Source organism: Paraburkholderia sp. RL17-373-BIF-A, from assembly GCF_046030175.1.
Taxonomy (GTDB): Bacteria; Pseudomonadota; Gammaproteobacteria; order Burkholderiales; family Burkholderiaceae; genus Paraburkholderia.
This window is the reverse complement of sequence record NZ_JARESO010000046.1, coordinates 1-57,671: the sequence shown is the minus strand read 5'-3', so window position 1 is coordinate 57,671 and position 57,671 is coordinate 1. Positions and strand designations below refer to the sequence as shown.

The 57,671-nt window shown below is 64.5% G+C and carries 49 protein-coding genes and 1 pseudogene; 17 read left to right on the top strand and 33 right to left on the bottom strand.

Going from position 1 to position 57,671, the window contains the following annotated elements; genetic code table 11:
• Window positions 1-16: 16 nt before the first annotated feature.
• The 4 genes and pseudogenes from P0D80_RS36535 to prpR all read right to left on the bottom strand — a co-directional run.
• Window positions 17-346, bottom strand: a pseudogene (locus tag P0D80_RS36535) (alkane 1-monooxygenase); the annotation flags it as partial.
• Between the two features lie 31 nt (window positions 347-377).
• On the bottom strand, window positions 378-1,970 hold the full coding sequence (gene ahpF / locus P0D80_RS36530; RefSeq protein ID WP_132377360.1) for an alkyl hydroperoxide reductase subunit F: 1,593 nt from the start codon (window positions 1,968-1,970) through the stop codon (window positions 378-380).
• 152 nt (window positions 1,971-2,122) lie between these two features.
• Window positions 2,123-2,686 carry an alkyl hydroperoxide reductase subunit C gene (gene ahpC, locus P0D80_RS36525; RefSeq protein WP_408180035.1) on the bottom strand — a complete coding sequence of 188 codons (564 nt, stop codon included), beginning with the start codon at window positions 2,684-2,686 and terminating at the stop codon, window positions 2,123-2,125.
• 138 nt (window positions 2,687-2,824) lie between these two features.
• Window positions 2,825-4,819 carry a propionate catabolism operon regulatory protein PrpR gene (gene prpR / locus P0D80_RS36520; protein ID WP_408291092.1) on the bottom strand — a complete coding sequence of 665 codons (1,995 nt, stop codon included), beginning with the start codon at window positions 4,817-4,819 and terminating at the stop codon, window positions 2,825-2,827.
• Window positions 4,820-5,022: 203 nt separating this feature from the next.
• On the opposite strand from prpR, the gene P0D80_RS36515 reads away from it, so the two are divergent.
• From P0D80_RS36515 to P0D80_RS36500, 4 genes are all read left to right on the top strand, one after another.
• Window positions 5,023-5,904, top strand: a complete 882-nt coding sequence (locus P0D80_RS36515) for an isocitrate lyase/PEP mutase family protein (protein WP_408180033.1) — start codon at window positions 5,023-5,025, stop codon at window positions 5,902-5,904.
• A 352-nt stretch (window positions 5,905-6,256) separates the two neighbouring features.
• On the top strand, window positions 6,257-7,696 hold the full coding sequence (locus P0D80_RS36510) for an MFS transporter (RefSeq protein WP_408291089.1): 1,440 nt from the start codon (window positions 6,257-6,259) through the stop codon (window positions 7,694-7,696).
• A 37-nt stretch (window positions 7,697-7,733) separates the two neighbouring features.
• Entirely contained in the window at window positions 7,734-8,168 is a 435-nt protein-coding gene (locus tag P0D80_RS36505; RefSeq protein WP_408180031.1) for a GNAT family N-acetyltransferase, read from the top strand.
• A 165-nt stretch (window positions 8,169-8,333) separates the two neighbouring features.
• Window positions 8,334-8,990: a cation diffusion facilitator family transporter gene (locus P0D80_RS36500; protein ID WP_408291087.1), complete on the top strand. Its 657-nt coding sequence runs from the start codon at window positions 8,334-8,336 to the stop codon at window positions 8,988-8,990.
• Between the two features lie 19 nt (window positions 8,991-9,009).
• Here the strand turns inward: P0D80_RS36500 and P0D80_RS36495 are convergent, their stop codons facing one another.
• The 3 genes from P0D80_RS36495 to P0D80_RS36485 form a co-directional block, all read right to left on the bottom strand.
• Window positions 9,010-9,897, bottom strand: a complete 888-nt coding sequence (locus P0D80_RS36495; RefSeq protein WP_408291084.1) for a 2OG-Fe(II) oxygenase — start codon at window positions 9,895-9,897, stop codon at window positions 9,010-9,012.
• 91 nt (window positions 9,898-9,988) lie between these two features.
• The gene (locus tag P0D80_RS36490) at window positions 9,989-10,474 is read right to left on the bottom strand and encodes a nuclear transport factor 2 family protein (RefSeq protein WP_408291082.1); all 486 of its coding nucleotides are present in this window, start codon (window positions 10,472-10,474) and stop codon (window positions 9,989-9,991) included.
• Between the two features lie 124 nt (window positions 10,475-10,598).
• The gene (locus P0D80_RS36485) at window positions 10,599-12,164 is read right to left on the bottom strand and encodes an MFS transporter (protein ID WP_408291080.1); all 1,566 of its coding nucleotides are present in this window, start codon (window positions 12,162-12,164) and stop codon (window positions 10,599-10,601) included.
• A gap of 112 nt (window positions 12,165-12,276) precedes the next feature.
• Here P0D80_RS36485 and P0D80_RS36480 point away from each other — a divergent pair, with 112 nt between their 5' ends.
• From P0D80_RS36480 to P0D80_RS36470, 3 genes are all read left to right on the top strand, one after another.
• Entirely contained in the window at window positions 12,277-13,152 is an 876-nt protein-coding gene (locus P0D80_RS36480; protein WP_408291078.1) for a LysR family transcriptional regulator, read from the top strand.
• Between the two features lie 189 nt (window positions 13,153-13,341).
• Window positions 13,342-13,941, top strand: a complete 600-nt coding sequence (locus tag P0D80_RS36475; protein ID WP_408291076.1) for a hypothetical protein — start codon at window positions 13,342-13,344, stop codon at window positions 13,939-13,941.
• 148 nt (window positions 13,942-14,089) lie between these two features.
• Window positions 14,090-15,442 carry a DUF2325 domain-containing protein gene (locus P0D80_RS36470; RefSeq protein WP_408180024.1) on the top strand — a complete coding sequence of 451 codons (1,353 nt, stop codon included), beginning with the start codon at window positions 14,090-14,092 and terminating at the stop codon, window positions 15,440-15,442.
• A 24-nt stretch (window positions 15,443-15,466) separates the two neighbouring features.
• Here P0D80_RS36470 and P0D80_RS36465 read toward each other — a convergent pair whose 3' ends face one another.
• From P0D80_RS36465 to P0D80_RS36455, 3 genes are all read right to left on the bottom strand, one after another.
• Window positions 15,467-15,868, bottom strand: a complete 402-nt coding sequence (locus P0D80_RS36465) for a winged helix-turn-helix domain-containing protein (protein WP_243658296.1) — start codon at window positions 15,866-15,868, stop codon at window positions 15,467-15,469.
• Between the two features lie 52 nt (window positions 15,869-15,920).
• Complete coding sequence (locus P0D80_RS36460; protein WP_408180044.1) at window positions 15,921-16,466, bottom strand: nitrogen fixation protein NifQ; 546 nt, start codon at window positions 16,464-16,466, stop codon at window positions 15,921-15,923.
• Window positions 16,467-16,639: 173 nt separating this feature from the next.
• Window positions 16,640-17,128 (bottom strand): molybdopterin-dependent oxidoreductase, encoded by a 489-nt coding sequence (locus tag P0D80_RS36455; protein WP_408180023.1) that lies wholly within the window; start codon window positions 17,126-17,128, stop codon window positions 16,640-16,642.
• Between the two features lie 216 nt (window positions 17,129-17,344).
• Here P0D80_RS36455 and P0D80_RS36450 point away from each other — a divergent pair, with 216 nt between their 5' ends.
• The 3 genes from P0D80_RS36450 (at window position 17,345) to P0D80_RS36440 (ending at window position 21,093) form a co-directional block, all read left to right on the top strand.
• The gene (locus tag P0D80_RS36450) at window positions 17,345-18,271 is read left to right on the top strand and encodes an NHL repeat-containing protein (RefSeq protein WP_408291072.1); all 927 of its coding nucleotides are present in this window, start codon (window positions 17,345-17,347) and stop codon (window positions 18,269-18,271) included.
• 78 nt (window positions 18,272-18,349) lie between these two features.
• Window positions 18,350-19,240, top strand: coding sequence for an extracellular solute-binding protein (locus P0D80_RS36445; protein ID WP_408291070.1), 891 nt, complete (start codon window positions 18,350-18,352; stop codon window positions 19,238-19,240).
• Between the two features lie 5 nt (window positions 19,241-19,245).
• Window positions 19,246-21,093: an ABC transporter ATP-binding protein/permease gene (locus tag P0D80_RS36440; protein WP_408291068.1), complete on the top strand. Its 1,848-nt coding sequence runs from the start codon at window positions 19,246-19,248 to the stop codon at window positions 21,091-21,093.
• On the opposite strand, the gene P0D80_RS36435 is transcribed toward P0D80_RS36440, so the two are convergent.
• The 3 genes from P0D80_RS36435 to P0D80_RS36425 all read right to left on the bottom strand — a co-directional run bounded on the left by P0D80_RS36435 (window position 21,090) and on the right by P0D80_RS36425 (window position 24,432).
• Window positions 21,090-22,532, bottom strand: coding sequence for a nicotinate phosphoribosyltransferase (locus P0D80_RS36435; protein ID WP_408291066.1), 1,443 nt, complete (start codon window positions 22,530-22,532; stop codon window positions 21,090-21,092). The two genes, P0D80_RS36440 and P0D80_RS36435, sit on opposite strands and share 4 nt — an antisense overlap.
• Window positions 22,533-22,874: 342 nt before the next feature.
• Window positions 22,875-24,077, bottom strand: coding sequence for a CpaE/TadZ family protein (locus tag P0D80_RS36430; RefSeq protein WP_408291064.1), 1,203 nt, complete (start codon window positions 24,075-24,077; stop codon window positions 22,875-22,877).
• Window positions 24,078-24,144: 67 nt separating this feature from the next.
• The gene (locus P0D80_RS36425; protein ID WP_408291062.1) at window positions 24,145-24,432 is read right to left on the bottom strand and encodes a hypothetical protein; all 288 of its coding nucleotides are present in this window, start codon (window positions 24,430-24,432) and stop codon (window positions 24,145-24,147) included.
• A gap of 1,349 nt (window positions 24,433-25,781) precedes the next feature.
• On the opposite strand from P0D80_RS36425, the gene P0D80_RS36420 reads away from it, so the two are divergent.
• The 4 genes from P0D80_RS36420 to P0D80_RS36405 all read left to right on the top strand — a co-directional run bounded on the left by P0D80_RS36420 (window position 25,782) and on the right by P0D80_RS36405 (window position 32,635).
• The gene (locus P0D80_RS36420) at window positions 25,782-27,218 is read left to right on the top strand and encodes a sigma 54-interacting transcriptional regulator (protein ID WP_408180016.1); all 1,437 of its coding nucleotides are present in this window, start codon (window positions 25,782-25,784) and stop codon (window positions 27,216-27,218) included.
• Between the two features lie 224 nt (window positions 27,219-27,442).
• Window positions 27,443-29,197, top strand: coding sequence for an MFS transporter (locus tag P0D80_RS36415; RefSeq protein WP_408291060.1), 1,755 nt, complete (start codon window positions 27,443-27,445; stop codon window positions 29,195-29,197).
• A gap of 140 nt (window positions 29,198-29,337) precedes the next feature.
• The gene (locus tag P0D80_RS36410; RefSeq protein ID WP_408291057.1) at window positions 29,338-29,688 is read left to right on the top strand and encodes an NIPSNAP family protein; all 351 of its coding nucleotides are present in this window, start codon (window positions 29,338-29,340) and stop codon (window positions 29,686-29,688) included.
• Between the two features lie 286 nt (window positions 29,689-29,974).
• Complete coding sequence (locus tag P0D80_RS36405; RefSeq protein WP_408291055.1) at window positions 29,975-32,635, top strand: mechanosensitive ion channel family protein; 2,661 nt, start codon at window positions 29,975-29,977, stop codon at window positions 32,633-32,635.
• On the opposite strand, the gene P0D80_RS36400 is transcribed toward P0D80_RS36405, so the two are convergent.
• The 14 genes from P0D80_RS36400 to P0D80_RS36335 all read right to left on the bottom strand — a co-directional run bounded on the left by P0D80_RS36400 (window position 32,574) and on the right by P0D80_RS36335 (window position 51,199).
• Window positions 32,574-33,425: an alpha/beta fold hydrolase gene (locus P0D80_RS36400; protein ID WP_408291053.1), complete on the bottom strand. Its 852-nt coding sequence runs from the start codon at window positions 33,423-33,425 to the stop codon at window positions 32,574-32,576. The genes P0D80_RS36405 and P0D80_RS36400 overlap by 62 nt on opposite strands.
• Before the next feature lie 121 nt (window positions 33,426-33,546).
• Window positions 33,547-35,823, bottom strand: a complete 2,277-nt coding sequence (locus tag P0D80_RS36395; RefSeq protein ID WP_408291051.1) for an ATP-dependent DNA helicase — start codon at window positions 35,821-35,823, stop codon at window positions 33,547-33,549.
• Window positions 35,820-37,613: a VRR-NUC domain-containing protein gene (locus P0D80_RS36390; protein ID WP_408291049.1), complete on the bottom strand. Its 1,794-nt coding sequence runs from the start codon at window positions 37,611-37,613 to the stop codon at window positions 35,820-35,822. Before P0D80_RS36390 ends, P0D80_RS36395 begins: the two co-directional genes overlap by 4 nt.
• Window positions 37,614-37,697: 84 nt before the next feature.
• The gene (locus P0D80_RS36385; RefSeq protein WP_408291047.1) at window positions 37,698-38,585 is read right to left on the bottom strand and encodes an MBL fold metallo-hydrolase; all 888 of its coding nucleotides are present in this window, start codon (window positions 38,583-38,585) and stop codon (window positions 37,698-37,700) included.
• A gap of 280 nt (window positions 38,586-38,865) precedes the next feature.
• Window positions 38,866-40,281, bottom strand: a complete 1,416-nt coding sequence (locus P0D80_RS36380; RefSeq protein WP_408291045.1) for an MFS transporter — start codon at window positions 40,279-40,281, stop codon at window positions 38,866-38,868.
• Between the two features lie 37 nt (window positions 40,282-40,318).
• Window positions 40,319-41,332 (bottom strand): succinylglutamate desuccinylase/aspartoacylase family protein, encoded by a 1,014-nt coding sequence (locus P0D80_RS36375; protein ID WP_408180008.1) that lies wholly within the window; start codon window positions 41,330-41,332, stop codon window positions 40,319-40,321.
• 156 nt (window positions 41,333-41,488) lie between these two features.
• Window positions 41,489-42,373, bottom strand: a complete 885-nt coding sequence (locus P0D80_RS36370; protein ID WP_408180007.1) for a LysR family transcriptional regulator — start codon at window positions 42,371-42,373, stop codon at window positions 41,489-41,491.
• A 73-nt stretch (window positions 42,374-42,446) separates the two neighbouring features.
• Entirely contained in the window at window positions 42,447-43,034 is a 588-nt protein-coding gene (locus P0D80_RS36365; protein WP_408180006.1) for a LutC/YkgG family protein, read from the bottom strand.
• Window positions 43,021-44,415, bottom strand: a complete 1,395-nt coding sequence (locus tag P0D80_RS36360; RefSeq protein ID WP_408180005.1) for a lactate utilization protein B — start codon at window positions 44,413-44,415, stop codon at window positions 43,021-43,023. Before P0D80_RS36360 ends, P0D80_RS36365 begins: the two co-directional genes overlap by 14 nt.
• Complete coding sequence (locus tag P0D80_RS36355; RefSeq protein ID WP_408291041.1) at window positions 44,412-45,155, bottom strand: (Fe-S)-binding protein; 744 nt, start codon at window positions 45,153-45,155, stop codon at window positions 44,412-44,414. The genes P0D80_RS36360 and P0D80_RS36355 overlap by 4 nt, the downstream gene beginning before the upstream one ends.
• Window positions 45,156-45,504: 349 nt before the next feature.
• Window positions 45,505-46,251 (bottom strand): FadR/GntR family transcriptional regulator, encoded by a 747-nt coding sequence (locus P0D80_RS36350; protein ID WP_408291039.1) that lies wholly within the window; start codon window positions 46,249-46,251, stop codon window positions 45,505-45,507.
• 181 nt (window positions 46,252-46,432) lie between these two features.
• Window positions 46,433-48,217 (bottom strand): S10 family peptidase, encoded by a 1,785-nt coding sequence (locus P0D80_RS36345; protein WP_408291037.1) that lies wholly within the window; start codon window positions 48,215-48,217, stop codon window positions 46,433-46,435.
• Window positions 48,218-48,404: 187 nt separating this feature from the next.
• Window positions 48,405-49,583, bottom strand: coding sequence for a pyridoxal phosphate-dependent aminotransferase (locus tag P0D80_RS36340; RefSeq protein ID WP_408291035.1), 1,179 nt, complete (start codon window positions 49,581-49,583; stop codon window positions 48,405-48,407).
• Between the two features lie 134 nt (window positions 49,584-49,717).
• Window positions 49,718-51,199 carry an RNA polymerase factor sigma-54 gene (locus P0D80_RS36335; protein WP_408291033.1) on the bottom strand — a complete coding sequence of 494 codons (1,482 nt, stop codon included), beginning with the start codon at window positions 51,197-51,199 and terminating at the stop codon, window positions 49,718-49,720.
• Between the two features lie 496 nt (window positions 51,200-51,695).
• Between P0D80_RS36335 and P0D80_RS36330 the strand changes: the two genes are divergently transcribed.
• A complete protein-coding gene (locus P0D80_RS36330; RefSeq protein ID WP_408180000.1) occupies window positions 51,696-52,037 on the top strand; it encodes a BON domain-containing protein in 342 nt (113 codons plus the stop codon).
• A gap of 190 nt (window positions 52,038-52,227) precedes the next feature.
• On the opposite strand, the gene P0D80_RS36325 is transcribed toward P0D80_RS36330, so the two are convergent.
• Entirely contained in the window at window positions 52,228-52,680 is a 453-nt protein-coding gene (locus P0D80_RS36325) for a PA2169 family four-helix-bundle protein (protein ID WP_132377396.1), read from the bottom strand.
• A gap of 371 nt (window positions 52,681-53,051) precedes the next feature.
• On the opposite strand from P0D80_RS36325, the gene P0D80_RS36320 reads away from it, so the two are divergent.
• Complete coding sequence (locus tag P0D80_RS36320) at window positions 53,052-53,294, top strand: hypothetical protein (protein ID WP_408291030.1); 243 nt, start codon at window positions 53,052-53,054, stop codon at window positions 53,292-53,294.
• A gap of 92 nt (window positions 53,295-53,386) precedes the next feature.
• Here the strand turns inward: P0D80_RS36320 and P0D80_RS36315 are convergent, their stop codons facing one another.
• From P0D80_RS36315 to P0D80_RS36295, 5 genes are all read right to left on the bottom strand, one after another.
• Window positions 53,387-53,968 (bottom strand): hypothetical protein, encoded by a 582-nt coding sequence (locus tag P0D80_RS36315; protein ID WP_408179998.1) that lies wholly within the window; start codon window positions 53,966-53,968, stop codon window positions 53,387-53,389.
• Window positions 53,969-54,060: 92 nt separating this feature from the next.
• Complete coding sequence (locus tag P0D80_RS36310; RefSeq protein ID WP_408291028.1) at window positions 54,061-54,405, bottom strand: DUF1488 family protein; 345 nt, start codon at window positions 54,403-54,405, stop codon at window positions 54,061-54,063.
• Complete coding sequence (locus P0D80_RS36305; protein ID WP_408291026.1) at window positions 54,402-54,965, bottom strand: DUF4142 domain-containing protein; 564 nt, start codon at window positions 54,963-54,965, stop codon at window positions 54,402-54,404. The genes P0D80_RS36310 and P0D80_RS36305 overlap by 4 nt, the downstream gene beginning before the upstream one ends.
• A 100-nt stretch (window positions 54,966-55,065) precedes the next feature.
• Window positions 55,066-55,617 (bottom strand): type 1 glutamine amidotransferase domain-containing protein, encoded by a 552-nt coding sequence (locus tag P0D80_RS36300; RefSeq protein WP_408291024.1) that lies wholly within the window; start codon window positions 55,615-55,617, stop codon window positions 55,066-55,068.
• A 150-nt stretch (window positions 55,618-55,767) separates the two neighbouring features.
• Entirely contained in the window at window positions 55,768-56,109 is a 342-nt protein-coding gene (locus P0D80_RS36295; protein ID WP_132377402.1) for a chemotaxis protein, read from the bottom strand.
• 212 nt (window positions 56,110-56,321) lie between these two features.
• On the opposite strand from P0D80_RS36295, the gene P0D80_RS36290 reads away from it, so the two are divergent.
• Window positions 56,322-57,671 (top strand): DNA topoisomerase IB (locus tag P0D80_RS36290; protein WP_408291104.1); only part of this gene is annotated, 1,350 nt, incomplete at its 3' end.

The following is a 57,671-nucleotide window of genomic DNA, read 5'->3' as shown; positions in this document are numbered from 1 at the left end:
GTCCGGTGGATATTCGACTGCGCCATGTCGCCACGATAGTGCGCGGCAGAAACGCCCAGAACGATTCGCCATAGCGCGCACTCGCTGGATCGGATGGCGTCGCCACCCGCACGTAATGCCCACGATTGTGCTCGACGAAAAAATGGCCGTAAGCGACCGGCGCCAGCGTGATTCTGGCGAGCCATCGCTCGAAGCGATCGGTCTTGTGGCCGAGTTCGTGCGCCGTGTCGATCGACACGCCAATTGCCGCGTGGAGTGAGAGCGAGAGCGCGAAGCACTGGTAGTCGTGCCAAGTCATCGCATGCGTGCCCACGATCCATAAACCACAAACAAAAACGGCGGCCCAAAGGCCGCCGTCCACTACTCACACAACCGCATCAGGCCACTACCTCAGCCTCAGCTTCTCCAACCACTTCCACTTCTTCACTATTACGGATCAGATGATCGAACGCGGAGAGCGATGCCTTCGCGCCTTCGCCCACGGCGATCACGATCTGCTTGAACGGCACCGTGGTCACGTCGCCGGCGGCGAACACGCCCGGCACCGACGTCGCGCCGCGTGCATCGACGACGATCTCGCCGTGCTTCGACAACTCGACCGTGCCCTTGAGCCATTCGGTGTTCGGCACGAGGCCGATCTGCACGAACACGCCTTCCAGTTCGATCTGCTTCACTTCGCCCGAACGCAGATCTTTGTAGACCAGACCGTTGACCTTCTTGCCGTCGCCGGTGATTTCCGTGGTCTGGGCCTGCGTGACGACGGTCACGTTCGCGAGGCTGCGCAGCTTGCGTTGCAGCACTTCGTCGGCACGCAGCGTGGCGCCGAACTCGAACAGCGTCACTTCACGCACGATACCCGCGAGGTCGATCGCCGCTTCGACGCCGGAATTGCCGCCGCCGATCACCGCGACGCGCTTGCCCTTGAACAGCGGACCATCACAGTGCGGGCAGTAAGCCACACCATGATTGCGGTACTCGCGCTCGCCCGGCACGTTGATTTCGCGCCAACGGGCGCCCGTCGCCAGAATGATGGTCCTGGCCTTGAGCACCGCGCCGTTTGCCAGACGCACTTCGTTGATGCGGCCCGGGATCAGCGCTTCGGCACGCTGCACGTCCATGATGTCGACTTCGTAGCTCTTCACATGCTGCTCGAGCGCCGTGGCGAACTTCGGACCTTCAGTTTCCGTCACGGAGACGAAGTTCTCGATGGCCAGCGTGTCCAACACCTGCCCGCCGAAGCGTTCCGCCACCACGCCCGTCGCAATACCCTTGCGCGCCGAGTAAATCGCCGCAGCCGCGCCCGCAGGACCGCCGCCGACGATCAGCGTATCGAACACGGGCTTCTTTTCCAGTTCCTTCGCGGCACGCGCACCGGCGTTGGTATCGAGCTTCGCAAGGATTTCCTTCACGCCGCTGCGGCCCTGGCCGAACACTTCGCCGTTCATGAACATGGTCGGTACCGCCATGATCTGGCGCGCTTCGACTTCGTTCTGGAACAGCGCGCCGTCGATCGCCACGTGGCGGATGCGCGGGTTGATCAGCGCCATCACGTTCAGCGCCTGGACGACTTCCGGGCAGTTCTGGCATGACAGCGAAAAATACGTTTCGAATTGATAGTCGCCGTCGAGGTTACGGATCTGTTCGATCACGGCGTCTTCGAGCTTGACCGGATGGCCGCCGACCTGCAACAGCGCAAGCACGAGCGACGTGAATTCATGACCCATCGGAATGCCGGCGAAACGGATGCCCGTATCCTTGCCCGGCTCGCCGATCGAAAACGACGGCTTGCGCTCGGCGTCGCCACGACGCTCGATCACGTTGACGCGCTCCGACAACGTCGCGATATCGTTCAGCAATGCCAGCAGCTCTTGCGATTTCGCGCTGTCGTCGAGCGACGCGACGATCTCGATAGGCCTGCTAACCTTTTCGAGGTACGTTTTCAACTGAGTCTTGAGATTGGCATCAAGCATGGCTATTCGATTCCGTGACGATGGGTGTTGGGTTCCCGGCGCCGCACGCTTCCGGATAGGATAGGTGCGGCCCGGGGACGTGCGAACCACTGTAAGAAGCGGTCCGCACGGTGATGCGCCGCGAGGCGCTAACTGCGTAAGGTGGTGAGACCTTAGATTTTGCCGATCAGGTCGAGCGACGGGGTCAGCGTTTCTGCGCCCGGCGTCCACTTGGCGGGGCACACTTCACCCGGGTGAGCCGCGATGTATTGCGCAGCTTGCACCTTGCGCAGCAGCTCGCCGGCGTCACGGCCGATGCCGTTGTCGTGAATTTCGGCCAGCTTGATTTCGCCTTCCGGGTTGATCACGAACGTGCCGCGCAGTGCCAGACCTTCTTCTTCGATCAGCACGTCGAAGTTGCGCGAGATTGCCAGCGTCGGGTCAGCGAGCATCGGGTACTTGATCTTCTGGATCGTGTCCGACGTGTCGTGCCATGCCTTGTGCGTGAAGTGCGTATCGGTCGACACGCTGTAGATTTCGACGCCGAGCTTCTTGAATTCGGCGTAACGATCGGCCAGGTCGCCCAGTTCGGTCGGGCACACGAAGGTGAAGTCAGCCGGGTAGAAAACGAAAACCGACCACTTGCCCTTCAGGCTTTCTTCGGTGATGGTCTGAAAATCGCCATTGTGATAAGCCTGTGCCTTAAACGGTTTGACTTGACTGTTGATGATCGGCATTTACTGAGTCCTCTTTCGAAGTGGTTGGAAAGTGGAGTCAGTATGTCAGACGACGCTTAATAGGTAAAGCGGTGTGTTTTAATGGTAGCGATAGTCTGACGCTATTTATCTCGCTACGCCTGCCTATCACGCCGTGGATCAGTCCTTCAGAAGCCGCCAGAGGGTAGTGCGGCCGATTCCTAGCGCCCGGCTGGCCGCAGCGCGGTTGCCGCCAGCCTGTTCGAGGGCGTGGAGAACGTCCTCGCGGGTCGGGCTGCTGCGGTTCGGGGCGGGTTCAGCGGCGGCATTCGCGCCGTTTGTACCGTTTTTTGTGCCAATGGTGCCGTTAGTGCTCGCATTAAAGGCCGCCGCCTGCCTCATGCGCCCAAATTCCGGAAACACCGCCTGCCAATCCTGACCGGCAACGCCCGCTGCGTCGCCGAGATAGATCGCGGCGCGCGTCAGCAGATTTTCCAGCTCCCGCACGTTGCCGGGCCACGCGTACTGCTCGAACAGGGGCGCGAGAAACGCCAGCACCCGCTCGAGCGCGGCCTCCGACAACCCATATTGAAGCGCGCTGCGGCTCAACAAGTGCCGCGCCAGTTGCGGAACATCGTCGCGCCGTTCGCGCAACGGCGGCAATTCTATCTGAAGCAGGTTCAGACGAAAATACAAATCCGCGCGAAACGCGCCCTGCTCGACGAGCGCGTGCAGATCTCGATGAGTGGCGGCGATCACCCGCACGTCGACCGGCGTGGCGCGTCCCGAGCCGAGCTTCATCACCTCGCGCTCCTGCAGGACCCGCAGCAGACGGCTCTGCAGCGCCGCCGGCATCTCGCCGATTTCGTCGAGGAAGATCGTCCCCGTGTGGGCGATTTCGAACAGCCCCGGCTTGCCGCCGCGCCGCGCGCCCGTGAACGCGCCTTCCTCGTGGCCGAACAGTTCGCTCTCGATCAGGCCTTCCGGCAGGGCCGCGCAGTTGAACGCGACGAACGGATTGCCGCGCCGCCGGCTGGCGTTGTGGATGCCTTGCGCGACCAGCTCCTTGCCGGTTCCGCTTTCGCCGCTCAGGAGCACGGTCGCGTCGTGCGCCGCGCCTGCGCGCGCCAGCCGCCGCACGCGCTCGAGCGCCGCCGAGTTGCCGATCAGATCGTCCAGTTGATGCCGCGCGACCAGATGCTTCGGCCGCTGGCTGGTGCGCAGCGACCGGTCGATCCGCTGCGCGACCAGCGCGTCCTGCAAGGTCACCACGGAGCCGGAGCGCACGCCCTGCTCCACGATCGGCACGCAATTGACGATCAGCGCGCGTCCGCCGATCTGCTCGATACGCTCCTCGATCGGCAGGTCGCTCTCGAGCGTTTCGCGCAAGAGCGGCCCGACGGCGCGTTCGACTTGCGCCGGCACGTCCTGGTCGCGGTCGAGACCCAGTAGATCGAGCATGGCCGGGTTGACGGCCTCGACCTGCCCGGCATCGTCGAAAGCGGCGACGCCGTCGCGCAGATGCGCCACGATCGTGTTCAGACGAACGCGCTTCGATTCCTTCTGGCGGCTCACGCGCGCCAGTTCGACCGAGCGCTCGAACGCTTCTTCGACCGCCCCGAGCGAGTACAGGAAAACGCTCGCGAGGCCGGCCTGCTGGGCGAAGTCGCAAGCCATGCCGGGCCCGATGATGACGCTGCAGCCTTCGGCGGCGAGGCTGTCGACGGCGAGCCGCACTTCGTCGATCGAACGGTAGGCGCGCTGTTTCAGGCTGACTTTCAGCCACGCGCTCAGGTCGGCCAGTTCGTGCGAGATCGTTTCGTGCAGCACGAGGCCGATCTGCGCGTTCGGCCACGTGGTCGTGGCGCGGGTGATCGCGCTCAGCACGTCGAAACCGTTCACCTTGACCATCACGACCGGCACGTTCAGGTTGTCGCGCAGGTAGGCGCCGTTCGATCCGGCGGCCAGCACGACATCAACCGAGCCTGCGTCCACGTAGGCCTGCAAGGCCGTGACGGCCGCGCTGTAGCCTTCCCGGACCGAGAAGAATTTTGCGCGCCCGGCGTAGCGCGGCGCGACGGTCTCGCAAAGCGACTGCAACCGGCTGATACTCACCAATGCAATGCCTGGGCGGCCCGGATCGGAATTCGCAAGGGACGGCGTGAAAGTGGACATCGCGGCACTCGGTCTATGTTGAAACGTTCCATGGAACGTTTCATGGAACAGTACGCTCATTGTGCCACAGACCGCCGCGCCGCCGCCTTCCAGCTAACCTGTTGATTGTTTGGGACAAACCACCAAGGCCGCGAAATGGCACGCTTCCTGCAGTTTCTCGTTCGCGCCATTTATCCGACTTTCCTGAAAGGAGACACACCGTCATGACCACATCCGCCACCCGCCGCGCCGCCTTCCGCGCCAAAGTCAACGAACGCCAGGGCCTGCTCGTGCCCGGTGCCTTCAATGCGATGAGCGCCCGTGTAATCGAAGACGCCGGTTTCGAGGCGATCTACATCACGGGCGCCGGCGTCACCAATATGTCGCTCGGCCTGCCCGACCTCGGCTTCATCGGTCTTGCCGAAGTTGCCGAACATACGGCGCGGATTCGCGACGCGGTCGCGCTGCCGCTGATCGTCGACGCCGACACCGGCTTCGGCAATGCGCTGAACGTGCGCCAGACGGTACGCGTGCTCGAGCGCAGCGGCGCCGACGTGATCCAGTTCGAAGACCAGATCATGCCGAAGAAATGCGGCCACTTCTCCGGCAAGGAAGTCGTCAGCGCGAGCGAGATGGTCGGCAAGATCCGCGCGGCCGTCGATGCCCGCGAAGACGGCAATCTGCAGATCATGGCGCGCACCGACGCGGCCGCGGTGCACGGCATCGAGGACGCGATCGAGCGCGGCCATCGCTTCATCGAAGCCGGCGCCGACATTCTCTTTATCGAAGCGACCGAATCGCTCGCCGACATCGAACGTTTGCCGGCGCTGTTCGACAAGCCGCAACTGATCAATATCGTGATCGGCGGCAAGACGCCCGTGCAATCGCGCGAGGCGTTAGCCAAGGTCGGCTACGGCATCGTGCTGTACGCGAACGCGGCGCTGCAAGGCGCGGTGCTCGGCATGCAACGCGCGCTCGGCACGCTGAAGAGCAATGGCCGGCTCGACGAGGACGCCACGCTGGTCGCGCCGTTCAGCGAACGCCAGCGGCTCGTCAACAAGCCGCTGTACGACAAGCTCGATCGCGAGTACGCCGCGAAAGACTGAGCGGCGCAGAGAAAACAGTATTTCCGGTAGATGGGCGGATGGGCGCTCCCGCTTGCGGGCACGCCGCGTCCGCCTGCCGTCGTCAACGGTATGGCGCCGTTTATTGCGTTAGGATTCAGGGCTAGCAGTCGTTTGCGACTGCCGGCGTGCCATCTTCGATGGCTTCGCCGGCGCGTCAACTGCGGCCGCGATCCTGTCGCTCGTCCGCCTCGTCCGGATACCGGAAACACGTTTTCAATAAGGGTAGTCGCAAGAACATGAAGGCCAAACCATCGCGCGCAAAGCGCCGGCACCGCATCGGCGCTGATACGCGTTCGCACGACACTGCAGGCAGCGCGGCGGGAGCAGCGCAATGAGCGGCAGCGACACGCGCAACGCGCACATCGGCTGGCTACCGTATATCGTCGCGGCCACCTTCTTCATGGAGTACCTCGACACCACGGTGATCGCCACCGCGTTGCCGCAGATGGCGCACTCGTTCGGCGTCGGTCCCAACAGCCTCAGTCTCGGCATGACGGCCTACATGCTGGCGCTGGCGATCTTCATCCCGGCCAGCGGCTGGGTCGCCGACCGCTGCGGCTCGCGCACGGTGTTCTTCAGCGCGATCGGCGTGTTCACCGTGGCTTCCGTGTTGTGCGGCCTGTCGCAGAACGTCACCGAGTTCACCGCTGCTCGTCTTTTGCAAGGCATGGGCGGCGCGATGATGGTGCCGGTGGGACGGCTGATCGTGGTCCGCAGCACCGAAAAAAGCCGCATGATGCAGGCGATCTCGACCATCACGTGGCCGGCGATTGCCGCGCCGGTGGTCGGGCCGCCGATCGGCGGTTTCATCACGACCTACGCGTCGTGGCGCTGGATCTTCCTGCTCAACGTGCCGTTCGGCCTCGCGGCCATGGCCGTTGCGCTCGCGCTGGTGCCGAACCTGCGCGGCACCGAACGCAAGCCGCTCGACGTGGTCGGCCTGCTGCTGAGCGGCACGACGTTGACGGCGATTCTCTACGGCGCGGAGTTGGCGAGCCAGCCGGGCGAGAATCCGTGGATCGCCGGCGCGATCATCCTCGGCGGCTTGCTGATGGGCGTGGTGGCGTTCCAGCATGCGAAGCGCCATCCGCATCCGCTCGTCGACGTCTCGACGCTGAAGATTCCGACCTTCTCCGTGACGGTGGTGACGGGCTCGTTCACGCGCATCGGCATCGGCGCGGTGCCTTACCTGATGCCGCTGCTGTTCCAGGTGGGCTTCGGCTTGTCGGCGTTCAAGTCGGGACTGTTGCTGCTCGCAAGCGCGCTCGGCAACCTCGGCATGAAAGCGCTGACCACGCGCATCCTGCAGCGTTACGGTTTTCGCATGGTGTCGATCGTCGACGTGACGGTGGCCGGCGTGTTCATCATCGCGTGCGGATTGCTGAGCCCGAACGTGCCGCTCGCGCTGGTGCTGTTCGTCGTGTTCATCTACGGCGTGGCGCGCTCGATGCAATTCTCGACGCTCGCCACGCTCGCCTATGCCGACGTCGCGCAACCGCAGATGAGCGCGGCGAGCACGCTGTGGAGCGCGGCCGCGCAGATGACGATTGGTCTCGGCATCGCCTTCGGCGCAGTGTCGCTGCGGGCGGCTGCCTTCTTCAACGGCGAGACCACGGGCCGCGTCTTCACGCTCGACGATTTCCGCCTCGCGTTTCTGTTCGCGGGCGTGGTGACGCTCGCCTCCGTGATCGGCTACATGGGTCTTGCACGCGATGCCGGCCAGAGCATCGGCGGCGGTTCGCGCGGCAGCGAAGATCCGGCGAAGGGTTGACGGCGAAGCACTCTGATAAAACGGGCGGAGATACGCGGTGCAAGCACAAGAACTGACTATTTCAAATGACAAGGCCGATCTCGACATCGAGTTGGTCTACACGTTCCTGTCGCAAGAAACTCCGTGGGCCAAGGGCATGCCGCGCGAGACGTTCGAGCGGGCCATCGCGGGCTCGATGTGTTTCGGCGGCTATGTCGATGGCAGGCAGATCGCGTTCGCGCGCCTGATCACGGACGAGGCGACCTTCGCGTACCTGTGCGACGTATTCGTGCTGCCGGACTATCGCGGCCAGGGACATGCGTCCGCATTGATGAAGCGCGTTTTCGCCAGCCCCTCGCTGCAGGGTCTGCGAAGAATCGTGCTGGTGACGACAGACGCGCATCGCGTGTACGAGCCGCACGGCTTCACCGGACTCGCGACGCCGGAGCGTTACATGGAGTTGCACAACCCGGACGTCTACAAGACGGCCTGAGCGCGGCGCGCGCCGCGAGCCTCGCGGCGTTGTCATCGGCGTGCCACGTTGGACGGTTAATTTGCTGCGGGAACACAAACCGCAAAAACAGCAAAAACCGTCCCCTGCCCATGCCACAGCATTTCGCGCGCGAGTCCCGCAGTGATTCCGTCAATGGCGGCTGCCTTGTTTAAGGCCGCCTCAGCCAGCGCGCTGCTCAATGCCTTCCTTTCGGCGATGCAGATCGCCATCGGCCTCATGGCGCATTCGGACGGGCTCTTTGCCGACGGCGTGCACACCTTGAGCGACCTCGCCGCGGACGGCGTCGTGCTGATCGTGCTGTACCTCACTACGCGACACCAGCGTACGAAGCTGCGCGATGCTGGCCACAGCGCCGACACCGGCATCGAGCAGGCGCTGGCCGCGCTGTTCATCGCCGCCGTATTGATGACTACCGCCGCCGACATGCTCTGGACCAGCATCGCGCAGACCTCGACGCTGAGCGGCGGCACCGCGATGCATATCGGCGCGCTGGCCGTGAGCGGCTTCGTGATGCTCGCCAAGGAAGCGCTGTTTCGCTATATGCGCGCCGAAGGCGCACGCACGGGTTCAGCAATTTTGCTGGCCAGCGCATGGCATGCGCGCGTCGACGCGGTGTCGGCGCTGGTGGCGACGTTGGGACTCGCCGGCAGTCTGGCCGGCATGCCGATGCTCGATCACATCGCCGGCGCGGCGATCGGCCTGATGATCATGCGCATGGGCTACGCAAGCGGCCGCGGCGCGTTGAAGCAACTGTTCGCCGGCGCGCCGGGCAACGCGCCCGCCGGCCAGCCGGTTGAATAGAATCTGGAATCGGTTTGCGTCAGCCGTAAGCGCGTTCGCGCATCCACTTCGTCATGATCCATTTGTCGCCGCCGAGCACCGGCGTGCCGCCATGCAAGGTCAGCGGATCGAGTTGACGCTGGCCGTTCATATAGCGGAAATACACCGCGCCGCCCTGCCTTGCCGCGACGGACATGCCCGCTTCGGGAAAGATGGTTTCGCCGCCGTCGGGCACGTCATTCAGATAGATCACCAGCGTGGCGACACGCTGGCCGCCCTGCGCGGTATGCACCGCGCTGCCGGGTTGATCGGGCGGGAAATAGTCGAAATGCGGGCGGTATTCGCCGGTCGTGCCGTAGTGCAGAATCTGCAGCCCTTCGCCATTTTCGACCGGCCAGTTCATCAGACTCGAAATGCGCCGGTCCATCCGTTCGATGAACGCGTCTTCGCCGCGCTGATACCAGATGCCCTCGCTGGTGCGATTGCGGATCACGTCTTCCTTGCCGGTATCGGGATTGACCGTGGTGGAGCGCTTTAACCGATGCCGCGAGCGCTCGATCATCTCGGCGCATTCGTCCGGCGACAACACGTCGCCGAATACGATCACTTGCGGCCGCTCGCAGCGCATCAGCACACGCACGTCACGATCGTGCGCGCGGATCACATTGCCGCGCGCGACGGGCGGGTCGTCGTATTGGTAAGTCTGTGGCGCGGCTTTGGCGAGCGCCGCCTCGGTCGCGGCCGCCGCGGCAAAGGCCGGATTCGCCGGATTAGCCGGGTCCTGGCCGAAGGTTTTGTGCACGGCCGCGCGCGCGGCGTCGGTGGCGAAACCGGCCTGCACCATGGCGTCGACCATCGAATCGGGACTGCAGCCGCGCGCCACGTTGCTGCTCAGCCACTCTTCCCATGCGGCATCCACTACTGGCATAGCATTCCTCATTCGTCCGCTTGAAGAAATTCAGCATCACGTGGCTGAATGATAGCAAGCGGGCGTGGCTCGGCCGGGGTCAAGCCGCAGATCAACCGCGCTGCTGCCGGCGCCGGTAGAGGTCGAGTCCCTTTCGCGCCTGCGCCCGAATGGCGCGCTGCACGAGCGGCGACCAGCCGAGCAGCGTCCCTTTGAGGCCGAGCGCCTGGCGCGTCCAGATCCACAAGTCAAAGTTGTCGCGATGTTCGACGATGCGGCCATCGCGGAACACGAAACGGGCGTCGATGCGGTTGACCACCGCGCGCCCTGTCTGGCTGAAGAGATAACTGGCCACCCAGTGGGCGCGGCCGCTGCGGTCGTCCGCTTCGACGCCCTCGAACGTCAGCGAAAAGTCTTGCGCGCGGGCCACCAGCATGCGCCACATGTCGCGCGCTTCCTCGCCGCGCAACTCGCCGAACGCGGGGTCGCTGAAGACGACGTCGTCCGCGTAACAGGCCACCATGGTTTCGGCGTCGCGTTGCTGAAACGCCGTGTAGAAACGCTGGATCAGTTCGGTGTTGGTGTTGGGATGGCTCATTGTTTTGATATCGTGCGATGCCCGTGTTTGAAGTCGATCCGGAAAAGGCGCCCGGCGACCATTCGACGGCGGGCACGCCGCACACGATATCGGAAAACAGAGCCCAATGGGCGACGCGGCGTGCCTACCCGTTCGAGGCCGCGCCACGCATCCGCGCGGCCTCGCTTCTGCCGGCCAGCAGCCAGACGCCGGCCGCGATCGACACCGCAATGACAGCCGCCAGACCCAGCGCCGCGGCAAAGCCGCTCGCAAAGCTCGCGTGCGCGGCCGACATCAGCGTGGCCCGTACGGCGGGCGGCAAGCTCGCCGTGGCCTGCGCCGTATCGCCGGCCAACACGCGCGACATGAAGCCGGCGTCGAGCGCGGTTTTCACCTCGGGCGTCAGCGGCGCCGCCGCGAGGAATGCCGTGTGCGTGCGCGCCGCCAGCACCGCGCCGAGCACCCCGACCGACGTCACGATGGCGGTGAAGCGCGTCGTCGTGCTGATGCCGGAGGCCATGCCGGTGCGATCCGGCGGCACGCAGGCCATGATCGCCTTCTGCGTGTCGCCGTTCAGAATCCCGGCGCCGAGACCCGTCACGATCATGCCGAGCGCGACCAGTGCGTAGCGCTCGTCGCTCGCGATCAACGCCGTCAACAGGTTGCCGAGGGCGATCAGCAGCAAGCCCATCGACAGCACGGCCATGCTCGAAACACGCCTGCCGAGCGCGGCGCCGATGTACGGGCCGATCACCATCGACAGCGCGAACGGCAGCATGCCCACGCCCGCGGCCACCGCCGACAGACCGAACACGTTCTGCAAATACAACGGCAGGAACGTCATCATCACCTGGGCGCAGGCGGCGTAACCGAACATGGCGAGCACCGCAGCGACAAAGCGCGGTTGCCGGAACAGCGCGAGATCGACCATCGCATGCGCTCGCACCCGCTGCACCTGAACGAACGCGCCGAACATCAGCACGCAGGCCGCGAGCCGCATGGCGGTCGGCCAGCTTGCGAGGCCGTCGGCCGGCACTTCGATCAGCGCCCAGATGCCGAGCGCGAGCGCGCTGCCGAACAATAGACTGCCGGCGATATCGAGCGGACCGGGTTTCGGATTGCGCGACTCGACGATTGCACGCGACGCGCACCACGCGAGCACCGCGCACACGGGCAGGTTCAGCAGAAAGATCCAGCGCCAGCCGAACCATTGCGTGATGACGCCGCCGATTAGCGGCGCCACCGTGGTCGCGAGGCCCATGCAGGTGCCCCACACGGCCCAGGCGCGCACGCGGGCGGGGCCTTCGTGAAACGTGTTCGCGATGATGGCGAGCGCGGCGGTGAGCAGCATTGCCGCGCCGACACCCTTGACCGCCCGCGCGATGTTCAGCACCGCTGCCGTTGGCGCCGCGCCGCAACCGAGCGACGCCAGAAAGAACACCGCCAGCCCGAGCAGCAGCATTTTCTTGCGGCCGACGCGGTCGGCGAGACCGCCCGCCGGCAGCAGGCACGACGCGAACGCGACCATGTACGCGCTGACGACCCATTCGACGTCGGCAAAACTCGCGTGGAACGAGCGCGCGATCGACGGCAACGAGACCGCCACGACATTGGTGTCCAGCACGATCAGCGCGCAGGTGGCCGACGCGGTGGCCAGCACGAATGCGGAGTTGGCCGGCGCCGGGCGGTGGTCTGAGGAAGGAGACGGCATAGGGAGGCGAATGGCGGCGAGTTGAGGTCGACTCAATGTTAGCGACGCCTCTATTGCCTGTCATTGGCATAAAATCACAAAATAATTAGCTCCAACGGAAATACAGAAAACCATGCGGCAACTCGAACTCCGTCATATCCATGCCTTCGTTTGCGTCGCGAAACAGCTTCATTTCTCGCGCGCCGCGGACGAATTGGGGATCGCCGCGCCGTCGCTGACCAAGCTGATCCAGGAGGCGGAACGGCTGCTCGGCGTGCGGCTCTTTCATCGCACCAAGCGCTCGGTCGCGCTGAGCGCGGCGGGCAGCGCCTATCTCGCCGAGGCGCTGGTCGCGCTCGATCACCTCGCGCGCGGCGAGGAACGCGCGGTGCTGGCCGAGCGTGGCGAGCTCGGGCGCGTCGAAGTCGGCTATGTGGCGTCGGCGGCGTATGCGGGCGTGTTGCAGCGCGATGTCGGTGGATTTCGCGGCGCGCATCCGGGCGTCGACATTTCGATCCGCGAGGTGCCGATGGACAATGTCGCCGCCATGCTGCGCGACGGCCTGCTCGACGCGGCCTACGTGCGCCCGCCGATGCTGCTGGCCGACGGCATTCAGGCCACGACCGTGCATCGCGATCAATTCGTCCTCGCATTGCCGACCGATTCCGCGCTGGCGGCCTCGCCGAGCGTCAAGCCGGCGCAACTGCGCAACCAGTGCTTCGTGCTGCCGGAACAGGAAGCCGGCACCTTCGAAGTGGCGCGGCGCGGGCGCTTCTCCGCGCGGCTCGGACCGCGCCCCGGTACGCTCGCCTCGGTGCTGGCCTGCGTGTCGCTGGGCGGCTACGTCGCCGTCGTGCCGCATACGCTGGCGGACTGCATCGCTTTGCCGGGTGTCGTGTACCGCGACATCACCGGTCAGCCCATCCCTTCGGAGATCGCGATTGCCTTCCGGAAGTATGAGCGCGCCCCGGCTGTCAAGGCGTTTCTCGACTTCGCACGGCATAAGTGACACCGGTCTGAAGGCGGCTTGAAGCCTGTCCGACGGGTCGGGAAACGGCGTCTGTTCAACACGCCGGCTGCTTTTCGTTATATCCTGCCGAATATCACGGTAGGCTTCGTGGTGCGTGGCGGCGCGTCTTTCAGCGCTTCTGAGAGCCCCGCGCGACGAGGCGAAACGAGCCAGCAGGAGCCAGTAGCGGTGCGCAGTCGATCCATTTCATCCGCCCCGGCAAGACGCCGCGAGCGTCTGCCCAACGAGCTTTCATCGACCATCGTCGCGGTGAAGTCGGCGTCCGAGCGCGGCCGCGCCGAATCGATCCGCGATGTCGTCGACGCCTACCGGCGTCTCTACGGCAGCGTGCAGCGCTTCGTGCTGATGCTGACCGACGACCAGTTGAATTTCGCCTCGGTCGGCACGTCCGGCTCGCATTCGCTGAACCAGTTGCTGTCGATCCTCGCCGAGCGGGCGAGAGCCGCGGCGTTCGCGCGTCTGCGCGACCTCAAAGCGGCGATCGAGGAAGCGCGCTGCGCCGAACAACTGCGCGACGCGATTTTTTCCGACACCTTCAGCAACGACCTGGCTGCCCTGCGCAAGGTGGTCGCGGAACTCGAACGGCTCGACGCGGCCTTCGTGGGCCTGTGCGTCGGGCATGTGCTCGAACAGCACGCACGGGCTGCGAATGACATGAGCCCGGCGGCCGGCAAGCGCGCCGCCACCGCGCGAAGCCCTGCGGACAGGTCGGCCGTGCGGCGCAAAGCGCGCGTCGCCGAGCCCGCCCTCGCCCCCTCCAACGACTGATTAACGACAGCCGCAGATGAACGCTCTCTTTCGCCCATCGTTATATCTTTCCGAATATATCGTCGGCCGCGCTTGCGCGGCGAATGTGCGCCATGAGCTTCACCTGCACTTTCAACTCGCCTGACACCGAACCGGATTCGAGATTCCCATGCACACGCCCCCGTTCCGTCTCGCCCAGCCCGCGCGTCTGAAACTGTCCGGCGACGAGCTTGCCGGCACCGGCATGCACGTCGCCGACGCATGTTGCGCCCCCGCCAAAGTGTCGTTCTCGAACACCAAACGACGCGCGCGCCTCGCCGAACTCGACAGCCATCTGCATTGTTCGATCATCGGCACGTGTCTGAGCACGCACGAGTTGCGCAAGCTGGTGCCGAAATTCACGGGACTCGATCGCCGCGACGCGAGCGATCTGGAGATCCATCACTCGGCGGTCGAACTCGCTATCGAAGGCGGCGCGGCCGCGAAGGCGCTGCAGAAACTGCTCGACGAACACTATGCGGGCGCGATCCGCCGCTTCGACAAAGCCACCGACGACGTCGACCTGCTCAAGCTCTGGGACGAAGCGCTGAAGAGCGGCGACATCCCGCCCGCCTACTGGGCGTTGATGACGCATCCGTTTGCGACCATGCCCGTGCGCCAGAAAGCATTCGGCGAATTGCACATGCTGTCGCATCTGGTGGGCGCGGCCAATCGCGCGGACATTCGCCGGCTGGTCGCGCTGGAAGAGGAGAACGCCGCATTGAAAGAGAAAATCGAGCGTCAACAGAGCCGTTTGCAGGAACTCAGCCTGCAACGCGACGCGTCGATTGCGGCGCTCAACGAGCAGATCGCGCAGCTCACGGCGCAGACAAGCCGCCAGATCCCCGGCGATGTCGCCGGTCTCGAAGCCGAAACGCAACGGCTGCACGACAAACTGGCCGACGCCGATCAGCGCGTCGCGCTGCATACGAGCCGTCGCGAGGCCGCGGAACAGCGCGCGCTGCAGGAACAGGACGCGGCGCTCGCGCTGCGCAGAAGCCACGATCAGACGCTGACGCTGCTCAAGCTGGTGCAAAGCGAATGCGACGCCCTCGAACGCGCGACGGTAGACGCAGCGGACGCGGCGAGCGGAGCCGGCACGCGCCGGGCGAGCCTCGACAGCGTGCAAGGCAAACGGATCGCGTATGTGGGCGGCAGGCCGGGTTCCAACGCGGCGCTCAAGCGGCTGGTGGAAGCGGCCGGCGGCGAACTGATCGTGCACGACGGCGGTGTGGAAGATCGCAAGGGCCTGCTTGCCGCGGCGTTGCCGGGTGCGGATCTCGTCGTGTTTCCGGTCGATTGCATCGACCACGATTCGATGAATACGCTCAAGCGCGTCTGCGAGCGCCATCAGATCGACTATCACCCGCTGCGCACGGCGAGTGTGGCGAGCTTCGTCGAATTGATGGCGCGCCTGCACCCCGAGCAGCTTGCGCAATTGGGCAATCCGCCGCCTTCGGCGTTTTGCCTGCGTCACGGCTGAGCGCACTTGCGCGACCGGGGACGCTCAGGAGCGGATCAGCCTGGTCAACTCGGCGATCTGTTTCGCGCAACTTCGCTGCGCCTCGACTTCAACGTCGCGGTACAGGCGAATGATGGTTTCGCCCACGGGCGTGAGCGTGCAGCCGCCGCCGCTCTGGCCGCCCTGCTCCGAATGCGTGGCAGGCGACTTGAGCGAACGGTTCAGTTCATCGATCAGCAGCCAGGCGCGACGGTACGACATATCGAGGCTGCGCGCCGCCGCCGAGATCGAGCCGAATTCGCGCACGGCTTCGAGCAATTCGACTTTGCCCGGCCCGAGCGCGACCGCGTCGCCGCTACGGATGCGCATTCTGAAGCGCACTTCGGGACGCGCCTTCGCGGCTTTTTTTGCCGCGGGTGCGGGTTTGGTTTTTGGGGTGTCAGCCATGCGCGAAAGCATACACGAACCGCCTCGTACTGCCACCCTGGCCGAACGGCCATCACAATCCTCCCTGAAGCTCCGGGAAGCAATGCCCGTAGTCTTCACAGCCGGGACAGCCTGGCGCCGGGCCAGGCTGCAAACCCAGTGACAACGCGCGTTGTTCAGCGAGGAACTTCTTCCACCGCAAGTTGGCGGTATTGAGCGCGACGAGCGTGGGGAAATAACGCGTCAGCATCCACGTGACTTCGTCGCGGCCGGCGAGGCCGAGGTCGCGCCACAGGTGATCCGGACGCAAACAGGCATGGGCGATGATTGCAGCTAGACACTGCGCGTCGTCTGCATGGATCGTGGCGCTAGCGTACGTGAGCAATAGCGCGTGGAGCGTGCGGACGAATTCCGCGTGCTCGCTCGAAGTGACCACGAGCGGCAACGCGGCCGGGACAGCGGCACGCGCGAAGTGCCGCGCCACCAGCGCGCGCCACGCCGGTTGCTGAAGTCCGAGCAGCGCGAGTTCGTTGCGCGCGTCGCGCTCGGCGATCAGTTTGGCGAAGAGTTGTGTGTCGGGTGATGCGGCATTAGTCGCTGCGTCCAGCCACTTTGTCATGCGCGCGGCGGTCAATGCGTCCTGCGGCAACGACAACGACCGCACCCACAAAGGCGCGTCTTCGCCAGTTGCGGCAACACCAACAACGCGTGCAAGCGGATCGTCAGACATGGCGGCAACGTGATAAGGATCAGCGACCCATGTTACGCCTACCGGCTGTGCCTCGCGTTCACCTACGCCAACGGTCCCAACACATGCGCCTCGATCCGCGCGAGCCGTTTGACATGGCGCGGCGCGGGCAGGATGTCGGATCCGGAAAACAGAATCGGCGCGCCGTCTTCAGCGTCGAGCGCTCGGCCGCCGCATTCGTAGGCGACCATCACGTTCTCGCCGATCGGCGTGTTGAAGAGTTCATGCCACGAAAACGTCACGACATAGCCGTCGTGCCCCACCGCGACGAACACCGTGCGCTTGAATTCGCCCGGCACGCTATTCGGCAAGCCCGCTTCCGTGATCAGCGTCGTCAGGCGCACGCCGCGATACGGCTCGACGCTGCGAATAAAGCGGTTGGTCGTATAGCAACGCAGATCGAACGGCGTGGCCACCACGCTTTCGTAGCGTTTGAGTTCATCGAGCCCGAATGAAAGCGGCCGCTGGAATCGTCCGCTCAGGACAAGCGCGCTGTCGACAGCGGGCGCGGCAATCACATTCACACTATCCATATCCGTTTATCTCCAGCATGTGCGCCTGAGCGGCTTGTTCACCCGTTATGTCCGTGTGTATATTACGCTGCGATGGCGGCTTGCGCGCAAAACCGCGTCGATACGCGTCATATCGCCGGGAATATAGCCCGGCCTCACCTTCATTCATAACAATCACGGCACGCGTGGGCGCGCCGGCATACGGCCGGTGCGCAGCCGGGCTGCTCAGGAGATCACATGCGCTTCTCACCCGCCTGGCGACGCACCACGTGTCTCGCTTTCGTCTCCCTCGGCCTGATCGCGGCGCTCGCCGGTTGTGGCGGCGACGAGATTACCGCCACGCCGCAAAAGGTCGCCGTCAGCGCGTCGCCGAACGGCATCGCGGTGCGCGCGGCGGACGGCGCCGTCTTCATCACCGACGACCAGACCAATAGCGTGCTCTCCTCGCCCGACGGCCGCACGTTCGCGCATTACGCGAGTGTGCCGGCGGTGGCCGGCCAGTCGAACAGCCTGAGCCAGTTGAGCTTCGCCGACGCGTCCACGCTGATGATCGAACGCTTCGGCTTCGGCACGGCGAGCGCGGTGTTCAGCATCACGGGCGTCGATGCGATCGCGGCGCTGAGCGGCCCGGATCCGGCGCGCCGCCGCCTCGGCCTGATCTCGATTGGCTCCAATCGTTTGCTCTCGACGTGGTTCGTCAAAATCGGCAGCAATCCGCTGCAAGGCGGGCTGAGTCTCATCACATACGATCCGGCCGCTCACACGGCGGTCGAGCGCGATCTGCTGAGCGGACTCGGCAAGCCGGTCGGGATCGCCGTGTCGGGCGACGCGGTCTACGTCTCCGACCAGGCCAACAACGACATCGTCAAAGCGAGTCTGAGCGCGTTGCTGGGCGGATCGCAGGCCGTGACGCCGAGCGGCACATTCGTGCGGATCACCAGCCCGGACCTGATGGCCGTCGACGCGGGCGGCAAGCTATACACCAAATGCAATACCACCGGCCTGTGCCGGATCGCGCCGGACGGCACGATCAGCGTGCTTGCAAACGACTTTCAGGACGCCCGCGGCGTAGCCGTCGACGCGCCGCGCGGCCGGCTGTACGCCATCGACCGCGCCGCCAGTGCGAGTGGCACCAGTTACGTGCGCAGCTTCCCGCTTGACTGATGCAGAGCGGCGTCGTCACACAAGATAATGCGATGACGTCGTAATATAGCGCTCTTAATAACGTATCGGGGTTATCGCATGATTCGCAAGCTGCTCGCTTCTCTCGTCGTTCCTCTCGTGGTCGTTACCGGCATCGTGACGGCCGCGCCTGCTTTCGCGCAGGACAACACGGTCAACGTGCTGTACGCCGGCTCGCTGGTCAATCTGATGGAGCGCAGCATCGGCCCGGCATTCGAGAAGGCCACCGGCCAGCATTTCCGCGGCTACGCGGCGGGCTCGAACAAGATCGCCAACGAGATCAAGGGCAAGCTGCGCCGCGGCGACGTGTTCATCAGCGCGAGCCCCAAGGTGAATGACAGTCTGACCGGCGCGGCGAATGGCGATCACGTCACGTGGTATGTGAATTTCGCCGAATCGCCGTTGATGATCGGCTACAACCCGCAGAGCAAGTTCGCGCCGCAGTTCAAGAGCAAGCGCTGGGACCAGGTGCTGCAGGAGCCGGGCATCCGCATCGGCCGGACCGACCCGAAGCTCGACCCGAAGGGTGCCTTCACCGTCGAGATGGTGACCAAGGCGGCTGAGCTCTACCACCAGCCGGACCTCGTCGAGAAGACGCTCGGCGCGGCGGAAAACCCCGAGCAGGTTTTGCCCGAGGAAACGCTGGTTGGCCGCCTGCAATCCGGCCAGCTCGACGCCGGCTTTTTCTATTCCACCGAAACGTCCGATCTGAAGATTCCGGCGATCCGCCCCGCACCCGAATTGCAGGCCAAGGCCAGCTACACGCTGACGATTCTCAGCGACGCGCCGAACCGTGAAGGCGCGAGCAGCTTCGTCGACTTTCTGTTGAGCGCGAAAGGCCGCGCGCTGCTCAAGCAACATGGCGTGGACGTCATCAAACCCACGGTAAGCGGCAACGGGCAAGCCATGCCGCCTTCGGTGCAAGCCGTGATCGACGCCGCCGCGCAGTAAGCGCGGTGAAACGTACCGCTGCGCGTCCGCTGCTGTGGCTGGCGGCGCTGCTGGCCGTCTATCTGTGCGCTCCGTTCGTTGCGAGCGTGCCGCAGCTCGGCGCGGCGGACTGGGCGAATGTCGATTGGCGCGCGACGTGGTCGGCGGTCGGCATCTCGGCGGCGAGCGCGAGCGTGGCCTCGCTCGCGATTCTGCTGGGCGGCGTGCCGCTCGGCTATTTCCTCTCGCGTTCGACTTCGCGCAAGGTGGCGCTGCTCGGCTTCGTCGTGCAGTTGCCGCTGGCGTTGCCGCCGCTCACCAGCGGCGTGCTGCTGCTGTTTCTGCTCGGCCCGTATAGCTGGGTTGGCCGCTTCACCAATGGCGTGCTGACGGATTCGTTCGCCGGCATCGTGCTCGCGGAAGTCTTCGTCGCCGCGCCCTTCCTGATCATTGCCGCCAAGTCCGCGTTCACCGCCGTCGACCCGGTGCTCGACGACGTGGCCGCGACGCTCGGCCATCACGCCGGCAGCCGTTTTTTCCGCGTCATGTTGCCGGTCGCGTGGCCAGCGATTCGCGCGGGACTCGCGCTCGCGTGGCTGCGCGCGTTCGGCGAATTCGGCGCGACCGTGATGGTGGCCTATCACCCGTATTCGTTGCCGGTCTATACGTACGTCGTATTCGGCGGCCAGGGGCTGCCGGCGATGATGCCCCTGCTGCTGCCGACACTCGCCATCGCAATCGTCTGCGCGGCGCTGTCGATTTACAGCCTTCGGCAAAAGACCACGCTCGAGCAAACCGAAAACGGCGACGACGCGCTCGAACCCGGCGCGGACCTGACGGCGAGCCGCGGCGAAACCGCGGACCTGCGCCTCGCTTTCCATTTGCAACGCCGGCTGGGCGCGTTCGATCTCGACATCGCATGGACGCCGGTCACGCGACGCCTCGCGATCATCGGGCCGTCGGGCTCGGGCAAGTCGTTGGCGCTGCGTCTGATCGCGGGGCTCGAATCCAACGCGTCGAGCAGCGTGACACTCGGCACGACGCCATTGAACACGCTGCCGCCCGAGCGCCGGCAGATCGGTTATATGCCGCAAGACTACGGCCTGTTTCCGCATATGACGGTGGCGCAGCAACTGGCCTTTCCCGTCGATGCCGATCCCGCCAGCGCGCGTTACTGGCTCGATCACCTGGGCCTCGCGCAACTGGTCGCGCGCCTGCCCCATCAACTGTCGTTCGGCCAGCGGCAGCGCGTCGCGCTCGCGCGAGCGCTGACACGGCATAGCGAACTGCTGCTGTTCGACGAGCCGTTCGCCGCGCTGGATACGCCGCGGCGGCGCCGCTTGCAGCAGTCGTTGCGCGCCTTGCAGCGCGAGATCGCGGCAGTGACGATCATCGTCACGCACGATCCGGATGAAGCCGCATTGCTGGCCGATGAAGTTCTGGTCGTCGAACAGGGCCGCGTGTTGCAAGCGGGTTTTATCGACGCCGTATTCGAGCGGCCGGCGTCGATGCGAGTGGCCGGCCTGCTCGGCTTGCACAATGTAGGCGAAGGCGTGATGAGTGCTTCAAGCAAGGTCGAGATCGCTCAGGGCCTCGTGATCGGAACGGGCGACAGCGGACTCGATCTCGCCGCCGGTCAGCGGGTCATGTGGCGCGTGTCGTCGCATGCCATTGTCGTGACGGTGGACGGCACGCATGCCGGTGTGGTCGACGCGGTCGAATTGCGGCGCGGCGAGCGCTATGTCCGCGTGAATATTGCCGGAGTCCGCTTCGATATTGCCAATGAAGATGCCTGCCTGCGCGAAGGCGCGCCGTGCCGGATCGAGATCCGCGCTTCAGGTGTTGCCGTCTGGCAAGCGAGCGATTCGCATTAACCTTCGTGCGCGTGAGCGCGGCCTCTGATTTCGGCAAGCGACATATCGACCAGCAGCTTGCCGGATTCGAACACCGTCACCAGCGCATCTTCCCAATCGCCTTCGACGGTGCGCTCGTCCCACGCCACAGGCAGCGTCGTCGTTCGATATTCGCCCGTGTGGCGATTCACCAGCAGCGTCAGGCGCCCTTTCATCGAGCGCTTTCCGGCGTCCGTGACCGGGTCCTTGAGCACGTCGTGCCACTCGTCGCCTAAACGAATTGCGGAACACTTCATCGCGAAGCGCTGCGTGTCGCGGTTGATCTGCTGCAACAACGCGCCGCCCATGCCGAACACGATGTTGTCCGCCGCGAAGCCGGCTTCGTCCATAGCGGCAAGAATCGCTTCAATCGAATCGGCGTTCACGCCGTCGCCCTGGATCACCCGCACGTTGTTGAGCACGCGCCGCCCTTTGCCGTTCACTACCGATCCGAACGACGTCTCGAGTGCCCGGAGGGTTTGCAGCACGATCGTCCGTGGATCGCCGGAGTCGGGCCGGATCACCAGCGTGCCACCGGAGTCGAGCACCGCCTGCTTCAACTCCGTGCCCCAGGCGTCGAGCGCGGCGAACAGATCGTAGGAATCGGACACCACGGAAACGATTGCCCCTGGCTTGCCGAACTGCGCAATCATGTTGCGAAACGCGTCGGTTTCGCGCTCGCGGCCCCATGACGTGATCGTGCTGTGCTCCGCCGCCGGCACGGAAAACGCCGCCATCGTCTCGTTGTAGTAATGGTTCGCCGCGACCACGCCGAGCACCGTGTCCGAGCCCATGAAGCTGACGAGGTGCGCGGCGCCGCCGATCGCCGCCGACTCCGCGCTCGACACGCCACGCGCGCCGAAATCGTGCAGCTTGAACGGCAGTTGCGTGAGGTCGTCGCTGCTCTTTAGCAGATAGCCGCGGATCGTCTTGCGCAGATGCCAGCTTTGCGTCGCCACCGTAATCGGATACCACACGCGCAGCAGCATGGTCTCCATGTACGACGCCAGCCAGAACACCTGCGGATCGTCGCATTCGACCGTGACGAGCGCGTTGTGCGTCGGCACGACCGAGCCTTCCCGCACCGCGCGAATGCGCACCGGCAGATAGCCGCCGTGGTGTTCGACGATGTAGCGCCAGCCCGCTTCGTTGAACGGCTCGCCGTGCGCCGTGAAAAAAGCCTTGGCCTGCTCGATCATGGCCGGCGTGACCGGGCGGCACAGATATTCCTTGATCAGCATCTGCAGGCCGAAGAACAGCGTGCGATCGTAGCGCCCGCCGCGCGATTCGATGTACGAGAACATCGCAGATGCTTCGGGCGGATATTGCAGGTAGTGCGACGCCTTGTACGAATCCGTGTTGAGAATCGGATTGGACAGGATCGACGCGATATCGTTGAGACCGTTGGACTCGTTTTGCATGGACGATGCTGCGCTCACAGGCGCTCTAGAGAGTAATCAGACAGGCCGCGAAGTAGCTGGCCACAACGACACGATACACTGTCAAAACACACCGGGAATCAAGCGAAAGCACAGCTTGCCTTGATACGCGCGATAGCTGCTCGCCGCGACGTTCTAAAGGCGGAGTGGTCCACGTCATTGCCTATTCGTTTCGACATGCGAATTATTATTTTGGCAGGTTACGCCAAAGGCTGCCCGCCTCCCAGGATCGCAACGTAGCAGCGGCACGGATCCGCTATCCAGATCATGCCACGTATGTGCGGATTCGCTTCTGACGAGTCTGTCCAGTTTGACAGAACGGCTTCAATGGCCGGGTTTGAGCTGCGGCGGCACATTCGGCCGCGACGCGAACAGACGGCCGAGCACGCCTTTGCGGCGCTCGGCGCTGGACGGCCACAGCATGTCCGCCAGCAGGCTGATACCTTGCGCAAGCGTGCTGTCTCGGGCCGATGTCACCAGCGGCACGCCGCGGCTGAGCGCTTCATTGGCCTGCTTTTCGTCGCGCGGAAGCTGATGCGCCACCCTCGCGCCAAGCGTCTGTTCGAGCTTCGACAGGTTGATCTGGGCGTTCTTGTCGTAATGATTCACCACCACCCGCACCTTGCTCGCCGGATAGCCCAGTTCCCTGAAAATATCGAGCATGCGGCGCCCGCCGTGCAGGTAAAGCAGGTTCTGACGCACCACCATGCAGATGGCGTCGCTGCGATCGAGTGCATGGATCGTCAACGGATTCAGGCTCTGGCCGACGTCGATCAACACTGCGTCATAGCGCTCACGCGCCAGCGCGAGAATGCTCTCCATCTGCGCGGGCAGCAATTCCGCGGCCTTGAGCGGATCGCCCGCACCCGCCAGCACATCGAGATTTGCGTGGACATGCATCACGCATGATTCGAGTAGCGCGGCGTCGAGGCGCTCCGCGTGGGAGCAGAGATCGGCAAGCGTGGTGGGCGGCGGTTTGTCGGCCATGAGCAGGCTGGCGTCGCCGAATTGCTGGCTGAGATCGATCAGCAGCACACGCCGGTTGCTCAGCGCGGCAAGCGAATACGCGAGATTCACGGCGATTAGCGTGGTACCGCTGCCACCCTTGCTCGAAGCGAGCGAGACGACACGGCCGACGCGGCGGCCGATGGCGTTTTTCCGCACGTCGGCCTGGATGAGGATGGTGGTGATCTCGTCGGCGTCGAGCGGCCACGCCAGCACATGCCGCACGCCGACGCGCATCGCCGCGCCCAGCAAGGCGGTGGACGGCGCCGCCGTCATCAGCACGCAATGCAGGGCCGGCGTGCAGGCCAGCGCTTCCTCGACGCCGTCCAGGTCGCGCGCATTCAGATCGGCATCGTCGACGATCAGCATATCGGCGCTTCGAATCGCACGGTCGTGCGCCCGCACTTGCCGGGCCGTGCCGTGAGCGGTGCGCAGCCGGTAAGCCACGCCGCTTGCCTCGAGGCGAGCGACGATGTCCGGCGCGCGCTCCATGCTGGATGAAATCAGGAAGATGTCGATCATGTCGGCTCTCCGCCGGTCTGACGCCGTTCGGTTGGCGAAGCCACCTCGATAGCGATCGATGTTCTGGTTATTCGTCGGAATCGGACCGGTAAATGTCCGCACCGCGTTCGTAGTTTCGTTCCTGCGACACCGGCATCTCATACACCGAGTCGCGCAACGCCTCGCGCTGAAGCTCCGCTTGCGACCGGCGCTTGATCGCCTCGGCAATCACCAGCGTCGTCAGATCGACCGGCGGCGCGGCGAACAATGCGCGCGGCGCGGCGATATGCCGTTGATAGGCGACATCCGTTGAGTACACGGTGGTTTGACGAGCCGGCTGTGCTGTGCCGGCCGGCTTGGTGAACTGTCTGGTCATGACAACCCCCAAAAAAAAATCTGTTTTTTTCACTGCTCTGTCCAGGTGAGCCGTGTCCGCACATTCGCGGACACGGCGCCCGGTCCACCTCGTAAGCTGCGCCTCTCTACGGAGACTCTGGCCATTCCTCCCCGCTCCATGCGCCCGGTTGGTCCTCGACCGCGCGCTACCCCGCCGCTCTTCTTTCGCTGTTTTCTTGTTGTTGTGCGTATCGTTCGCTCACCAACTCCGCGAGCGCGGTACTTGTTGTTTTTGCCATCCCCTTCATGTCCGCCGAAACAGACGGAAAAAGTGGCGAGGTCGACCTTTACATCGTCCGGTCACATTGACCGGTACGTTGTACCGATCATTCGCGCCGTGCTCTTATGTCGTTTGTTTTTCAGTGGCCCCGCCGCCCCCTCGTAAAACGCATTGGCTTCCCCCCGCCGCGCCTACGAAGTTTTATGTGCCGCCGATCTCTCTTCACTCCGGCTTCCCGGAGTTCGGACCGGGCGGCAACAGCATTCGCTGTGAAGTGCTTATTGCAACGGCTATGCCATGTGCCCTCAAACCCTTATGCCACCGTGATCGTTGCTGCGGCGCACCCTGCTCGCGCACTCTTCGCATCTCGCGTTGATTCGAATTCGACACGCACTTAGGCCTCCGCCGACGCGCCGCGGCGACGCGTAGCTGGCCGTTGGCTCGCCGGGCAATCCGCACGCCCCGCGTGGGGCCGGGCGCTGCGTTACATCCCGGTCAAATATGCCGATGCTTCGGAACCCTACCGGGTAGTCTCGACCCCCTGTCCGATGTGTCGCAAGCGTGAGACGAGGCAAATCCCGAACTACAGTTCCGTTTCACATTTGCCGTAAAACGAATTGAGGCGCTATGTGGGATGCCGAGCATAGCGGGACTTGACCGTCTATTTTTTTACCGCAAGCACAATGGGGTGATATGAAAAACGTTTCTGAATCCAGACTTGTTTGTATGGCGCTCGAAAGCGGTTTCGCTTATCGTTAAGCCCATGCGCCAAGAAGAGTGCTTGTATCAGGCCAACGAGGTTAAAAACGGTTTGAGTGATTCGGGGAAAAGATCGTGTGACGGTTACAACGGTGAACACCGTTCCCGCCATTCGTCCGATATGTAGCACCTCGCGGCTCGCGCCGCCCGCTCCATGCCCCCGAAGATTGCCGCTACCGTGAATCGTCACCGCCGGGCGTCGAGTCGCAGAACCCCAAAGCGGTGGATCAATCCATGTCCGGGTCCGCACACGCGGACCGGCTGGCTCAGTTGGCCGGAAGCCGGCATCTTGCCGGTCTGTTGGGTACGTCGCAGAACAGTCCTGAGAGCTGCATCAAACCGGGGGTAACATGAACACGACTTGCACGCCTGTCGACACGGAACGCACTGTTCTGTATGTGTCGAATTCGCCGGATCAGAAACTCGCCGCTTTTCTGGCGGCTTCTGGCTGGCAAGCGGTGCATGCCAAAAGCACGGCCGTCGCCGAGCGTATGCTCGAGCGCGGCAATATCAAGGTCGGCCTAGTCGAGCTGCCGGGCGACTGCACCTCACAGCATCTGTCCGCACTGGCGTCCTGCATGCGGCGCGTGGAAACCAACTGGGTCGCCCAGATCGCGCCGGGCCAGGCGGAAAACGAACTGGTCAGCCGTTTCATCCTCGACTATTGCTTCGACTTCGTCACGCGACCGTGGCTCAACGACCGGCTCGTGTTCGCGCTCGGCCACGCGCATGGGCTGTCGAGCCTGCGGCATGTGGAGGTCGCGCCGGAGCCGTCGCTCGGCCGGCACGGCATGGTCGGGCAATGCGAGGCCATGCAGCAGTTGTACCGGCGCATCGACAAATGCGGCGTGACCGACGCGCCGGTGTTCGTCGCCGGCGAATCCGGCACCGGTAAGGAGCTGACCGCCAAGGCGATTCATGAACGCTCGCCGCGCGCCGGCCGGCCCTTCGTCGCGATCAATTGCGCGGCGATTCCGCCGAGCCTCCTGCAAGCCGAATTGTTCGGCCACGAACGCGGCGCCTTTACCGGCGCGCTCCAGCGCAAGATCGGCCGGATCGAGAGCGCGCATGAAGGCACCCTCTTCCTCGACGAAATCGGCGACATGCCGCATGAATGCCAGGCGGTCCTGTTGCGCTTCCTGCAGGAAGGCACGATCGAACGGCTGGGCGGCAACGGCCCGATCAACGTCAACGCGCGGGTCATTTCGGCGACTCACGTCGATCTGGACAAGGCGGTCGAAGACGGGCGCTTCCGCTCCGACCTGTATCACCGTCTGTGCGTGCTGCGCCTCGTCGAGCCTCCGCTGCGCGAGCGCGGCGGCGACATCAAGCTGCTCGCCAACTATGCATTGAGCATGTACAAACAGGACGGCGCGCGCAAACTGCGCGGTCTGTCGAGCGACGCGATCGTGGCCATGTCGAACTATCCGTGGCCGGGCAACGTGCGCGAACTGATCAATTGCGTGCGCCGCGCCGTGGTGATGAGCGAAGGCCGCTTTATCACGGCAAGCGATCTGGGTCTGCCGGAAGCCGACAACGGGCCGGCCGTGACGCTGGCGGAAATCCGCAGCAAGGCCGAGAAGGACGCGATCGAGCATGCGTTGCAGCGGCATGGCTACAAGTTGTCCGAGGCGGCGGCCGAACTCGGCATTTCGCGGGCCACGCTGTATCGATTGATGCATGCCAACCGGCTGCATCAGGAGCCGGCAGCCGGGCGCGCGTCGAACGCCACCGGCGGCGCGGATGCCGACGGCGAGACGGAGCGGCGGGCGGCTTCGCTGGTGTGAGCGGGTAAGTTCGGCGTCGCTTCTGCTTCGCTGGGTTCCGCCGGGTCCGGTCTGAACCTCGCTCGCCCGGATGATCGCGGGCCGCGCGCGCCGCCATTTCGCGCGCACCATAGGGCGAAATGACGTGACAAGGTGCGCTAGCAGCGCCTGACGCATTCTTCGCGCCTTTCGCCGACACGCCGGCATTGCTATGCTGAAGGCCGTTCATCCATCCGGGAGCGGACTTGGCCGACCAGCACGTACCGGCGCTCGAGCGCCGTTCCTCGTCCGTCCTGCCCGCTCAGGCGAGCCCGTGCGACGCGCTCGTCATTCGCGCGCAACATCCCAGCCTCGTCCATCCGTGCCGGCGTAAAAAACTCGCGCTGGCCGCGACCATTCTCGGCTCGAGCATGGCCTTCATCGACGGTTCCGTGGTCAACGTCGCCTTGCCGTCCATCCAGACCGAACTGGGCGCGAGCGTGGCGGCGATCCAGTGGGTTGTCGACGCCTATCTGCTGTTTCTCGGCGCGCTGGTGCTGGTGGGCGGCTCGCTCGGCGACAAACTCGGCCGGCGCACGGTGTTCATCGCCGGAATCGGGCTGTTCACGCTGGCCTCGATCGGCTGCGGCCTCGCGCCGGGCGCCGCCGCCCTGATCGCGGCGCGCGCCGTGCAAGGCGTGGGCGCGGCGTTGCTGGTGCCGAGCAGCCTCTCGATCATCGGCGCGGTATTCGACGACAAGGAGCGCGGCCAGGCGATCGGCACCTGGGCCGGTGTCGGCGCGATCACCTCGGCGCTCGGGCCGGTGGCGGGCGGCTGGCTCGTCGATGCGTTTTCGTGGCGCGCCATCTTCTTCCTGAACGTGCCGATCGCCTGCGCGACCGTCGCGCTGGCGGTCATGGCCGTGCCCGACAGCCGGCAGGACGACGACGGCGATCCGTCAACCCCCGCCGCCGGCGCCACCGGACATGCGGCGGCCGGACTCGACTTGCCGGGCGCGGTCACGGCCACCGCCGGACTGGCCGCCTTGACCTACGGCCTGACTCTCGCCTCGACGCATGGCTTCGGCAACCGCTGGGTGCTGGCGTCGATCCTCGGCGGACTGCTGGTGCTGATCGCCTTCGTCGCGCTCGAAGCGAGAACCCGCAATCCGATGATGCCGCTCGACGTGTTCCGCTCGCGCGACTTCGTCGGCGCCAATCTCGTCACGCTGCTGCTTTACTTCGGCTTGGGCGGCGCGCTGTTCTTCCTGCCGTTCACGCTGATCCGCGCCTATGGTTACAGCGCGACCCAGGCGGGCGCGGCATTGCTGCCGGTGCCGGTGACCATCGGACTGCTGTCGCGCTTCACCGGCGGCCTGACGAGCCGCTACGGCGCGCGAGCCTTGCTGACCGCGGGACCGGTCGTCGCCGCGGCCGGCTTCGCGATGCTCGCGCTGCCGTGGGTACGCGCCGAGTACTGGCGCGGCTTTCTTCCCGCGTTGACCGTGCTCGGACTCGGCATGACCATTACCGTCGCGCCGCTGACGACGACGGTGATGACCTCGGTATCCGCCGCCCGCACGGGCGTCGCTTCGGGCATCAACAACGCGGTGGCGCGGGTGGCGAGCCTGCTGGCGATCGCGGTGCTGGGCATCGTGTTCGTGTGGTCACACGATGCGGCGCTCGCTGCGCGGCTCGATGCGTTGCATGTGCCGCAGGCGGCGCGCGCAGCGGCGAGCCTGGCGCAGGTCGGCATGGATTCGGGCGCTGGGACCGGTGCGTCGGAAGGAAAAGTGGGCGCAGCAGCGGCAAGTCCCGCAGCGGCGCAAACCCACGCCGATCCGGATGCAGGCGTGGCCCAAACCCATGCAGAACCGGCACGAGCGCAAGCCGAGGTCGCGCAGGCACAAGCCGAAGCCTTGGGCGCGGCATTGCGAGCGGTGGCGCTGGTGTCGGCGTTATGCGCGCTGGCCGGCGCAGCGCTGGCGGCCTTCACGATCCGCTCGCAACGGCCGCTTTAGATGCCCGGCGTCTGATTCATGACTCGCGCACGGTCACCATCCATAGTTCAGAGCGCGCTGAAACATCGCCGGCCGGCGCTCGCCATACTGCAGTCATGATGCTTCAGACTATGCCCCTCAACCCACCCGGAGCTACGCACATGACAATTACCTGCTTCATCCGCTATCAGATCGATCCTTTCCAGCGCGATGCCTTCGACGAATACGCCCGCAACTGGGGCCGCATTATTCCGCGCTGCGGCGGCCACCTGATCGGCTACTTTCTGCCGCATGAAGGGACCAACGACATCGCGTGGGGCTTGATCGCGTTCGACAGCCTCGCGGCGTATGAGACATATCGCGCGAAACTGCGCGCCGATCCCGAGGCACGCGACAACTTCAAGCTGGCGCAGACGAAGCGCTTCATTCTGCGCGAGGAGCGCACCTTCACCGAAATCGTGGAAGGCACCTTGGGCGTGCCGGCGGTGCGCGCGTCGGCAGCGACGGAGTAATTGCGAGGGGTTGCGATTGCGGCTGCGGCGGTGAAGGTATACGCACGCGCCGGGGGCAATTCCTGCGCGTCGCAGCCGGCATGGGACAATCGGATACTGTCTGACAGGCAAGTTTTTTGCTACCGCAAGGTGCCGCTGCACGGGGCTCGCCGGATTTCCGGCGCCTCGCGCCACGGCAGGTCAAGGAACTTGTACCGCCAAAACCGTGTCGGTTCATGGTCACGCCGCCGAACCGGTCCGTACGTATCGGCACAGCCGTCCGCATCTGTCCCCCGCTTTACACCCTATGCGCAAATTATTCCAGGTCTGGTTTTTCGTTCTTCTCGCCTTCATCACCGCGCCGGTTTTCGCCGCAACAGCGCCGGCCACGCCCGCGTCGTCGGCCTCCGGCGTCGGCGTCACGCTGACACCCGAGCAGGCCCGCCAGGCTCTCGCCGTTCTCAATGACCCCACGCGCCGCGCGCAAGTCGCCGACACGCTGCAGGCCATCGCCGCCGCCGGCGCGCTGAGCGCGCCGCCCGCTTCCGCGCCCGCGGCCGCCTCGGCGCCCGCTGCGGCGAGCGGCGCCGCCGCCATCGTGCCGGCGGCGTTCAAGTCCAACGGCCTCGCCTCGCAACTGGCCCGCCAGGGCGCGCATTGGGCCGTGGACCTCGGCAAGTCGTTACGCAGTTCGGTCGCCGCGCTGCTCGACCTCGCATCGGTCCGCGCCTGGTGGAACTGGCAATCGACCAACCCGCAAGCGCGCGCCGTGCTGGGCCACGTCGCGTGGTCGCTGCTGGCCGCGCTGATCCCCGCGCTCGTGCTCGAATGGCTGGCGCGCCGCCTGCTGCGCCGCGCCTACCGGGCGCTGGCCGCGCGCCGCGAACTGGCAGACGAAGACGACGCCGCGCAAGCCGACCTGCCCGTCGACGTCGCGCCACAACCCGCCGACGCGCCGAACGCCGCGCCGCCCTTGCCCGTTTCGCCGCCCTCGCCGGTGAGTACGGCAGAGGCGCGAGCCGCGGCCGTGCCGTCCGGCACATCCGCCGCGACGAAGGCCAAAGGCCGGGTCAACGAAGCCAAAGGCAAGCAGAACGCCAAACATCACTGGACGCTGCTGCGGCGCCTGCCGCGCGCGCTCCTCTCCATGGCGCTGCGGCTGCTGCCGCTCGTGGTGTTCGTCGGCGCGGCGAGCGCGCTGATGTCGATCTTCGCCGACGACGGCACGCCGCAAGACCGCGCGCTCGATTCGCTGGTCGACATCTACGTGCTGTGCCGCGTGATCGTGATCGTCAGCGGTTTCTTCCTGCAACCGGCGGCGCCGCGTCTGCGTCTGCTGCGCATGAGCGACGCGTGGGCCGCTTTCGTGCAACGTTGGATGGTGCGGATCGTCAGCGTGGTGGGCGTGGGTTCCGCGATCGCCGAGATCGCGCAGTCGCTCGGTCTGAACGACGCGGCGCATCTCGCCTTGATGAAAGTGGTCGCGCTCGCCGGCCATGTCATGATCTCGATCCTGCTGCTGCAATGCGCGACCCCGGTCGGCGAATTGATCCGCAAGCGCCTCGCCGCGCGCAAGTCGCTGGAGATGTTCGGCAACGTATTCGCCGAAGTCTGGGCGTGGGCCGCGGTGTTCGTCGTCATGGCGTTGTGGTTCATCTGGGCGCTCGATGTGCAGAACGGCTATCACGCGCTGCTGCATCTCGGCGGCATTTCGCTGGCGGTGCTGGTGGGCGCACGGGTCGTGTCGATCGTGGTGTTCGGGGCACTGGCCCGGCTCTTCAATGTGCAGGACGACGCGGCCAAATCGCTCGTGCATCAGCACGCGTACCGCTATTACCCGCTGTTGCGCCTCGTGGTGGCGTGGCTCATCGGCATCGTGACCGCGCTCGCGCTGTTGCAGGTGTGGGGCGTGCATGTGGGCGACCTGTTCCGTACCGGCACGATCGGGCACCGGCTCGCGTCGGCGATCATCACGATCGGCGTGGCGGCCGTGATCGCGCTGCTCGTGTGGGAAGGCGTCAACGTATCGGTCGAACAACGGCTGGACAGTTGGACCACCAGCGGCGACCTCGTGCGCGCCGCGCGCTTGCGCACCCTGCTGCCGATGCTGCGCAGCGCGCTCTTCTGCGCGATCGCGCTGGTGGTGGTGCTCACCGGTTTGAGTGAACTCGGCGTAAACATCGGGCCGCTGCTGGCGGGCGCCAGTATCTTCGGCGTGGCGCTCGGTTTCGGCTCGCAAAAACTGGTGCAGGATTTCATCACCGGCATTTTCCTGTTGATGGAAAACGCGATGCAGGTCGGCGACTGGGTCACGCTCGCGGGCGTGTCCGGCACTGTCGAATATCTGTCGATCCGCACCGTGCGGCTGCGCGGCGGCGACGGTTCGCTCTACACGGTGCCCTTCAGTTCGGTATCGACGGTGAACAACACCAACCGCGGCATCGGCAATGCGGCAGTGAAGGTCAATATCGTGTTCGGCGCGGATGTCGATCTCGCCATCAACACGCTGAAGGAAATCGGCGCGGCCCTGCGCGAGGACGACAAGTTCAAGGACGGCATTCTGTCGGACTTCAGCTTCTGGGGCGTCGATGCCCTGGACGGCTCGGCCATCACGCTGGCCGGCCAGATCCAGTGCCGCGACAGTGCGCGCTGGGGCGTGCAGCGCGAATTCAACCGGCGCATTCTCGACCAGTTCCGCGAGCGCGGCATCGAGATCGCGAACCCGCAGCGCAATCTGCTGACGTGGGACCCGGAAAGCGCACCCGCGAGAATCGAAGCGGATGACACACACAAAGACGCACCTGACGCAGCTGACGCACCGAAGGCCGTGCCGCCCGCCGATGCGCCTTCGTCCGCCGCAGCGGCGCAGACGGACGCGCCGGTGGAAGACCAGTTGCCCGTCGACCCTAAGCCGGCTGGCGGCCCAGGAACGCCAGCAAATCCTGGTTCAACCTCTCCGCATGAGTGAAGTAAAAGCCGTGACCCGCGCCTTCATAGACATGCAGTGACGCGCCGGGTATCAGCGCCGCGGTGGGCCGCCCGGTTAGTTCGAGCGGCGCCGACGCGTCACGATCGCCATGCAGGATCAGCGACGGCACCTCGATCTTCGCCAATTCCGCGCGGAAATCGGTGATGGTCTGCACGCGGGCCAGTTCGAGCATCGCCTGATGCGAGGTTTGCAGCATCATGCGGATCGTCCAGTCGAGCGGCGCGCGCGACACGCCCGGCCCGAAGTACGGCGCCGCATTCGCCTCGATCCAGTCGGGAAAGGAACGGCTCAGCGCGAGGCGGCCTTGCTCGAATAAAGCGGCGTCGATGCCGTTCGGGTTGTCGTCGGTTTTCAGCAGATACGGCGTGGCCGCGGGCGCTATGAACGCGACCCGGGCGACGCGCGCCGAACCGTAACGCGTCAGATAACGCACCGCTTCGCCGCTCGCAATCGAATGTGCGACCAGGGTGACGCCGCTCAGATCGAGCGCGCTCAACACGCTTTCCAGATCGTCGGCGAGCGTGTCGAAGTCGTAGCCGCGGCCCGGATCGCTCGAACGGCCATGCCCGCGCCGGTCGTACGCAATGCAGCGGCAATCGAGACGCGACAGCGGTTCCATCTGGTACGCCCACATGTCGGAGTTCAGCGTCCAGCCCGAGAGGAACACCAGCGGCGTGCCCTGCCCCCAGTCGCGGTAGAAAAGACGCGTGTTGTCGGCGGTGCGGATGGTGTTCGGTTCGTCGGCGAGATACGGTGCGGTCGCGTTCATGGAAGTCTCCTTGCCTCAAGTGGGAGTCGTGATGCCGTGACGCCACTGTGCCGGGCGACGGTAGGCAGGTCGATTACCTGGGAGGTAAAGAGGCACGCTAATAACGCGCCGGGCTGCCGCGCTATTGCACGTCCCACCAGCGCGGCAGCAACCGCCGCACTTCCGGCCGCCGGTAGCGGTCGTCGATCAGATGCACCACACCCTGGTCCTGCTCCGTGCGGATCACGCGTCCGGCCGCCTGCACCACTTTCTGCAAACCGGGGTACAGGTACATGTAGTCGTAGCCGTTGCCGAACTTCTCCTCCATCGTGCGACGCATCTGTTCGTTGATCTCGTTCATCTGCGGCAAACCTAGTGTGGCGATGAACGCGCCGATCAATTGCTGGCCGACCAGATCGACGCCTTCCGAAAACGCGCCGCCGAGCACCGCGAAGCCCACGCCCTGATTCATGGTGCGAAAGCGCGCGAGAAACGCGTCGCGCGCCGCTTCGTCCATGCCGGGTTCCTGCGCCCAGACCGGCAAGTCCGGATGCCGCTCGCGCATCAGCGCGACCACGCGCTGCAAATACTCGAAGCTGCTCAGAAAGCCCAGATAGTTGCCCGGCTGCACCGCATATTGCCGCGCGATCAGATCCACGATCGGCACGAGCGAACGCTCGCGGTCGCGCCAACGCGTCGATACGTTGCCGGCCACGCGCACCTGCAACTGTTCGGCGCGAAACGGCCCTTCCACGTCGAGCCATTGGGTTTGTTCAGGCAGGCCCAGGGTGTCGCGATAGAAATGATGCGGGTTGAGCGTGCCGGAGAACATCACCGTGGTGCGCGCGGCCGCGTAGCGCGGCGCGAGGAACGGCGCAGGAATCACGTTGCGCACGCAGAGCGTGGCATTCGTTTTGTCGCGCGGCGCGTAACGGTCCGCGGTCAGCGTGAGATCGAAGATCGAATGCTCGCCGAACTGCTCGGCCAGCGCGACGAAATGCATCGCGTCGAAGAAAAAGCGCAGCGACGCTTCGTCGATGGAAAGCGGTGCTTCCGCCAGCTGATCGGTGACGGCGCCGATCAGATTCTGCGCGGCCGAGAGCAGTTTGCCGGGGACGTCGGCATAGACCTGATAGGTCGCGGTCTGCGCGCGCTTGACGGCGTCCCACTCGCGTTGCAGCCGTTCAAGCGGCTTGCGCAAGGTGGCCGGCGCCGTTTTGCGCGCGAGCCGGAACGTCGCCTGATCGAGCGACGCGGTGTACATGCGGCGCGCGCGGTCGAGCAGATTGTGCGCCTCGTCCACCAGCACGCCCACGCGCCACTGGTTGATCTGCGTGAGCGCATACAGCATGGCGCTGCTGTCGTAGTAGTAGTTGTAATCGCCGACCACCACGTCGGCCCAGCGCGTGAGTTCCTGCGCCAGGTAGTACGGACAGACTTCGTGGGCGAGCGCCGCTTCGCGCACCGCCGCGCGGTCGAGGCGCGGACCGGCCAGCGCCGCGCTGCGGGCCGCGCTGCGGGCCGCGTCGAGCCGGTCGTAGAAGCCCCGCGCAAGTGGACAGGATTCGCCGTTGCAGGCTTTGTCGGGATGCTCGCAGGCTTTGTCGCGCGCGACCAGTTCGAGGGTTCTCAACGGCAGGCGCGTGACGCCTCGATGGAGCGTTTCGATCGCATCCAGCGCCAGCGCGCGGCCTGGCGTCTTGGCGGTCAGGAAGAACACCCGGTCGATCTGGTCCGACGCACACGCTTTGAGCAAGGGGAAAATCGTTGCGAGCGTCTTGCCGATGCCAGTCGGCGCCTGCGCCATCAACGGCTTGCCGTCGCGTGCCGAACGATACACCGACACCGCCAGCTCGCGCTGTCCGCTGCGAAACTGGCCATGCGGAAACTGCAGCGCGTCGAGCGCCGCATTGCGCGCGGCCCGATGCGCTTCTTCCTGAACTGCCCAATCGAGAAACCGCTCGCATTGCTCGACGAAGAAAATCTCCAGGTCGCGCGCGGTATGCGTTTGCGTTAGCAACACTTCTTTCTGGGTGCCGATATCGAAGTACACCAGCGCTACCGTCAATTCTGTGAGTTCGCGTGTCCGGCACAGCAGATGTCCGTAGACGAGCGCCTGCGCCCAGTGCAGCGTACGGTGATTGGCCGGCATTCGTTCGAGATCGCCGCGATGCGTCTTGACCTCTTCCAGCCGGTTCGCGCTTGGGTCATAGCCGTCGGCGCGGCCGCGCACGGTCAGGCGGCGATGCGTGCCTGTCAGCGTGATTTCGGTTTCGTAGCCGTTCGCGCGCCGGCCGGCGACCGTCATGTGGCCCGCCATGCCTTCGAGCGAGGTCGGCGCCGGCGTGAAGCGCAGATCGAGGTCGCCGCGCCTTGCGGTGAATTCGCACATCGCCCGCACGGCGACCATGTAGGTCATGCGGTGGCCTCGGTGGTGGCTTTGGCGGCGACCTCGGTGGTGGCCTCGGTAGCAACTTCAGCCACGCCCCCACCTTCCGCGACTACGGCTTCATCGGCCCAGCGCACGTCGAGCACGCGTACCGGCATGCCATGCTGCGCGCAATACGCGAGCCAGCGAATCTGATTGTCCTGCAAGCGGTCGCCGGGGCCTTTCACTTCGATCAACTCATAGCGACGCTCGGCCGGCCAGAATCGGATCAGATCCGGCAAGCCGGACCGATTACCGCGAATATCGCGCAGCAAACGCTCGAACCACAGTTTCAGATGTGCGGCCGGCAGACAGTCGAGCGCCAGCGCGACGAGTTCCGGCGTGAGCATCCCCCAGAACACGAACGGCGATTGCAGCCCCGCCTTGCCATGCAGATGCCGCAAAATCGTCTCGCGATAGACGCCGCTATCGAGTTGTTCGAGACACCCGGCGAACTGATCCGCGCGGCGCGCATGAAAATCCGGCGCGTGCAGATCGGCCGGACCACGCTGGAACGGATGAAAAAACGCCCCCGGCAACGCCGCGAAAACCGGCTCCCAGCACAGCAGCCCGAACAACGAGTTGATCAGCGCGTTCTCGACGTAATGCACCGGTGCGGTCTCGCACGTCAAATGGTCGCGGGCGACGTACTCGACCGGTATCGGCGCCTCGGGCCGCGGCAGCACCAGCGCGCTGCGCTCGACAGGACGGGCCGCCGGCACACGCGCGACCGCCTCGCCACGCTTGCGCTGCAAACGCGGCAGCATGCGCGCGAGGCGTTGCGCCTCTTCTTCGCTTTCAGGCACGGCGGAGGCTTGCAAGGCCAGCGCGAAGGCATCGTCGAAACGCTCGCTGCGTTCGAGCACGCGCATGCGCCGATGGCGCGCGCCGGGCCACGCACAACGCTCATAAACCGCGAGCGCGGCCGCCCAGTTCTGCCGACGCTCGCACAGATTGCCGATGCGGAACAGCAATTTCGCGCGCCGCGTCTCGAGCCAGGAATTGGCAGTCTCAATGGCGGCGACCGACGTGACAAGCTCGTGGATTGCCGCCGCTTCCGCGTCGCCACTGGGCAGCCATTCGAGCGCCTCGCGGCACGCATGCAAGGCGAGATAGACGTCGACGTCCGCGCGCTGCTGGAACGCACGCGACGAAGACGCGAACGCCACTTTCTCGTACTGGAACACACCGGTGTCGGCGAGCACGAACTCCGACCACTCCTGCTGCAAATTGCCGAAGAACATCAAACGCAAACGTTCGCAAAGCGGCGCGATCGCCACGTGAAGGACGCGGTCTTCAGTTCGACCGTGCCATGCCGAAAGCGGGCGCGCCGTGGCACCTTCCTCGTCGCTCTCACTCGCAGAGAAAGGGCGCAGTGTTTCCAGCAGGTCCGGTTTGCGCAGGCTCCTCGCGCCCGGAATCAACGCGATGGTGTCCGCGAAAATCTCCATCAACTCGGCACGCGTGGTGAGCGAGAACAACTCGTCGAGCGTCAGACACGGTTCGGTATCAACCCAGCCGAGCGCCGCGATCGGCGCGGCCGCCTGCAACGGGCAGCCGATCTCGTCGTAAGACAGGCGGCTCGCGCGGAACAGCGTGCCTTTGCGCATCAGCATGCGAACCAGCAGCGCGCGCGAAGACTGCGGCAACGCGGCGAACTCGCGCAGAAACGCGTGTTCGTGAGTGTCGAACACATCGTCATAACGCTGCTCGAGCCACGCCAGGGCGCGCTCGAAGTTCAGCAGATAGTAGAGAGCGTAGGGAGAGACAGGTGTTGCCACGGCACTTTCATGAAACCTGTATGTTTATACAGTGATGATAGCAAAATCCGTGGAGAGCCCGGCCAGATTGCCTCAAAGGCAACGTCATGGTGCGGCGTCAGCGTACTGCCATTCGAATCCGTCCGCGCCGCGCCTCACCCGCCCCGCCGATGTCTGCGGAAAATGCGCGGTGAAGAGCGTCGCGTCGCGATCGGCCGCGTAGTTCAGCAACCAGCGCCGCGAGTGACGCGCAGACGCCGCATCGAGGCAGAACGTCGAGTTCCATTCCGGCCGGTAGACCTGGATGGGGTTATGCATCACATCGCCGGTGAAGATCGCTTCCTCGCCGCGCGAACGGATCGATATCGACATGTGTCCGGCGCTATGCCCCGGCGTGGGATGAAATACGATACCTTCGCGCCACGTGCCGCCCTCGGCAGGAATCGTTACGGCTTGACCGGATTCGATCACCGGCACGACGCTGTCATCGAAAACCATGCGGCGGCTGTCACCCGCCGGGGTCGCGAAGAAATCCTGCTCCGCTTGCGGGAACACGTATTTCGCGTTCGGGAAGGTCGGCTGCCAGCGGCCGTCGATCCACTGCGTATTCCAGCCGACGTGGTCCGCGTGCAGATGCGTGAGCAGCACCTCGTCCACCTGCGCCGGCAAGATGCCCGCGTCGGCGAGACGCTCCAGGTACGGGTTGTTCAACTGATGAAACAGCTTGCTGAACGGCCGCTCCTTGAAATTGCCGATGCCGGTGTCGATCAGCACGGTCAGGCCGTCGATCTGCACGACCCAGGTGTGCACGCTGAGCGTCACTTCGTTGTGTTCGAGGTCGAGACTTGCCGACGACAGGCGGCGGCCCAATTCGTCGGCTGCCGACAGCGCCCACTCCGGATAGAGGACCATGGGCGCTAACGGAAAACAGGTTTCGCTGACGCGGGTAATGCGCGCGTCGCCTATTCGGTGCGTGAGGACCTCAGTCGGCATGATGTGACTCCGTGAAAAGTGCGGCGGCAGCGAGTGGATCGGTTATGCCACTCTTCTGCGGTGAATGGCCTCACTATCGCAAATCCGTGGCTTGCCGGCTAATGCCGTTTTCTGCGTATGGCGATGCTTTGTGGGCATCGCCATGTGAGGCTCGGTGTCCATCGGTCTACGGGGGCGCGACGCGCCTCCATGCAACCATCTCTTGCGCCGGTTCACGCGGCCGCCACCATGCGGGCCATGTCATGCACCGATTCACGCGGACGCGGCCATGCAAGCCGCGTCATGCGCGAGCCAACACCGGCGTGCGTCGCGCCGCCACGCCATACAGCAGCGCGCTGAGCGCAGCCGCCACACCGCCGACGCACGCCAGCGCCACGCCCAAACCAGCGCTTTGCCCGCCGAGCCGCTCATTGATGAAGCCGACCGCGAACGGCCCGAGTCCGCCGCTGATCGCGTTGGTGAGAAACACCAGCAACGCAATCGAACGTCCGCGCATACGATTCGGAATTGCGATCTGGATCGGCACCGGCGCCAACGCCATCGCGACACTCGCAGCAAACGCGGAGGCGCCATACAGGACCACCGCGATATGCACATCGCCGACGAGCGGCATCGCAATGGCGGCCGGCACGAGCAACGCAGCCGCCGACGCGGACAGCACCAGCACCTTGCGCACGGCGGCGGCATCGCTGACGCGCCCTGCGAGCCAGCCCGCGCTCAGCACACCGAGTATGCCGCCGAACATATAGGCCGGCGCTGCCATCTGTCCGACTACGCGTGGCGTCAGATGAAAATGCCGGATCAGCAGCGTCGGAAACCAGGCCGCGTGTGAGTAGAACAGCGTGATCAGCGCGACATAGGCGGCGAAGTACGGCAGGCAGAAGCGGTTCTTCACGAACAGTTCACGCAGCACGTCTTTCAGCGGCGGCGTACTGTCTTGCAAGGCCTCGGCCACCACAGCGGCCGATGGCGCAGTTTCAGTCGGGACGACACCCTGCGTGGCCGGGTCCGCGGCCACGTTCCGAAGCGCGGACGACACCCCGCGCCGTTGCGGCTCCCGCACCGACAACGCGACGATCGCCGCAAGCGCCAGCCCCGGCAATCCGACCGCGACGAACACCGCCTGCCACCCGTTCAAACCCATGCCCGCGAGCCACGCAGCGCCCGCGCCGTGCTCGATCGAACCGAGCAGCATGCCGCCGCCGAACAGAGCGACGCCACCGCCGATGTACGGTCCCAGCATGAACACGCTGCTTGCCCGAGTGACTTTGCGCGGCGGATACAGATCGCTGAAGATCGACAGCGCCGCCGGGCTCAGGCCCGCTTCCGCGATCGCCGTCCCCGCACGCGCCGCGAGCAGTTCGCCGAAATTGTGCGCGAACCCGCACAGCGCCGTGGAGACCGCCCAGATCGCCACGCACACGGCAATCAACCGCACGCGATTGGAGCGATCAATCAAGCGCGCGATGAACACGCCCGCCGTCGCGTAGCACAGCGTGAACGAAAACCCTTGCAGCAGGCCGATTTGCGTATCGGTGAGCGCCAGCGTTTCCTTGATCGGTTGCACGAGAATGCTCACGATCTGCCGGTCGAGATACGAAAACGCAAAGCAGACAAAGAACAGGACGACGACGTAGGCGTGCCCACGACGCGCATCGGCGGCGTCGGCATCGGTCACGGTGGTGACTGCATTCATGGCGAATCTCCGGCTGGCTTCTGTTCGATGGACGGGGTCATTGCCACTGCGCATCCGCGGCCAGCACGGCGATACAGTCGCCCGGTTCGACGCGTGCGAACGAACGCATGCAGACCACCACACCATCGCCCGCAAAACGGATCTCCTGCGGTTCGCTCCACGGCGCGTACGGATCGAACACCCGCGCGGCCAACTGATCCTTTTTGACCTGATCGCCGAGTGCGAACACGGGTTCGGCCACGCCCGCCCGCGAGGCGAACACGTAGTGCCGCGCGCCGTCCACTTTCAACCAACGCGTGTCGTGCCGCGGCGCAGGCGGACGATCGTCAGGCGTGACGCCGAGCGTATGCAGCACACGCCGCAGACCATCCTCGACGATCGCGACGCCGTCGGGATCGCAGGCCGCGTAACCGCCGAATTCACCGCACAGGAACAGCTTGCCGTGCCGCTCTACGGCCGCGCCATACGTGCGGTCCTCGCCGAGCAGATCCATGAGCATGGTTTGCGGCGCGGCAAACGCCTGCACGAGCCGCCGGTATTCGGCACGGCGCGACGCGTCGGCTGGCGGCGCCGCGAGCAAGGCTGGCAGATGATTGAACGACGCGCCGCCCGCGTGCAGATCGATCACGACGTCGGCGCGTGGAAACAGTTCGGTGTCCGCATAGTGCGCAATCATTTCGGTGATATGGCCGTTGCGCGTGCCGGGAAAAACACGGTTCAGGTTGCCCTTGTCGATCGGCGAGGTGCGCGAGCCGTTGATAAAGGCCGGGAAATTCAGCGCCGGCACGACGATCAGCCGACCGTTAATCGACATCGACAGCATGCGCCGGATCAGTTTCATCAGCGCGACAGGGCCTTCGTATTCGTCGCCGTGATTGCCCCCGGTCAACAGTACGGTAGGACCGTCACCGCCCTTGAGCACGGTGATCGGAATCGGAATGTGCCCGTACGCGGAGCGGTCGTGCGAATACGGCACGCGCAACGTGCCGTTTTGCAGGCCGGGGCGTTCGTAGTCGATGTCGGTGGAAATCAGCGATGGAGTGGACGGCATGGTTGTCTCCCGATAAGAAAGCGGACCACGGCGCTGTCGTCGGATGACGCGCCGTGGTCGTGCATTCAATATCGTCGAGGCAAAAAAGCAGCGCCAATGCCGATTTTTAGGGAAGCCGATGCCTTAAAGGCATCACAGCAAGGTATTGCCAGCCGCTCACTTCTGCGCCTTGAGCAAGGCAATGAACTGCGCGAGCGCCGGATTGCGATGCTGCTCGTGATAGGCAAAATGCAGCGGCAGCACGATCGACAGATCGGACAGTGTGAGGAATTGCACCAGCGCGGGCGGCCGTTCGCGATTGGCCGAGTTGACGATCGCCGCGCCCACACCCGCCGACACTAACGAGAGAATCGCGGCTTCCGTCGACACTTCCTGCACCACGTCGAGCGTCAAACCGGCGCGCTCGCATGCGCCGATCAGGCGGTCGTAGTAAGCGGGATAAACATCGCGCGGAAACGTGATGAAGGGCTTGCCGGCCAGTTGCGCGGCAGGCACGGTCTTGCGCCGGCCGAACGACCACGAAGCCGGCGCCGCCAGCACGACACCGTTTTCGAGCAAGGGCAAGCTGGCGAACTGTTCGGGCAGCGCGCCGAAGTGGTAGATGAAGCCGCCGTCCAGCTGACCCGCGTCGATCGCGTCCAGTTGCTCGGGCGTGTTCATCGGCGTGAGTTCGATGCCGACCTGCGGCGCCTTCTGCTGGAACGCTTGCAGCGCGTTCGGCACGAGGCCGCCCCACACCGCGTTTTCGACGAACCCCATGCGCACATGACCCGACACGCCTGCCGCGACTCGTTGCGCGACGCGCGCCGCTTGCTCGACCTGCTGCAGAATGCCGCGCGCCTCGCGCAGATAGGCGTCGCCCGCCAGCGTCAACTTGAGGCCGCGTGGCGTGCGCTCGAATAGCGCGACGCCCAAGGTTTCCTCGAGGTCCTGGATTTGCCGCGAAATGGCCGGCTGGGTCACGTGAAGTTGCTCGGAGGCGCCGCGCACGCTCGCGTGCTCCGCAACGGCGACGAAGTATCGGAGATGCCGGAGTTCCATGTCAGCAGAGTGGCAGGCTTATCGAACGGGATGCCGCATTGTGCCATTCGATCACGCCGCGGTTACTGCATTTTCATTGCGCCGCGAGCCACACCACCGTCAACGACCGCACGCCTTGCGCGCCGCGAATCAGCACGCCCTCGATATCCGCCGTCGCCGAAGGTCCGGTGACGAGCGCCGCATAACGGGCGTCACGAAAATCATCGCGCCGGTACACGTCCTGCAAGCCGTCGATCAATTGCGCCGGGTCGAGCAGCACGACCAGATGCTGCACGATGTAGCCCAGCGCGTTGACCACATACTCGCGTTCGCTGAACCACACCGAGCCGGTTTCCGCAACGCCGAAGCGTGCCCGCACCACGCCGACGTCGATGTCCTGCAACGAGGCGGGTTCCGTATCGGCTGAGAGCGCGCGCGTGCCTGGCACTTCGGCAGTCGCCGAAGCCACCGATGCCACCGCACCAAAGCGCTCGCGAATCAGCCCGCTCACATCGGCTGCGGAACTGGCTTCGACGCAGGCGCCGCCCATTGCCTGCAAGGCCGCCGTGAAGCGCGCGCGCAGATCGCCTCCTGCCGAGTCGAACAGCGGCACTTCGGGTCGTGGCCGCGACGGCGGCTGCGCCTGCCGCACCTTGTCCAGAAAAGCCTCACGCGTTGCCATTGTCGCCTCCACGATTCTTCTTGTACCAGGCGTGGAAGGTCAGCTTGGGCGCCTCGGGCAACTCGCGCTGCTTGCCCCAGATATTGAGCGGGTTATACAGCACGAAGTTCGGCAGCCGCCGCAGCGCGCTACCCATCGACGACACCGTCGCGCGATACAAGGTCGGACTCGCCAGCAAGCGCCCCGCCATTTTCAGCACTTCCTGCTTCACGAACGGCACTTCATGACGCTCGGCGATCACCGTGCGCCATTTGTAGATCTGCTCGTGGATATTGATCTTCACCGGACACACGTTGGTGCAACTGCCATTGAGCGTCGACGCGAACGGCAACGCGCTGTAGCGCTTCAGATCGAAGGTCGGATTGATGATCGCGCCGATCGGCCCCGAGTACGTGCCGCCATACGACAGCCCGCCGCTGCGCCGGTACACGGGACACGTATTCATGCAGGCGCCGCAGCGAATGCATTTGAGCGAGTACCAGAAGTCCTCCATCGCGAGCCGCTCCGAGCGGCCGTGATCGACGAGGATGAAATGCATCTCCGTGCCCGGACGCGGCGCGCGGAAATGCGAGGTGTATTGCGTGATCGGCGAGCCGAGCGCGCTGCGCGACAGCATGCGGATGAACACGCCGAGGTCCGATACTTTCGGAATCAGCTTCTCGATCCCGATCGACGCGATATGCAAAGGCGGCACGTTCGCCGACAGATCCGCATTGCCTTCGTTCGTACACACCACGACCGTGCCGGTCTCCGCCACCGCGAAATTACATCCGGTCATGCCGGCCGTTTTCTCGCGCACGAAGTACGGCCGCGTGTTCATGCGCTGGCTTTCCGCGAGGTAGTGAATGTCGCTATTCTTCGGATCGGTGCCGATGGTGCGGCCGAACAGTTCGGCTACATCGGCGCGCAGTTTATGCACCGCCGGCACCACCATGTGGCTCGGGTCCTGATGATCGAGTTGCTGGATGCGTTCGCCCAGATCCGTTTCCATCACCGTGATGCCGCGCGGTTCGAGATACTCGCGCATCTTGCATTCGTCGGTGAGCATCGACTTGCTTTTGACGAGCGTGGTCATGCCGCGTTCCGACATGATCTGGTGCACGAGCGCGTTGTGCTCTTCGGCGGTAGCGGCCCAATGGACCGTCACGCCGTTGGCCTCGGCCGCCGCCGCGAACTGCTCAAGATACGCGGACAGATTAGACAGCGTATGTTCCTTGATACCCGATGCGAGTTCGCGCATCGTCTCCCATTCCGCAATGCCGTGCGCCTGCACATCGCGCTTCTCACGCAAATCCCACAGACGCTTGTCGTGAAACGCCACGTGCTCCGTCTTGCTGATGAACGCGCCCGCGGCTTTCGCGTGATCGATCCGGTTGCTCATGCGCGTGCTCCATTGAGGACCTGCGCGATATGGATGAAACGCGCGTCGGCTTTCATGCGTTCCGCGCAGCCTTGCTGATGCATGAGGCACGACATGTCGCCCGACACGATGTATTCGGCGCCCGCATTCAGATGATCGCGCACCTTGTCCTGTCCCATGCGCACCGACACCGGCTCTTCAGTGACGGAGAACGTGCCGCCGAACCCGCAACATTCGTCAGGCCGCGCCAGCTTGACGAACTCGATGCCCTTCACGCCTTCGAGCAAGGTGCGCGGCTTCGAAAACGGCGTGCCCGCCACTTCCGAAATCGACGCTTCCTTCAGATGTCGCAACGCGCTGCAACTGTTATGCAAGCCCACGCGATGCGGAAACTCGGCCCACGGAAACTCACGCGCGCCGACCACGTCGTGCAGAAACTCGACGAGTTCGTAAGCGTTCGCGCGGACTTTCTTCACTTCGTCGGTTTGTTCGAGCGCGGTCAGATGCTCGCGCACGTGGTGGATGCAACTCGCCGACGGCCCGACGATGTAGTCGTAGCCCGCGAAGTTGCGCGCGAACACACGCTCGGTGCCGGCTGCCTCGGCATGCGCGCCGCTGTTGGCCATCGGCTGGCCGCAGCAGGTTTGCTCCTGCGGATAGTCGACCTCGATGCCGAAACGTTCGAGCAATTCGAGCGTGGCGATCCCCACTTCGGGATAGAACGCGTCGATGAAGCACGGGATGAACAGGGCGACTTTCATAAGCTTATTGAAAAGAAAAATGGCAGCCGGCGACCACCTACTCTACTGCGGAATCGCGCCGGGGAACCAGTACGGCGTCGCGGCGGCATGGATCGACCTTGACAAGGTTTTCGTCGTTCCAGTCAGACTGGTAAGGTTGGTCTGACCAAGAATATAAGGGAAGTTGTGAGAGGGTGTCAATCGCGGGATCGCGACGGATTAGCGGCGATCAGGAACGATAAGGCCGCGCCGTGCGCGCAAGCATCCGCGGCAATGAACCAGCACTGAAGGGGATTTAAAGCGAAAGATTGAAACCGCGACCACGTGGGCGCCAGGCTAGCGTCCAGACAGCATTCAAGCGCTTACGCAATCAAGAAACCGCACTCGACGAAGGCTTCGCCGCGTCTTCCTTGTAGATCTCGCGCACGAAAGTCAAATGACGCTCGGCGGCCTTGCGCGCCTTTTGCGCGTCGCGCGCCATGACGGCGTCGTAGATGGCCTGATGCTGGCTCATCAACTGCTTTTCCATCGCGTCGTCGTAATCGATCAGCCGATGGTACTGGCGCATGCCTTCGCGAATCAGCGTATGGATGCCGTGCATCACATGCGCGAGCGCGATGTTGTGCGTGGAGTCGGCGATCGCGAGGTGAAATGCGGCGTCCAGTTCCGCGAGGTTCACGCGATCCTGCGACTGCGAGCCGGCCTTCAATGCTTCGAACGCCACGCTGATCTTTTTCAGGTCGGCGGCCGTGGCGCGCTCGGCGGCATACACCGTCGAAATCGATTCGAGCCCCTGGCGCAATTCCAGAATATCGGCACTGGTACGTGGATTTTGCAGCAGCAGCTCGGCAAGCGGCTTGGAGATGATCGGCGCCGTGACGTCGACCACCGTGAAACCGCCGCGCCCGGAGGTCTCGATGTAGCCGTCCGCTTCCAGCCTGATCAGCGCCTCGCGCAACGACGGCCGCGACACGCCGAGCTGCGTCGCCAGATCGCGCTCGGCCGGCAAGCGGTCGCCGGGCATCAGCGTGCCGTCCGAGATCAGTTGCTTGATCTGGTCGGACACCACGTCGGACAACCGTTTGCGTGTGAAGGACTGGATCGGGAGAAATGGCATGGGCAGCGGTGAGTGAAGCCGGTTGAGCGAGCGGTTTTCAGGCGGTGGAAGCGTCCAGGCGCGGTGCGCTGAAACGTTGCAGTCATACCGCGACGTTGCAACGAATTATACCGTTCAACCGAACACGCCGAATCCGCTTGTAAGGCAAGCCCCGAGCGCCGCGCGAGTTCTTCAGAGCCAGCTAGCGCGCCCCCGCCGCATAGAAACTCGCCAGATCGCGCTTGAGCGTATGCAATGCCGCGTCGTCGAGATAGATCATATGACCGGTCGGATAGTAGGCGATTCGCAAATTGGCGCGCAGCGGCCCATCCACGCCAAGATGCGCAAGCGCATATTCGGTCGCATAGAAAGGCGTGGCCAGATCGAAATAGCCGTTCACCGACATCACGCGCAAATGCGGATTCTGTCGCATCGCCTCGGCCAGATCACCCGCCGCGTACGGCACAGGCAGATGCTCGCCCCACCATTCGCGATGCTTCCAGTCCCACTGCGCCAACGCTTCGTCGTTGAAGACGCGGTAGCGCTCGGCCGGCGTGAAGTGCAGATCCTGAGCGAAATGCTGGTGCAGCGCCGCGTCGAAAGCACTTGAGACACTGCTTACCGACGCATCGTAATCAGGACGCTCGGATACGCTGTCGAAGTCGATGCCTTCGAAACGCGCATCGTAACGGCCGACGCTGCGCGCCTGATCGCGCAGCAATTCACTGCGATAACGAGACGGATAGAGACGCAAGCGGCTGCGCTTCACGTAGCCGACATCGAGGCCGGTGAACTGCGCGACTCGCGCGGCGATCGCGTCGCGCTCGGCGTCGGGCAGCGCATCACCTTGCGCGAGCGCCTGCGCATACGGGCCGCGCGCGAACGCGCGGGCTTCGTCGAGAAAGGCCGGCAGACTGGCCGGCTTCGGCACGATCTTGTCGTGATACCAGGCGATCGCCGCGAAGCTCGGCAGATAGCTTTCGCTTTTGAAATCCGAGCCGGCCGAAAACGCGGCCGAATCGAGCACCGACGACATCAGGATCACACCGTTGAGCGCGATATTGTTCTGCCCCAACTGATACGCGAGCATCGCGGCGCGCGCGGTGCCATACGATTCGCCCAGCAGGTACTTGGGCGAATTCCAGCGCTGATTCACCGTCAGATAGCGGTCGATGAATTGCGAAAACGCGCCGAGATCCTTATCGACGCCCCAGAAGTCTTTGCCGGTGCCATGGCCGACCACCCTCGACAGGCCCGCGCCGACGGCGTCGATGAATACCAGGTCGGTCGTATCGAGCAGGCTGTCGGGATTGTCGGCGAGCGTGTAAGGCGCGGGCGGCGTGATGTCGGGACTCGCGGTGCGCACCCGCTTCGGTCCGAACGAGCCGATCATCAGGAACACGGTGCCGGCGCCGGGGCCGCCGTTAAACAGGAACGTGACCGGCCGCTTTTCCGGCGTTTTGCTGGCCACGGTGTAAGCGACATAAAAGACGCTCGCGTTGGCCTGCCCCGTCCTGTCGCGCAACAACAGGTTGCCGGCGGTGGCCGTGTAGTCGATCTTGCGGCCATCGAGCCGGATGGAATGCTGCGTGACCGACGAGGTTTCAGGCGGTACCGGAATCGCCGCCGGCTCAGGTTTCGCGTTGCGCTGCGCCGTGCTGCCCGATGCTTCGTTCTGCGTCGTCGCGGCGGGGCGTGGCTGGCGAGGCGTGCGCTGCGGCGGGGCTGCGTGCGACTCATCGAGCGGTTGGTCGTTCGCCTCCGCGCGTTGATTGGGCGTGCCGCTCACGATGCGTGGCGCGTCCGGCGCAGATGCCTCGACGTCCGTGCTTGCAGCGGCTTCCGGCGAATCGTCTGGTTCAGCCGCCGCGCACATCGTGCTGAACGTGGCGAGCGCGAGCAGCACGAGCGCCATCGCGACGAGCGCGGCCGCCATCGATCCTGCCATCAGTGATTGGCGCAACCAGAAGGTGAAGCGAAGGCCCATGAGTTTCCCGACCGAGAGTCGATAGGCGCCGAAGTCCGGAAGGTCAATGGTTAAGACGAACTCGGCGCTCGATTTTTGACGCAAGCATTTGCGGCGTCAATCGAAAACTGGCGAGGACGCGCACTCCTCCCATAGCGCATCGCTGCGTGACGCTAATCGAAAAGCAAACGAAATGTTGACGAAAGACTCAACGACGCGGCAATGCACCGACGAATACAGCGATCCGCTCGCACGCATCGATGAGGCGCGCTTCGTCGACGACGAATCCCAGCCGCACGAACCCATTCGCCGTCTCGCCGAAAGCGCTCGCGTCGAGCAGCGATACGCCCTGCGCGCGAAACAGTTGCCAGGTGAAATCGACCGTATCGAGGCCCGTGCCGCTCACGTCCACCATCATGAACATGCCCGCCTCGGGCAACAGGCACCGCAAGCCCGGCACACGATGCAAACGCTCGAATACCACGTCGCGCCGGCGCCGGTAGATCTCACGCATCTCGGCGGCGATCTGAGCCTTGTGCTGCAACGCCGTCAATGCGGCCTGCTGGATGAAGCCGGGCAAGCCGTACAGCATCGCAAGCGCGAGCCGCCCCATATGCTCGATCAGTTCGGTGGGCCCGATCGCCCAGCCCACGCGCCAACCCGCCATCGCATGCGATTTCGACAGACTGCCGAGCGTCACGGTGCGCTCCGCCATGCCGGGCAGCGCGGCAATGCTCACGTGCTCGCGTTCGAAGGTCAGCTCGGCGTAGACCTCGTCGGACAGCACCCATAGGTCGTGCTCGCAAGCGAGCCGCGCGATACGTTCGAGATCGGCGCGTTGCATGACCACGCCGGTCGGATTGCATGGCGTCGCGAAGAAAATGGCCTTGGTTCGCGACGTGACGGCCGCCTCCAACGCGTCGCAGTCGACGTGAAACGCCCGCGCCGGATCGACCGGCACCGTCACGAGCGTGGCGCCGGCCGCGCGCACGCAGGCCTCGTAGGTCAGATACATGGGCTCGGGGACGATCACTTCATCGCCCGCTTCGAGCAGACACAACGATGCGGCGAACACACCGTTCTGCGCCCCCGCGGTGAGGATCACGTTGGCGGCGCTCGCGGCACAGCCGGTCATGCGCGCGTGTTCCGCGGCAATTGCCGCGCGCACCGGCTCGCGGCCGGACACGGCGCTGTAGTGCGTATCGCCGCCGCGCAAGGCCTCGATTGCACGCTCGACGATCGGCGCGGGCGTGGCGAAATCGGGGTCCCCCACGCTCAGCACGATGACGTCTTCACCTCTCGCCTCCGCCTGTTGCGCGACACGATGGATTTCCCACGCGGAGGTGCGCCGGCCCTGCAAGCGTTCGACCAGATTCGAGTACTTCATTGACCCCACCCCGTTTCCCATGGACCCGCCAATGTAAAGGGGCACGCGCGAAACGTCCAGATACGAAAAAGCGCCACGCGAGCGAACAGCCTCGCGTGGCGCTTGAGCGTTGCCCCGTTTTAAGGGGCGGCGCGTTAAAGCTGGCGGCGCAACTCCGCCGGCGGCACCTTCATCAGGTGCCGGTATTTCGCCACGGTGCGGCGCGCCACCAGCACGCCCTGATCGGCGAGCATTTTGGCGAGCGTCACATCCGAGAGCGGATCGCGCGTGTTTTCCGCGGCGATCATTTCCTTGAGCAGCGCGCGCACGGCCGCGGCCGAACACGTACCGCCGCTTTCCGTGCCCAGTTCGCGCGGGAAGAAGTGCTTGAATTCGAAAATACCGCGCGGCGTGGCCATATATTTGTTGCCGGTGGCACGCGAGATGGTGGACTCGTGCAGGCCGAGTTCCTCGGCGACGTCGCGCAGCACCATCGGCTTGAGCGCGATTTCGCCGTACTGGAAGAAGGCCTTCTGATGCGCGACGATGCATTCGGCCACGCGCTGAATCGTGTCGAAGCGTTGCTGCGCGTTACGGATCAGCCAGCGTGCTTCCTGCAGTTGCTGCGCGAGCGGCGAACGGCTCGCGCCGGCCGACTGCGCGAACAGTTCCGCATACATGCGATGGATTCGCGCGCGCGGCTGCACCGCCGGGTTGATCGCGACGACCCACTTGTTGCGGACCTGACGCACGATCACGTCCGGCACCACGTAGTTGTCTTCGGTACGGCCGTAGCTGTTGCCCGGTTTCGGGTCGAGCTTGCGCACCAGCGCGCAGGCCACCCGCAATTCTTCGGCGCTGCAGCCGATCTGCTTTTGCAGTTCGGCCTGCTCGCGGCGCGCGAGCCGTTCCAGATGATGTTCGACGATTTGCCGCGCGACTTCGCGCCCCGGCGTGTCGGCGGGCAACGCGTTCACCTGCAGCGACAGGCACTCGGACAACGAACGCGCGCCCAGACCCGGGCGATCGAGCGATTGCACGAGACGCAGCGCCACCAGCAATTCTTCTTCGGTCAATTCGGGTTCGAGATCGACGCTGTCCGCCAGATCGGCGAGTTCCTGGCGCAGATAGCCGTCGTCATCGAGCGCCTCGATGATGAAGCGGGCCACCGCGCGGTCACGGTCGTCGAGTCGGTAAAGGCGCAGCGAATCGTGCAGTTGCTCGCGCAAGGTCGGCTGCGAGCGCGCCCATTCGGCCGGGTCGCTGCTGTCCGAGTCGCCGTTCTGGCGCGTCGAACTGCGGCTGCTGTAGTCGCCGGAGAAGTCGCCCGGCATGTCGTCCTGGCCCGCGCCTTCCAGCGTATCGTTGGCGCCGGATTCAGCCTGCACCGAATCGGGTTCGGCGCTTGCGACGGTGTCGGCGGCGGGCAGCGCGCCGCCGTCTTCACCGGAGGTTGCGGTTGACAGCGCAACGTCTTCCGTCTCCGACGAGTCGTACTCGAGGAACGGATTGGTGTCGAGCGCCGTGCGCAACTCCTGCTGGAACTCCAGAGACGACAACTGCAACAGACGCACCGATTGCTGCAGACGCGGCGTGAGTGCGAGAGACTGCCTTGTGCGTAGTTCAATTGAAGGCATTGTAGTGAGGTCCCGTTAATAGCCGAAAAATGGTGAGTAACCTCCCAAGAGCAACTGTCGTACCAGCTTGCGCAACGCCCTGTTTTTTCTACGCTTTGCGTTTTCAGGCCCGCCAATTGCGCAGGCCGCCAGGCGCTTTTTTTACAAGCACCCGGCAAATTCCGGTCCCTCCCGCCGCGAGCCGCCGAGCGTGCCGCCCACGCTTCGCGGCGGCCCATTCCTCAGCCTAAATACCTGTGTCGTAACGGCTTTCCTGCGACGGCAGTCTTTTGACGCCATGGCGGGCACACCGCTTGCGTCCAGGCACTATGTGGACGGACGCCGGTCTTTGCATTCAACGCGCAAGCGCAGCGGATGCAGACCGTCATCCGGTGTCGATAACGGGCCCTGACGGAACCGTAGCGGCAACGATCCCACGCGTGTCATCGGCGGTTCCGGCCGCGATCGACCGCAGGCAACAAGACCGCAATTTTCATCAACACCCGAAGGAGAAACCATGAAGACCATCCAACTTTTGAAGACCGCAGGTAGCATCGCTTGTGTCGCTTTCGCACTGAACGCGACCAACGTCATGGCGCAGAGCAGCGCTCCGTCGGCGGCGTCCGAAACCATCGGCCAGCACGTCGATGACGGCACCATCACCACCAAGGCCAAGGCAGACCTGCTGGCCGCGAAGAACGTCAAGTCGACGCACATCCACGTGAAGACCCGCAAGGGCGTGGTGTGGCTCACGGGTACGGTGCCTTCGGCCGACGACAAGGCAGCAGCCGGCGAAGTCGTAGAGGCAGTGAAGGGTGTATCGAGCGTCAAGAACCATCTGAAGATCGCTGCTGAATAAGAGCGGCCGGTCGACCCGGGAAGTGCCGGCTTCGGTTGGCGCTTCTCGGTGCTTCTGGTTCAGGAAACAGAAAAGCCATCCGCGTTGCGGATGGCTTTTTTATGTGCAATCGGCTTCCGAATGGACGCCGATTGCGGTTAAGAAAGAACAATAACCGGCGCCCTATCGAGCGCCGATTGCTCAGCCACTTTTAGCGCTTGGCCGCCGCATATTGATCGCGCAGATCACGCACGCGGTCATGATTCTGCAGCACGCCCTGGTACTGCCGCTCGACGATCGCCCGCACATCCGCCGGCAATTCCTTTTCCAGCGCATCGTGATAGCGCTTCTTCGCGACGTCCTCGCCCTTCTCGCACTCGGCCAGAATCTCGTGGTCGCTGCGATCCGTCACGGCCGACTTCACGTCGACCCAGCCGCGATGCAGCGCGCCGCTCATGCTGCCGCCGGTTTCGGGCTTGCCGCCCAGCCCTTGAACCACGTCCTGCAGCTCACGCGCGCCGCGCGTGCAGTCTTCCGCACGTGACAGGAACAGCGTTTTCAACTGCGCGTCGTGCGCGTCTTCGGCTGCTTTGCGAAAGCCCTTCTCGCCGTCCTTCGACGTTTCGACCAGATCGTTCAACACGGAAACAACGTTCGTAGCCATTCAATACCTCCAAGGGTTTCGTTAGTCATGGAATCCGTCGCCGGAGAATCGTCAGGCTGTTGCCAGGCGCCCGCCCTCCGACGATGGAGTTCATGGATCTATTCGCACGAGCCGTGCCCGACGGCTATCGCCGTGGACGTATTGCGCGCTGCGACGACGACGCACGTGCAATCTTGCCAACGCGCGTAAATGTTGCCCGCCGCGAAGCCTCGCGACCGCCCGCAAAGCAACGCCCAGCGGGCTTCCGCTCGATGGCACAGCGGTTGCTTTATATGCTCCGCCCCCAGCACGCGTGCAACGCAACAACACACTGCAAGACGTGCCAATGGATTGAAAACAATGGGCAGGCAACAACGACAGGGAATATCACCATGAAGATCAGGAGCGCAGAATTTCTGGCCGCCGTCGCGATCATCACCTCGGCCGCCGTGATGCAGATTCGAGAACATGTGCAAGTGCGGGAAGCGCCGTCTGCGAATGCTCAGGCAACGTCGCCTTCGTGTGGCGTGATGCATGATGGACTCGTGCCGGCTGCTTGCGAGCCGACGCGCGACGAGCGCCAGGTGGAGCGCGCGCCGCAGCCGCAACGCAATGCGCCGCAAGTCTGGGTCTGAGCAGAGAGTCGAGTACTGACAGGCACCAAAAAAAACGGCCCGACTGATGTCGGGCCGTTCAGCTAATGACCGCAGCGAAAACGCGCGTCAACTCAAGCGCTCCTCTCGCTGAACTCACTGAGCGGCACAGGCTGCTTCAACGGATCGAAGTCGGCCCAGCGTCCCTGCTGCCAGCGTCCGCTTGCCCGCTCGATCGCCATGCCGCCTGCTTCGCGCAAAACGCGCGCGGCATCGAACTGATTATCCGGCGAGACGTGCACGGCCACGAGCACGCCGGAATCGCGCGTCTCCTCGTGAAATGCCGGACGATGGCCCGTATGGCCAGCGTCACGCGTTCGCGACATCGCCCCGACCAACGAGCCGACATACGCGCCGACGCCCGCGGCAATCAACGACACGATGATCGGCGCGGAGAACGCCGCGAAGATCCCGACGCCCACCACGGCGCCGACTACCGCCCCGATGGTGACGCCCATGCCGGCACCTTTGGGCGCATCCCTCGCGCCGGCATCAGTGCTGGTGTCGCCGCCGATCGGAAAACGCGCGTGCTGGCCACGCGGATTGACGAAGAACAGCGTGACGTCTTCCTCGACGAAACCTGCATTGAAGAGCTTTGCCGCCGCATCTTCAGCGGCGGGAAAAGTCGTAAAGCGTGCTGCGACGATGAGTGACATGAGGCCTCCTTGCATCGTTGGATAGCGTTTGCGGACCATGCCGCCGCATTTCGCCGCGCCGCACAGCGCGCGAGCGACGGCACGCGCCGGTACTACGCCGTGGTGCCGCGATCCGGTTCCATGCCTTCCACTCTGAACAGTCCGCTATGCAACACTACGCCATCACCGTCGTTCTGGTCGAGTGCTTCTGCGCAAACCGAACGGATACGTTGACGGCCTTTGTCGAAGGCGGCCATCAGCGCGGCTTCCAGGGCGGAATCGGCGCCGAAATGATCCTCGAGCGCTTCGGCGGTAATCGTGCAGACGACCGGTTCGCCATCCACCCGCGCCATGAAGCGCACGGTCAGATTCGCTCCGTCGAAAACCGGCTTGTCGTCGGAAAAAGTGATCTGCATAAGGGAATCCTCATAGGCCGGTCGCGGCAGGATCGCGTTCATGGCGAACCCTTCATTGCGCCGGCGAGTTGCTGCGCCATCGCGAGATGATGTTTGATGGTCGGCAGCGCGTGCAGAGCCGCCGCCTTGAGTTGCGCATCGGTGCCGCTGGTGCTTTCCTGCTGGAACAGATCGACCGCTCGCTGATGCGCTTCCACTCCGATCTGCTCGACGTAGGCTTGATCGAATTCCTTGCCCTTGAGCGTCTGGAGTTTGCCGACCAGCGCGGAATCCGCCGACGGCGTCGAGGTGAGGCCCTTCTTCGAGACGAGCGCCGCCATCGCGTGGGAGAGTTTCGTGTGGTCCGTAATCATCTGCTGCGCGAATTTCTTCACTTTTGGATCGCTGGAATTCTTCAGCGCAACCTTGCTGGCCGCGATTTCGGTGGCGTCGGCCTGCGAGGCGTCCTGCACGAATTGCTGATCCGCCGGCGAAAGCTTCGTGCCGCTGACCGGTGCATCGCTCGCCGGAGCGTCGCTGGCTTGCGCGTAGACCGCGCCGACGGACGCCGCGCTCAAACTGAGCGCGACAGTCATCGCTTGTAGGGAATACCGGAATTTCATGCACTTTCTCCCAGGTCGACGGATACACCGAAGCGGAACCGGTGAAACGTGGCGCGACATTCATCAAATGCGAATGCGCGCGCTCCGATCGTCACTCCGCTCATGCCGCCTTGCGCTTCGACAATTGCGCAATGAGCGTTCTGTTAAAAGCCGGCAGGTCGTCGGGTTTGCGGCTGCTGATCAGATTGCCGTCCTCGACCACTTCCTGGTCCACCCACGTGCCGCCCGCATTGCGAATGTCGTCCTGCAAGCTCGGCCAACTCGTGAGTGTGCGGCCCTTGATGATGCCCGCCGACACCGGCAACCACCCGCCATGACAGATCACGGCGATCGGCTTCTTCGCGTTGTCGGCGGCTTTGACGAAAGCTTGTGCCTGCGGCAGCAGACGAATCGCGTCGCCGTTCACCACGCCGCCCGGCAACACGACGGCGTCATAGTCGTCGGCGCTTGCCTCGTCGAACGTCGTGTCCACCTCGACGGCGTCGCCTTTGTCCACGTGCTTGAAACCCTGGATCTTGCCGGGCTTGGCTGAAATGACGTGCACCGTTGCGCCTGCTTCAGCCAGTGCGCGTCTTGGCTCGATCAGTTCTGCCTGCTCGAAACCGTCCACCGCGAGTACCGCCACCTCGTAACCCTTCAGCGTGTCAGACATGCACACTCCCCTTCCTGTAGGTGCTGGACCGGGCTTGTCGCGACGCCCGACCCCATCATTAATGTCAGTGCAGCAAAAGACGTGCCCACGCATTCGACCGCCTGCCCGAGCCATGCGCCCATCTGATCGGTGCCCGAAGCCGAAGCAGAATCAAAGACCTTGCGGGTCATCGTCGAGGCCATCATCGTCGTTAGCCAGCGGATCGATCACCCGGTCGGGCTCGATATCACCGTCCGGCACAAGCGTCGAATCACCGTCGGCAGCGGCGCGTTCGCCTGTGCCGGCACGATCCGTATCGCTGCCAAGTTCGGTGTCGCCGGTTTCGAGCGCGTGGTTGTCCAGTTCGGTATCCACGTCGAACTCATGACGCTTCGCACCGGCGACGTCGCTGCCGCTATCGGACGAATCGCTCGGACCGAGCGCGCCGGTCGTGCCGGCAGTTTGCTTGACGACCTGTTGCGGCTCTTCATCGGGATTCAGTGTGCTGCTCATCGCGCTCTCCTTGGTTCGTTCGTTCATTCAGTACCCGTAGCGAGAGTTCGCAAGGACCGTTCCGCTCGTTCACGAAGTAACCAGAAGCAACCAGAAGCAACCGGCAGCAGCCATGCGCGCCACGCCGAAGGCGGTGCCAGGCATTGCCTTTGCTTGCAGGCACAGTCACCGGCGCAAAGCGCGCCCTCTGCTTGAAACTTCTACCTGCGACGATGGCTGCCACACCTACTTCGATTCAACGCCGCCCTGAACGCGCGGACGACGACAACGCGAAACAGCCCGCGCCGGCCGCCATGCCGCCGGGCTTGCGCCATGCCGACGATACGAAAGCCTGCATCACGCGTCAGCGTGAGAAAGACGGCTTCGCGTACTTCGATGTGGCGGGCAAACGCATCGACGATGAAGACGAAATCAAACGCATCAATGCGCTCGCGATTCCACCGGCTTATGAGGACGTGTGGATCTGCCCGGATGCGCGCGGCCATATCCAGGCGACCGGCCGCGACGCGCGCGGCCGCAAGCAATATCGCTATCACGCGCGCTGGCGTGAGACGCGCGATGCCGACAAATACGAACGCATGGCCGAGTTCGGCCGCGCGCTGCCGAAGATCCGCGCCCGCGTCGCGCGTGACCTGAATCTGCCGGGCATGCCGTGCGACAAAGTCATCGCCGCGATCGTGCAGTTGCTCGACACGACGCTGATCCGGATCGGCAGCGTCGAATACGCGCGCGACAATCAGTCGTACGGATTGACGACGCTGCGCAAGAAGCACGTGAAGATCGAAACCGGCCAGTTGCGTTTCAGGTTTCGCGGCAAGAGCGGCATCGAACACGACGTGACGGTGAACAATCCACGCGTGAAGCGCATCGTGCGGCGCTGCGCAGAACTGCCGGGCCATGACCTGTTCCAGTACCTCGACGAAGACGGCACGCGCCGCACCGTCGGCTCCGCCGATATCAACGACTATCTGCGCCGCGCGAGCGGTGCGGATTTCACAGCCAAGGACTATCGCACGTGGGCCGGCAGCGTCTATGCGTTGGCCGCGTTGCGCCGCTTGATGTGCAGTAGCGCGGCGGAAGCGCGCCGTCATATCGTCGCGACCGTGAAGGATGTGGCGGCGTTACTGCGCAATACGCCGGCCGTGTGCAAGCGTTGCTACATTCACCCCGCGGTGATCAGCTCATTCGAAGCGGACGAATTGCAGAGCCTCGCGCCCGCTCAATCGCGCCGCGGGCTGAGAGTGGACGAGGTCGCGTTTGCCGCGCTGCTTGCGCAAGCCGAAAAACGCGCGGCGAAGCTCGCGCGGCAGGCCGGCGCGAAGGGGCGCAAGGCGCGCGAATCGGCGGTGGCCGACAGCATCGGCGATTCGATCACTAGCCTGCTGAAGAAGTCGCGTGTGGTGCGTAAAGCGAAGTCGCGTGTGGTGCGTAAAGCAGCGGCGGCAAAGGCAGATGCAAAGGCTGGTACGCAAGGAACCCGGCGCGCGACTGCATCTCGGGTTGCAGGCGTGGGGGGGGCGGGGGGGGGCCGCGCCGGCAAAAAACCCGCGCCGGGAAAAAAC

Excerpts from the sequence above, each read along its gene's own strand:
- P0D80_RS36345 (WP_408291037.1), bottom strand. The coding sequence starts at position 48,217 with ATGGGCCTTCGCTTCACCTTCTGGTTGCGCCAATCACTGATGGCAGGA.
- ahpF (WP_132377360.1), bottom strand. The coding sequence starts at position 1,970 with ATGCTTGATGCCAATCTCAAGACTCAGTTGAAAACGTACCTCGAAAAG.
- P0D80_RS36310 (WP_408291028.1), bottom strand. The coding sequence starts at position 54,405 with ATGAACGCGATCCTGCCGCGACCGGCCTATGAGGATTCCCTTATGCAG.
- P0D80_RS36330 (WP_408180000.1), top strand. The coding sequence starts at position 51,696 with ATGAAGACCATCCAACTTTTGAAGACCGCAGGTAGCATCGCTTGTGTC.
- P0D80_RS36510 (WP_408291089.1), top strand. The coding sequence starts at position 6,257 with ATGAGCGGCAGCGACACGCGCAACGCGCACATCGGCTGGCTACCGTAT.
- P0D80_RS36360 (WP_408180005.1), bottom strand. The coding sequence starts at position 44,415 with ATGAGCAACCGGATCGATCACGCGAAAGCCGCGGGCGCGTTCATCAGC.
- P0D80_RS36340 (WP_408291035.1), bottom strand. The coding sequence starts at position 49,583 with ATGAAGTACTCGAATCTGGTCGAACGCTTGCAGGGCCGGCGCACCTCC.
- P0D80_RS36450 (WP_408291072.1), top strand. The coding sequence starts at position 17,345 with ATGCGCTTCTCACCCGCCTGGCGACGCACCACGTGTCTCGCTTTCGTC.
- P0D80_RS36425 (WP_408291062.1), bottom strand. The coding sequence starts at position 24,432 with ATGACCAGACAGTTCACCAAGCCGGCCGGCACAGCACAGCCGGCTCGT.
- P0D80_RS36300 (WP_408291024.1), bottom strand. The coding sequence starts at position 55,617 with ATGTCTGACACGCTGAAGGGTTACGAGGTGGCGGTACTCGCGGTGGAC.
- P0D80_RS36355 (WP_408291041.1), bottom strand. The coding sequence starts at position 45,155 with ATGAAAGTCGCCCTGTTCATCCCGTGCTTCATCGACGCGTTCTATCCC.
- P0D80_RS36400 (WP_408291053.1), bottom strand. The coding sequence starts at position 33,425 with ATGAACGCGACCGCACCGTATCTCGCCGACGAACCGAACACCATCCGC.
- P0D80_RS36315 (WP_408179998.1), bottom strand. The coding sequence starts at position 53,968 with ATGTCACTCATCGTCGCAGCACGCTTTACGACTTTTCCCGCCGCTGAA.
- P0D80_RS36335 (WP_408291033.1), bottom strand. The coding sequence starts at position 51,199 with ATGCCTTCAATTGAACTACGCACAAGGCAGTCTCTCGCACTCACGCCG.
- P0D80_RS36470 (WP_408180024.1), top strand. The coding sequence starts at position 14,090 with ATGCACACGCCCCCGTTCCGTCTCGCCCAGCCCGCGCGTCTGAAACTG.
- P0D80_RS36460 (WP_408180044.1), bottom strand. The coding sequence starts at position 16,466 with ATGACAAAGTGGCTGGACGCAGCGACTAATGCCGCATCACCCGACACA.
- P0D80_RS36385 (WP_408291047.1), bottom strand. The coding sequence starts at position 38,585 with ATGCCGACTGAGGTCCTCACGCACCGAATAGGCGACGCGCGCATTACC.
- ahpC (WP_408180035.1), bottom strand. The coding sequence starts at position 2,686 with ATGCCGATCATCAACAGTCAAGTCAAACCGTTTAAGGCACAGGCTTAT.
- P0D80_RS36445 (WP_408291070.1), top strand. The coding sequence starts at position 18,350 with ATGATTCGCAAGCTGCTCGCTTCTCTCGTCGTTCCTCTCGTGGTCGTT.
- P0D80_RS36410 (WP_408291057.1), top strand. The coding sequence starts at position 29,338 with ATGACAATTACCTGCTTCATCCGCTATCAGATCGATCCTTTCCAGCGC.
- P0D80_RS36485 (WP_408291080.1), bottom strand. The coding sequence starts at position 12,164 with ATGCCGTCTCCTTCCTCAGACCACCGCCCGGCGCCGGCCAACTCCGCA.
- P0D80_RS36435 (WP_408291066.1), bottom strand. The coding sequence starts at position 22,532 with ATGCAAAACGAGTCCAACGGTCTCAACGATATCGCGTCGATCCTGTCC.
- P0D80_RS36325 (WP_132377396.1), bottom strand. The coding sequence starts at position 52,680 with ATGGCTACGAACGTTGTTTCCGTGTTGAACGATCTGGTCGAAACGTCG.
- P0D80_RS36480 (WP_408291078.1), top strand. The coding sequence starts at position 12,277 with ATGCGGCAACTCGAACTCCGTCATATCCATGCCTTCGTTTGCGTCGCG.
- P0D80_RS36395 (WP_408291051.1), bottom strand. The coding sequence starts at position 35,823 with ATGACCTACATGGTCGCCGTGCGGGCGATGTGCGAATTCACCGCAAGG.
- P0D80_RS36365 (WP_408180006.1), bottom strand. The coding sequence starts at position 43,034 with ATGGCAACGCGTGAGGCTTTTCTGGACAAGGTGCGGCAGGCGCAGCCG.
- P0D80_RS36380 (WP_408291045.1), bottom strand. The coding sequence starts at position 40,281 with ATGAATGCAGTCACCACCGTGACCGATGCCGACGCCGCCGATGCGCGT.
- P0D80_RS36295 (WP_132377402.1), bottom strand. The coding sequence starts at position 56,109 with ATGAGCAGCACACTGAATCCCGATGAAGAGCCGCAACAGGTCGTCAAG.
- P0D80_RS36420 (WP_408180016.1), top strand. The coding sequence starts at position 25,782 with ATGAACACGACTTGCACGCCTGTCGACACGGAACGCACTGTTCTGTAT.
- P0D80_RS36515 (WP_408180033.1), top strand. The coding sequence starts at position 5,023 with ATGACCACATCCGCCACCCGCCGCGCCGCCTTCCGCGCCAAAGTCAAC.
- P0D80_RS36405 (WP_408291055.1), top strand. The coding sequence starts at position 29,975 with ATGCGCAAATTATTCCAGGTCTGGTTTTTCGTTCTTCTCGCCTTCATC.
- P0D80_RS36490 (WP_408291082.1), bottom strand. The coding sequence starts at position 10,474 with ATGAGCCATCCCAACACCAACACCGAACTGATCCAGCGTTTCTACACG.
- P0D80_RS36370 (WP_408180007.1), bottom strand. The coding sequence starts at position 42,373 with ATGGAACTCCGGCATCTCCGATACTTCGTCGCCGTTGCGGAGCACGCG.
- prpR (WP_408291092.1), bottom strand. The coding sequence starts at position 4,819 with ATGTCCACTTTCACGCCGTCCCTTGCGAATTCCGATCCGGGCCGCCCA.
- P0D80_RS36320 (WP_408291030.1), top strand. The coding sequence starts at position 53,052 with ATGAAGATCAGGAGCGCAGAATTTCTGGCCGCCGTCGCGATCATCACC.
- P0D80_RS36375 (WP_408180008.1), bottom strand. The coding sequence starts at position 41,332 with ATGCCGTCCACTCCATCGCTGATTTCCACCGACATCGACTACGAACGC.
- P0D80_RS36350 (WP_408291039.1), bottom strand. The coding sequence starts at position 46,251 with ATGCCATTTCTCCCGATCCAGTCCTTCACACGCAAACGGTTGTCCGAC.
- P0D80_RS36455 (WP_408180023.1), bottom strand. The coding sequence starts at position 17,128 with ATGGATAGTGTGAATGTGATTGCCGCGCCCGCTGTCGACAGCGCGCTT.
- P0D80_RS36305 (WP_408291026.1), bottom strand. The coding sequence starts at position 54,965 with ATGAAATTCCGGTATTCCCTACAAGCGATGACTGTCGCGCTCAGTTTG.
- P0D80_RS36495 (WP_408291084.1), bottom strand. The coding sequence starts at position 9,897 with ATGCCAGTAGTGGATGCCGCATGGGAAGAGTGGCTGAGCAGCAACGTG.
- P0D80_RS36465 (WP_243658296.1), bottom strand. The coding sequence starts at position 15,868 with ATGGCTGACACCCCAAAAACCAAACCCGCACCCGCGGCAAAAAAAGCC.
- P0D80_RS36430 (WP_408291064.1), bottom strand. The coding sequence starts at position 24,077 with ATGATCGACATCTTCCTGATTTCATCCAGCATGGAGCGCGCGCCGGAC.